Here is a 54,292-nt window from a genome sequence, read left to right on the forward strand (position 1 = left end):
GTGGCCACAAAGCGGGTGGGGAGGTTGGTGGGGGGGTTGGGTTTGTTCCCAAAAAAAAAAAAAAAAACCCCCCCCCCCCCCACGGCGGCGCAGTGGAAGTCGTCATCAGTCGCGGGTGAGATCGTCGAGTAGCGATACGGCGGCGCGGGCGTACTGGCCGATCCAGCGGTCGTGGATCCGCTTGATGGGTACCGGGGCCAGCGTGAGGTGACGCTCGCGGCCGACCTTGCGGCCGATCACCAGTTCGGCCCGTTCGAGCACGCGCAGGTGCTGCAGCACCGTGGTGCGGTCGAGGTCGGGGAAGTGATCGCACAGTTCGCCCGTGGTGCGCGGGGACTCCTTGAGCACGTCGAGCATGCGGCGCCGCGTGCGGTTCCCGAGCGCGCGGAAGACCAGATCGTCCGCGTCCTCGTCGGCGGGGGAGCGCGCCGCCGTGCTCGCCTCCGGGCGCCCCGCTGCGCCGGCGTCCTCGTCGCCCTTGCGACCCCGCGTAGACATGTTGTAGTTTTATCACATGTCCGAACTCAACGAACTCTCCTTCACCGTCTCCGGCTACGTGGCGCGTCCCACGGCGCAGGTCTACGAGGCCGTCGCCGATCCGGAGCAGCTGTCCAAGTACTTCACCACCGGCGGTGCCCGCGGGCGGCTGGAGTCGAACACCGAGGTCACCTGGGACTTCGCCGACTTCCCCGGCGCCTTCCCGGTGCAGGTGGTCGAGGCGACGCCGCACTCGAAGATCGTGATCCGCTGGGACGCCGAGAACGCCGCCGCCGGCGACGGGCACACCACCACGACCTTCGAGTTCGCACCCGTCGACGACGACACCCGCACGCTGGTCACCATCACCGAATCGGCGTGGACGGCGACCGAGGCCGGTGCCAAGGGCGCCTTCGGCAACTGCATGGGCTGGACCGGCATGCTCGCTGCGATGAAGGCCTGGGTGGAGCACGGCATCAACCTGCGCGAGGGCTTCTACACGTAGCCCGGCGTCGACATCCGGCGCCCGCCCTGACACTGTGAAGGGCATGTCGGAGACTGCCGCCCTCGCCCGCCGTGCCTACGAGACCGTCGAGCCCTTCCACCTCGTCGCCTACTTCAACCCCGGGATCCGGGACGCCTGCCGCGATCTCGGCATCGATCAGCACGCCTTCTACGTGGGGGCCCGCGCCGCGCCGATGGGGGAGGCGCACAGTTCCGTCGTGACCGCGGCCTTCTACAACTTCTCGGCCACCGTCATCGATGCCGGCTGGACGCAGGCCCTGCAGGCGGGGCTCGCCGAGATCGACGACCGGCGCTACGCCATGCTCGCCGAGCAGTACCGCACGATCCTCGCCGGCATCGACCCCGCGGAGATCGAGTCCCTCGCGCAGGGTTTCGGCACCGTCGTCGACGAGTTGCCGCTGGCGGGCCGGGCCCTGGCGTCCGCCTGGGCATCGTCGGGCGTCCCCGACGAGCCCGCGCTCGCGCTCTGGCGCCACGTCTCGGTCCTGCGTGAGTGGCGCGGCGACAACCACCTCGCCGAACTCATCCGGCACGGCCTGACCGGCCTGGAGGCGGGCGTCTTCCACGAGGCGGACCTGCCCGACCCCGCGATCCGCCGCCGCGTCATGGGTCGCCGTTTCTTCCGGATCACCCGCGGCTGGAGCGAGGAGCAGTGGGCCGGGGCGGTCGCCCACCTCGCCGACCGCGGCCTCGTCGAGGGTGAGCCGGAGACGCACCGCCTGACCCCCGAGGGCATGGCCCTCTACGACGAGATCGAGGCCGGCACCGACGCCGTCAGCGGCGCCGCGTTCGACGATGCCGCCGCCGGGCTGATCGAGCGGATGCGACCGATCAGCAAGGCCGTGATCGATGCCGGTGTCCTGCCCGGAACCGCGAAGAAGTAACCCTCCGGTATTCCCGGTTTCGCTGGGGGCGTAGTCGGCAGGGCATCGTCGGGGGATCGGCGTAGCGTGGAGCGCGTGAGCATCGCACGCCCTGACACGCTGCCCTCGACCCTCGGCGAACTCAAGGCCTCCGGCCACGTCTACCGCGGGATCAAGGACGAGCTCCGCAACAACCTCCTGACCGCGCTGCGCGACGACACCGACCCCTGGGACGGCATCCAGGGCTTCGACGACACCGTCATCCCGCAGCTCGAACGCGCGCTCCTGGCCGGCCACGACGTGGTCCTGCTCGGCGAGCGCGGCCAGGGCAAGACCCGCCTCATCCGCACGATCGTCGGGCTGCTCGACGAGTGGACCCCCGTCATCGACGGTGCCGAGCTCGGCGAGCACCCGTACCACCCGATCACCCCGGCCTCGATCCGCCGGGCGCAGGAGCTGGGCGACGACCTCCCCGTCGCGTGGAAGCACCGCGACGAGCGCTACTCGGAGAAGCTGGCGACGCCGGACACCTCCGTGGGCGACCTGGTCGGCGATGTCGACCCGGTGAAGGTGGCGCAGGGCCGCAGCCTGGGCGACCCGGAGACCATCCACTTCGGCCTCATCCCGCGGGCGCACCGCGGCATCGTCGCCGTCAACGAGCTGCCCGACCTGGCCGAGCGCATCCAGGTCGCGATGCTCAACGTGATGGAGGAGCGCGACATCCAGGTGCGCGGCTACACGCTGCGCCTGCCGCTCGACGTGCTGCTGCTGGCGTCGGCGAACCCCGAGGACTACACCAACCGCGGCCGGATCATCACCCCGCTCAAGGACCGCTTCGGCGCCGAGATCCGCACGCACTACCCGCTGGACCTCGAGGACGAGGTGGCGGTGATCGAGCAGGAGGCCGACGTGGTGGCCTCCGTGCCGCAGTACCTCACGGAGGTGCTGGCGCGGTTCACCCGCGAGCTGCGGGAGTCGCCCGCCGTCGACCAGCGCTCCGGTGTCTCGGCCCGGTTCGCCATCGCGGCGCAGGAGACCATCGCCGCGGCGGCGCTGCACCGCGCGGCCGTAGGCGGCGAAGAGCTGCCCGTCGCGCGCCCCGTCGACCTGATGACGGTGCCCGACGTGCTGCGCGGCAAGGTCGAGTTCGAGGCGGGCGAGGAGGGCCGCGAGATCGCGACCCTCGTGCACCTGCTCCGTCGTGCCACGGCCGCGACCATCGGCGAGTACCTGCTGGGGGTGGACCTGGGGCCGCTCGTGGAGGCCATCGAGGCCGGTGGGCCGGTCGTCACGGGCGACGACGTGACCGCCGCCGAACTGTTGTCCGCGCTTCCCGAGGTCCCGGTCCTCGCGGAGGTCTACCGGCGGCTCGAGGCCGAGTCGCCGGGGGAGCGGGCCGCTGCGGCCGAATTCGCGCTGGAGGGCCTGTATCTCGCGCGCAGGATCGGCAAGGAGTCCGACGACGAGGGGCAGACCGTCTATGGCTAGAGGCTCGCGGGAGGGACGGCGGGGGCACCTGGCCCGGTACCGCCGCTACACCGGCGGGCCGGATCCGCTGGCCCCGCCGGTGGACCTGCGCGACGCGCTGGACGAGATCGGCCGCGATGTGATGAGCGGCGTCTCGCCCCGCCGCGCGTTGCAGGAGTACCTGCGCCGGGGGAGCGAGAACCGCCGCGGCCTGGACAAGCTGGCGGAGCTGGCGAACCGTCGCCGGCAGGAGCTGTTGCAGCGCAACAATCTCGGCAAGACCTTCGAGGACGTCCAGAAACTGCTGGACGAGGCCGTGCTCGCCGAGCGCAAGGAGCTCGCGCGCGCTCTCGACGACGATGCCCGGTTCCAGGAGATGCGGATCTCGAACCTGCCGCCGTCGGCGGCGCAGGCCGTGCGCGAGCTGGGCGACTACCAGTGGCGCTCACCCGAGGCGGCGCAGAAGTACGAACAGATCCGGGACCTGCTCGGCCGCGAGCTGTTGGACCAGCAGTTCGCCGGGATCAAGCAGGCGCTCGAGGGCGCGACCGACGAGGACCGCGCGGCGATCCAGAAGATGCTCGACGACCTGAACGCGTTGCTGGACAAGCACAACGCCGGCGAGGCCACGCAGGACGACTTCGACGACTTCATGGCCGAGCACGGCAGGTACTTCCCGGAGAATCCGCGGAACATCGACGAGCTGATCGACGCGCTGGCCCGGCGGTCCGCGGCGGCGCAGCGCCTGTACAACAGCCTCACCCCGGAGCAGCGGGCGGAGCTGGAGGAGCTGTCGCAGGCCGCCTTCGGCTCGCCGCAGCTCTCGCAGGCGCTCAGCGACCTCACCGGCAAGCTCATGGACGCGCGTCCCGGCGAGGACTGGTACGGCAGCCAGGAGTTCGAGGGCGACGAGGGCATGGGCCTCGGCGATGCGACGCAGGCGATGCAGGACATCGCCGACTTGGAGTCCCTCGCCGAACAGCTCAGCCAGCAGCACAACGGCGCCTCGCTCGACGACATCGACCTGGAGGCGCTGCAGCGGCAGCTCGGCGACGAGGCGGTCGCGGACGCGCGGACCCTCGCCGAGCTGGAGAAGGCGCTGAAGGAGCAGGGCTACTTCTCCCGCGATCCCGACGGCGCGCTACGGCTCTCGCCCAAGGCGATCCGGCAGCTGGGGCAGTCGATCCTGCGGGACGTCGCGCACCGTCTGACCTCCCGGGGCGGGGAGCGCAACACCGCACGGGCAGGCGCCACGGGCGAGGCGACCGGCGCGAGCCGGGAGTGGCGGTTCGGCGATACCGAGCCCTGGGACGCCACCCGCACGGTGCTCAACGGCGTGCTGCGGCAGGCGGCCTCCGGCGAGTCGGGACCGGTCGCGCTGGATGCGAAGGACATCGAGGTCACGGAGACCGAGGCGCGCAGCCGCGCGGCGGTCGCGCTGCTCGTGGACACCAGCTTCTCGATGGTGATGGAGGGCCGCTGGCTGCCGATGAAGCGCACGGCCCTCGCCCTGCACCAACTGATCTCGACGCGCTTCCGCGGGGATGATCTGGCGCTCATCAGTTTCGGCCGATACGCGCGCACCCTCAGCGTCGGCGAGCTGACCGGCCTGGACGGCGTCTACGAGCAGGGCACGAATCTGCACCACGCGCTCGCCCTGGCGCAGCAGCACTTCCGGTCGCATCCGAACGCGCAGCCGGTGCTGCTCGTGGTCACGGACGGCGAGCCGACCGCCCACCTGGAGCGGAACGGCGAGCCCTTCTTCGACTACCCGCCGCACCCGCGGACCGTCGCGATGACGGTGCGGGGCCTGGATGCCGTTGCCGCGCAGGGCGCGCAGATCACCGTCTTCCAGCTCGGTGACGATCCCGGCCTCACCCGGTTCCTCACGGCGGTGGTGCGCCGCGTCGGTGGGCGGCTGGTCTCGCCCGATCTGGACGGGCTCGGCGCGGCGGTGGTCAGCGACTTCCTGGGGAGCCGACGCCGGCGGTGATCACTTGATCTCCACCTCGACGCCGCCCCAGAAGGCGAAGCCCTTCACCACGATCCGGGGCCCGGTGGGGTCGCCCTTCTGCGGGTTCTTGTGCTCGAAGGCGCCCATCACGCCGACGCCCTCGACGTGCACGTTGGCGCCGCGCGGCAGGACGATCCTGATGCCGCCCATCACGGCGTAGGCGTTCAGGGTGACGTCGCCGACGAGGAACGTGGCCTCGCGCAGGTCCAGCGTGACGCCGCCCCAGAACGCGGTCGCGGTGTGCTCGGGACCCACCGCTACGGGACCGCGAACCTTCGTCTCCGACATCACGGCCCATTTCGTCTCGCCCATGCGCGGCACACCCGCCGGGGCCGACGACGGGGCGCGGTACGCCGGCGCGGACGGCGCGGGAAGGTTCTGCACGGCAGGCAGATCCAGCACGAGGCGGTCGAGGTCGGCGAAGGTTCGCGCCTCCACCGCCTGCTGAGAGCGGTCCTCGTACTCGTGCAGGGTGATCTGGCCGAGGCCCAGCGCCTCGGAGAGCATCTCCACCACACGGTTGCGGTCGTGGTCGGACGCGCGCAGGACGTCGCGGCGCAGGGGTTCCAGCTCGTCGGACATGCCTCCGACTCTAGGCGAACCCCGGGGTCGCTCGCTCCCGGCCGGGAGCGGGCAACCGGGTCAGAGCAGGCGGCCGACCACGGGGAGGCGCTTGAGCAGCAGGGCGATGCCCGACGGCTGGCCCTTCTTCGGTGCGGCCTTCTCCTCGGCCTTCGGCGCGTCCGTCGACGGTGCTTTCGCATCCGCCTTCGTCGTCGGTGCGGCCTTGGCCTGCTTCTTCGGCTTGGCCTTGGTCGTGGTCTTGGCCGTGGGCTTCGCGGACGCGGCGTCGATCGAGGCCGGGGCCTTGCCCTTCGCGGCGGCGTCCTTCTGTGCGGCGATCGGGGTGATCTTGGCCTCCGAGGCCTTGACCGGGGCCTTCTTGGCGGTGGTCCGGGTCGCGGCGGGCTTCGCGGCGGACGGCGTGGTCGCGGCGGTCTTCGTCGCCTCGGTCTTGGTGGCGGGCTTCGCGGTCGCCTTCGCGGCCGCGGTCTTCTTGGCGGGCGTCGCCTTCGTGGAGGCGGGGGTCGTCTTCGTGGTGGCGGCCTTCTTCGCCGGCGCCTTCTTGGCCGGGGCGGCCTTCGAAGCAGCAGCCTTCGACCCGGAGGCCTTCGTACCGGCGGCCTTCGAAGCGGCAGCCTTCGAACCCGCAGGCTTCGCCGCGGCGGCCTTCTCGGCGGCAGGGGTCGCGGGCTCAGCGGCCGGCGTCTTCTCCGCGGTGGGGGCGGCCTTGGCGGGCGCGGCATCGTCGAGCCCCACCACCGACCAGGCGTCCTCCCAACCGGCCACGGCGTCGGCGGTCACGGTCAGGTTGGTGTTGGCGGTGAGCGACTTGCCGGGGTTCTTGCCCTCCCAGCCCGCGGCGAGCTTCGCCACGTGCGCGGCGTAGTCGGCGGCCGGGGCGATGGCGATCGGGGCACCGTCGGACAGGTCGACGAGGGCCCATGCGGTGACCGGGGCCTTGGCGGCGGCCTCGCTCTTGCGGGCCTGCCACGAATCGCCGGTGGTGGCCTTGACGCGGAGGGTTTCGGTGTGCCCGTCGGCTGCGGTCACGGTGACGAGGGTGGTGCTGCCCTTCGTGGTCACCTCTGCCTTGCCCCCGCGGGCCTCGACGGCAGAGACGAACACCTCGACGGCGCGCTGTGCGGCGGTCTGAGCCATGGGTCTCTCCTGGGTTCGGTTCGTAGCACACCGCTTCGCGCGCTACTCGTGGCCTTATTAACCCACGAGTAGTTTCGCCGACCCAAGCCGAAACGGGCGTCACAGGCGTAATGTGACCGGGTCGTCCGTCACAAAGGTCAGGTGAGTAGGAACGCGATCAGCATGATCGCCGGTATCGCGAGCACCGTCGTGATAAGCCCGCAATCTCTGGCGAGGATCACGCCGCGGTCGTATCGCAGGCCGTAGACCAGCACGTTCTGTGCCGTCGGGAGGGCGGCGGTCACCGTCTGCGCGAACAGGGCGTGGCCCGACTGCCCGAACAGGAACCGCGCCATCGCCCACGCGAGGACCGGCATTGCGATCATCTTGAGCACTGTCGCCAGCGCGATGTCCCGGCGCGGGGCCTCGCCCTTCTGCAGGACCCGGACGCCGCCGAGCGAGAGGCCGAAGACGAGGAGCGCCATCGGCACCGAGGCGTCGCCGAGCAGCTTGACCGGACTCATCAGCCAGTCCGGCGGGTGCCACCCGGAGAGCGAGATCACGAGCCCGATCAGCGCGCCCACCAGGATCGGATTCAGCAGCGGGGTCACCAGGGTCCGGCTCAGCGGCGGCTTCGGGCCCGTGCGCTCGCGGGTCTCCGCGAGATCGAGCACGGTGAGCGCGATCGTCGAGAAGATCAGGATCTGGAAGAGCAGCAGCGGCGCCACGTACGACGTGTCGTGCAGTACGAAGACCGCGATCGGGATGCCGAGGTTCGACGAGTTCACATAGCTGGCGGCCAGTGCCCCGATCGTCGCGTCGCCCGTCCGGCGCCGCCAGAGGATCCGGGCGATCGCGTAGTAGACCGCCGCGATCGCCAGCGCAGACCCGGCGCTCACCCACAGTCGCGAGCTGAACAGCACGCCGATCTCGGTGGTCGCCAGCGCGTGGAGCAGCAGAGCCGGCGTGAGCAGGTAGAAGACCAGCAGCGAGAGCTGCTTCTGCGGTTCCTCGCCGAGCACGCCGAGCCTGCCCAGCAGCCACCCCGCCGCGACGATGATCGCGATCACGGCGAAGCCGGCCAGCACGGAAGTCACGGCTCAAAAGGTTACGGGATCGAAGTATCGCGGCCGAGAAGACCGGGCGGGCGGCGCAGCTCGGGCGGCCGGGGCGGAGGACAGCCCCCGGCGGCTCACGATGTCGGGTTCTGGTGCGACAGAGGTGCGCAGCGACCTGTCCGATGCAACCAGACCCGACATCGTGAGCGGCTACCGCGAGGAGTAGGGGAGCAGCGCCATCTCGCGGGCGTTCTTCACCGCCAGGGCCAGCTTCTTCTGGTCCTGCGGCGAGAGCCGGGTCATCGCGCGGGAGCGCAGTTTGCCGCGGTCGTTGAGGAATGTGCGCAGGTAGGTGACGTTCTTGTAGTCGAGGGCACCGTCGGGCACGCGGAGCAGGCCGCGACGCGCCGCCGGGGCTCGGGTCGGTTTACGTGCCATCACCAGCTCGACTTCCGGACGCCGGGCAACTCGCCGTCGTGCGCCATCTGCCGCACCCGCACCCTCGACAGGCCGAACTTGCGCAGGTGTCCGCGGGGCCGGCCGTCGGCGGCGTCGCGGTTGCGGATGCGGGTGGCGGAGCCGTCCCGCGGCAGCTTCGCCAGCGCGGAGACCGCGGCCGCCCGGTCATCGGGCGCGGTCGACGGATGCGCGATCACCCGCTTGAGCTCCGCGCGGCGCTCGGCGTACCGGGCGACCAGGACCTTGCGCCGCTCGTTGGCGGCGATCTTCGCCTTCGTCGCCATCAGCGCTCCTCCCGGAAGTCGACGTGCTGCCGGACGACGGGGTCGTACTTGCGCAGCACCATGCGGTCGGGGTCGTTGCGGCGGTTCTTCCTGGTCACGTACGTGTAACCGGTGCCGGCGGTGGACTTGAGCTTGATGATCGGCCGGATCTCGTTGCGGGCCATTACAGCTTCTCCCCTCGGGCGAGGATGTCGGCGACCACCGCGTCGATGCCGCGGCGATCGATGGTCTTGATGCCCTTCGTGGACACCCGGAGCGTGACGGTGCGCCTGAGCGACGGCACGTAGTAGCGGCGGCGCTGGATGTTCGGGTCCCAGCGGCGGTTCGTGCGCACGTGTGAGTGCGAGACCCGCTTGCCGAAGCCGGGCGCTCGACCCGTGACCTGGCAGTGTGCGGACATGGTTCTCCTTCTTGCGAATGATTGTCGATAAGGTAACGTACTAGAAATGGGAATCATTTCCAATAGAACCCCGGTCCTGCTCCTGACCGGCTTCGGCGGGCAGGAGCGCGCGCTGGAGCTGGCCGAGCCCGGCACCGTCGTCGTGCACCACGACCTGTCCGGTCTCCGCGAGGGTCTGCTCGTGCGGTCGGAGGCCACCGTCCGGGCCGACGGCACCGCGGAGGAGCGCATCACGCTGCTCGAGCTCGCGCACGGCTGCGTCTCCTGCACGCTCCGAGAGGATCTGCTGCCGCTGCTGCGCACGCTGCACCGCCGCGGGAGCGTGCGGCGCATCGTCGTCCGGCTCGACCCGATCCTCGAGGCCGACGCCGTGCGGCACGCGATCGAGCACGTCGTCGTCGAGATGGTCGGTGCCGTCCCCGGGCCCGCCGCGCGCGACGTCGAGGTGACCGGCGTGATCGGCTTCGTCGACGGTGCGACCTGGCTCGACGACGCCCTCGGCGAGGCCGAACTCGGCGAGCGCTTCCCGGTCCCCGGCGACGACGAGCGCACCGTCGCCCAGGTGGCCGTCGGGCACGCGCAGAACGCCGACCTGATCGTCGTCACCGGGGACAGTCCCGACCCCGCGCGGCTGCGCGCCGTCCTGCGGCGCCTCGCGCCCGGCGCGCCGATCGCCCGCGAGCGCGTCCCGCTCGACCGCCTCGTCCCGCGCCTCGGAACGTCGCGCGGCCCCATCGAGCCCTTCGGCCCGCTCCTGCCCGGCTGCCCGCCGCTGGAGCCCGACGGTGACGTCCGGCTGATCGAGTTCAGCGCCCGCCGCCCGCTGCACCCGGGCCGGTTCCACGAGGCGATCGACGTGCTGCTCGACGGTGTCGTCACCGCCCGGGGCCGGATCTGGCTGGCCACCCGGTCCGACGACGCCCTCTGGCTCGAGTCCGCCGGCGCGGGACTGCGGGTCGGGACGGCGGGGCCGTGGCTGGCGGCCGGCGGCGACGGGAGCGCCGAACGGTGGGCGATGGCCTCGGCCCTGTGGGACGAGGCGCACGGGGACCGTCGGACCGACCTGGTGGTGCTGACCGCCGGGGCCGACCCCGAGCAGATCGCCGACGCCCTGCGGTGGGCCGAACTGACTCCGGTGGAGTTGGCCGCGGGACCGGACGAGTGGGCGCGCTGGCACGACCCGTTCGGGGCGATGCACGCCGATCCGTGCGAGGACCTCGCCCCGGCCCCGGGGCGCGACGACAGAGAAGACGAGGAGATGTCATGAAGCAGGGAATCCATCCCGAGTACCACCCGGTCGCGTTCCAGGACGCGTCGACGGGGAAGGTGTTCGTGACCCGGAGTACGGCGACGTCGGAGCGCACCGTCGAACTGGACGGGGCGACGTATCCGCTGATCGTCGTGGACGTGACCAGCGACTCGCACCCGCTGTGGACGGGCAGGCAGCGGCTGGTCGACACCGCCGGCCGAGTACAGAAGTTCCAGGAGAAGTACGCGCGTTTTGGCGGGCGGGCCGTTCGGCGGTAGACTCCTGTGCTTGTGACGTTGGAAGCCTTCTGGGCTCGCGTCGGGAGCTTTTTACGTCAAGACCGATAGGAAGAATCATGGCTGTACCGAAGCGCCGTATGTCGCGGGCGAACACGCATGCTCGCCGCTCGCAGTGGAAGGCGAACAACCCCGAGCTGCAGGCCGTGCAGGTCGGCGGCCGCACCCACCTGGTTCCGCGTCGCCTCGTGCGCGCCGCGAAGCTGGGCCTGGTCGACCTCGACCGCCGCTAATCGAGCTTTCCGCAAGAGCGGGCCGGCCCTGTGCCGGCCCGCTCTTGCGGTGTATCCGAAGGAGCCCCGGTGCTGCTGGCGGTGCTGAACCACGCGGGCATCGCGGTCTTCGCCGCCTCCGGCGCGCTGATCGGCGTCCGCAAGCGGCTCGACCTGTTCGGCGTGTGGACCCTCGCCGCGCTGACCGGCGTGGGCGGCGGCGTCGCCCGTGACGTGCTGTTGGGCATCCACCCGCCCGCGTCGTTCCAGGGCTGGCAGAACATCACGACGGCGTCGATCGCGGCCGCCTTCGTCTTCGTCTTCCATCCGCAGTTCGGCCGGCTCCGGCGCTCCGTGCTCGTGCTCGACGCGGTCGGCATGGGCGTCTTCTCCGCCACCGGTGCTCTGACGGCGCTGCTGCACGGTGCGTCGCCCTTCGCCGCGGCGCTGATCGGCATCACCACGGCACTCGGCGGCGGAGTCCTGCGCGACATCCTGGTCAACGAGGTGCCGTTGCTGCTCCAGCAGCAGGACCTCTACGCGATCCCCGCCCTGACCGGGGCCGGAGCGACGGTGCTCGCCTCGACCTGGGGAGCGACCGACACCCGCGCGCTCGTGGTCGGCGCCGTCCTGGCCACCGGCTTCCGGCTCCTGGCGCTGTGGCAGGGCTGGCGGGTCCCCGTCGCGCCGGAGGACGTGCTGGGCCGGGCCGTCGGTGCGTGTCGGCGGGTCGTGCGACGACGCTGAGGTTCGTCGGCGGGAGCGGGAACCCGGCGGGGCCGGGGACGTGTGTTCGCTCTCGGCCAAGCACCCATTAAGCCAATTCACACCCGACTTCGGTAAGACTGTGGACTATGCGAATTCTGGTGGTCGACGACGATCGGGCGGTGCGGGAGTCCCTGCGCCGCTCGCTGACCTTCAACGGCTATCAGGTCGATACCGCCGTCGACGGGCAGGACGCGCTCGATCACATCGCGAGCAACCGCCCGGACGCGCTGGTCCTGGACCTGAACATGCCGCGGATCGACGGGCTCGAGGTGTGTCGCCGCCTGCGCAGCGCGGGCGACGACCTGCCGATCCTCGTCCTCACCGCCCGCGATGCCGTGAGCGACCGCGTCAGCGGCCTGGACGCGGGCGCCGACGACTACCTGCCCAAGCCCTTCGCTCTGGAGGAACTGCTGGCGCGGATGCGGGCGCTGATGCGGCGCACGGCGCCGGACACGGGCGCCGACAACGAGGTGCTGCGGTTCGAGGATCTCAGCCTGGACCCCGCGACCCGCGAGGTGCTCCGCGGCGATCGCAGCATCAGCCTCACCCGCACCGAGTTCAGCCTGCTCGAGATGCTCATGAGCAACCCGCGCCGCGTGCTCACCCGCAGCCGGATCCTCGAGGAGGTCTGGGGTTACGACTTCCCGACCTCGGGCAATGCGCTGGAGGTCTACGTCGGGTACCTGCGCCGCAAGACCGAGGCCGACGGTGAGAGCCGCCTGATCCACACCGTGCGGGGCGTCGGGTACGTCCTGCGCGAGACCCCGCCGTGACGCCGGGAGCTACGCCCGGGGCGTCGGGGATGCCGACGCCGGAGGCACCATGACGGGACGCCTCCCGACGGTGTCCGGCCCGCTGCCCCGGCACGCGCGCCCGGATCTGCGCGACCCGGGCGCGAAGCGGCCGATGCGCGATCCGAACCCGATCACCCGCAACGTCAGCTTCCGGTGGCGGGTCACCCTGCTCGCCGCGGCCGTGGTGGGCATCGCGGTGGCGCTCATGGCGGCGTCGGCGTTCTTCGTGGTCAAGCGGGCCATGTACGCGGACGTCGACAACCGGCTGCACCAGCAGGTCGATTCCGTGGCGCCCGCGATGAGCTCGCCGGTCACGCAGTTCACCACCGTGATGATGATGCTGATGTTCCGGCCGGACATGTCCGTCAACCGCACGATGGTCGTCTATCCCGACGGGACGCCGTACCACTCGGGCCCGTCCGGCCAGGTCCCGATCGGGGAGAAGGAACGCGAGGTCATCCAGGGCCGGAGCCCGCAGTCGCTGCGGTCCGAGGGCGATACCCGGGTCATGGCCCGCCGCCTGGACAACGGCGTGACGATCATCGTCGCCGAGGACCTCACCCCGACGAAGAACCTGCTCAGCGAGCTGGCGACGGTGCTCATCGTGGTCGGCGCGTGCGGCATCGTGCTCGCCGCGATCGCGGGCACCGCCGTCGCCCGTGGCGGCCTGCGACCGGTCCAGCGCCTCACCGAGGCCGCGGAGCGGGTGGCCCGCACCGACGACCTGGCCCCGATCCCCGTCACCGGCCGCGACGAGCTGGCGCGCCTGACGACCAGCTTCAACACGATGCTCAAGGCGCTCGCCGAGTCGCGCGACCGCCAGGCACGCCTCGTCGCCGACGCCGGCCACGAGCTGCGCACGCCGCTCACGAGCCTGCGGACCAACGTCGAGCTGCTCGTGGCGGCTAACCAGCCGGGCGCGCCGCCCATCCCCGAGGAGGACATGAAGGAGCTCTCCGACGACGTCCTCGCCCAGGTCGAGGAGCTGACCACGCTGGTGGGGGACCTCGTCGACCTCGCCCGCGAGGACGCGCCCGAGGCGGTGAACGAGGAGGTCGACCTCGAGGAGGTCCTGCAGAAGGCGGTCGAGCGGGTCGAGCGCCGCCGCCCGACGGTCCGCTTCGACGTCACGAGCGCCCCGTGGTTCGTCTACGGCGACAACGGCGGCCTCGGGCGCGCGGTGGTGAACGTGCTCGACAACGCTGCGAAGTTCTCGCCCGACGATTCCGTCGTCCGGGTCGAGCTCGCGGAGACGGGCGTCTCCCGCGCGGCGCTCACCGTCGCCGACAACGGCCCCGGCATCCCCGAGGAGGACCGGGAGCTGGTCTTCGAGCGCTTCTACCGCTCGATGGCGAGCCGATCCATGCCCGGTTCGGGACTCGGCCTGGCCATCGTCAAGCAGGTGGTGGAGCGGCACGGCGGCGCCGTCGCCGTCGGGGCGGCCGACGGTGGCGGTGCCCTGGTGCGTCTCGAACTCCCGGGCAGCCCGGTCGCGGGCGGCCGGGCCCCGCAGGTGGTGCGGCGGGAACCGCGCCTGCGCCTGTTGCGGGGAAAATGATGTTCTCCGGTGCCGGGGGAAGTGACAATCTGCTCACAGGCACCTCACAGCCAGCGCCTGCACTCTGGCGTGCACGAACGAAGGAGGGGGCTCCATGACCGAGGGTCCGCACTATCCCCACCAGGGGCAACAGCCGGGCCAGCCGGCAGCCGGCCAGTACCGGCCCACGCAGCAGTACTCGAGCCCGTACCCGGCGGCGGCGCCGGGCGGCGCACCGTCGGGCTACGCGGCGGCGGGCGGCCTGCCCCCGGTGACCACGACCCCGCCACGCGGGCCGCGGATGGGTGCCCTGGTGGCGCTGGGGGTGGCGATCGCACTGGTCGCCTCGCTGCTGTCGGTGACCGGCGCGTACCTGGTGTGGGGTAAGGACGGCTCGAGTTCGACGGTGACGGTGTCCGGGGGTGACGCCCCGCCCGCGGTCAAGGGGTCGGTGCAGGAGGTGGCGCAGAGCGTGCTGCCCGCGGTCGTCTCGATCGAGAACCAGGCGGGCAACTCGGATTCGTCGGGCTCCGGTGTGGTGATCACGGCGGACGGCAAGATCGTCACGAACAACCACGTGATCGCGGGCAACGGCAAGCTGACCGTCTCCTTCTCCGACGGCAGCGTGAGCAATGCGGCGGTCGTGGGGACCGATCCGGTGACCGACCTGGCGGTGATCCAGACCGACAAGCGCGACGTCAAGCCCCTGGCCTTCGCGGACAGCAGCAAGCTCTCGGTGGGCCAGGAGGTCGTCGCGGTCGGCGCCCCGCTGGGCCTGGCAGGCACGGTGACCAGCGGCATCATCTCCGCACTGAACCGCCCGGTCGCGACCAGCGGCAAGGACTCGGACCAGACGACGGTGATCAACTCGGTGCAGACCGACGCGGCGATCAACCCGGGCAACTCGGGCGGCGCCCTGGTGGACATGACGGGTCGCCTGGTGGGCATCAACTCCTCGATCGCCACGCTCGGGAGTTCGCGGCAGACCGGGCAGCAGGGCGGCAGCATCGGTCTCGGCTTCGCGATCCCGTCGAATCAGGTGCAGCGGATCACCAAGGAACTGATCGACTCGGGCAAGGCCACGCACGCCGCCGTGGGTATCACCGTTGACCCGCGGGCCTCGGTGAGCCGGCCGGGCGCGCTGGTCGTGGACGTCTCGCCGACCGGCGGTTTCGGTCGCGCGGGGATCCCGAAGGGCGCGCTGGTGACCAAGATCGACAATCTCCAGATCACCGACGGCTACGGATTGATCGGCGCCGTGCGCGCCTATCCGCCGGGGACTACCGTGACCGTTACCTACCTCGACAGCCCGAGTAGTACGAGTCCGGTGTCCAAGCAGGTGACGCTCGATAAGTTGGACAAATGACACGAGGAGTGGACATGACCGCGGAGATCAGCCGGAGCCGGCCGCAGGACGCCGAGTGGCTGGAGGATGAGGCGCTGGACGTGCCGGCCCTCGACGATGCGGCGCTCGACGGCGCCGGCGTGGTCGGCCGCGCGCTGGTCGTGGTGGTCGACGACCACCTGCAGCCCGGTACCTCCAGGGCGTCCGGCGCGGGCAAGTCGGCGGGTTCGTTGGTGACGGAGCTGCTGGAGGAGGCGGGCTTCGAGGTCGACGCGGTGGTCGTGGTCCCTGCCGAGGAGGTCGACGTCCGCAACGCGCTGAACACCGCGGTGATCGGCGGCGTCGACCTGGCCGTGACGATCGGCGGCGTGGGCGTGGGCGCCCGCGACGTGACGCCCGAGGCCACCGAGGAGATCCTGGACAAGAGGCTGCCCGGTATCTGTGAGGCGCTGCGCTCGTCGGGCCGGTCCGCGGGCGCGATCGACGCGGGCCTCTCGCGGGGCCAGGCGGGTGTTTCCGGCAGCACGGTGGTGGTCAACCTCGCCAGCTCGCGCGCCGCGATCCGGGATGGGATGGCCACGCTGACCCCGCTCGCGACGCACGTCATTCGGCACATCGCGGGTGGGGACGACCAGGCCCGGTGATGGCCTCCGGCGATTCCGGCCCCGAGGAGCCCGGGCCCAGGAAGTACTCCGCGCGCGATATCGCGCGGATCTTCGGGGACGTGCTGCCGGCGCAGACCCGAGACGATCTGCCTGACGATGCCGCACCCCGGTCGGGTGCGGCATCGGCCGTCAGCAGGCCCGACGGTGACCCGACGGAGCGTTGGTACCGCGAGAACCGGCCGCCGCACCACGGGGGCTGAGCGGCGTTAGGCGGGGAGTGCCGGCTGACGCGTCACAAGGCCGCCGGTCCGGCTTGGTGAGGCCGGGCGATGAGGCGGTGTGACAAAGGCCACAGTCTGTCCGTGAAACGTTCAGGTTACGGCTCTGGGTTATCTGAATGAACTCTCAGGGGCGATCGGTGCGCACCTTGTGCAGGTAACCGGAGGTTACCGGTGAGTACAGCCTAAGAAGTGCAGGTGGGCGCACAGGTGCCGAATTCATGATCGCGATAGGCGAATTCGCATATACATGATTTGCAACGACCGAAACCGTTGCGCCGCCGCGAAACCTGAGGATATGCTCCGCGGGAACCGAAGGTCAGCGAAGACCTCCGGGGAACCGATAGTGATCCCGCGCTGAGACGATGCGCGGGGTTCGGCCTGAGGCTGGGTGAGCCGCAGGGCTGGCGCTCCTACCGGAGTGTCACACCATGATTCCTGGTGAGGGGAACGAATGAGCAAGATGAGCAAGGTCGCAGGGCGCATCGGCGCCGTTGCGATCGCGGTGGCCGCTGCTGCCACGATGACCACTGGTTCGGCTTCGGCGGCACCGCTGCCGAACGGGCAGAAGGTTGTGACCGCGCCCGAGGGCTGGTCGATCGTCCTGAAGTCGTCGGGCAACTCCTACGCGATCCAGCCCACGATGGCGACGCCGCAGTCGCGTTCCGTGTGGATCCGCACCACGGGCACCGTCGACGTCAAGGCGCCCGCGAGCGTGAAGGACATCCAGGGCAAGCTCGGCGTCGCCGTGATCTACGGCTGCCAGTTCCCGGGTCAGATCGCCGGTGGCGTGAACGTCGCGGGCCCGTCGGCATCGCTCGGTACGAGCCCGTCTCTCGGCCTCGGCGGCGTCTCGCCGTACGTGACCATCCCGCTGTCGCCCGGCGCCACGCAGGCCCTCACCGGATACAACCAGAGCGATCAGCCCGGTGGCATCGACAACATCAAGTTCACCAAGCCGGGTACCTACAACGTGGTCATCCGTGACCAGAACGTCGACATCCCGTTCTGCTCCGGCTACGCCCAGGCGCGTGTCGCGACCTTCGTGGAGATCAAGGGCAGCAACCGTATCCAGGGCTTCCTGTACGGCGCGCCGTTCTCCATGGGCTAGAGCCCACCCGACCGACCTGAACTCTTGCCCGCCCCCGGGCGGCGATTCCCCGAAGGACTCATTTAGATGAAGAAGATCGCAATGCGCGGCGCCGCTGTCGTCGCCGCCGCATCCGTGGCAGCCGGCGCGCTGTCCGCAGGAACCGCGAACGCGGACACGTTCCTGCGCCTGGACAACCCGACTGTCAACCAGAAGATCGGCGACGGGAACGTCTCGATCACGCTGCGCGGCCACACGGCGAAGCTCTCGCCCGGCATGGTCGCGCTGCCCACCACCCGCAACGCGTGGGTCTCGGGCGCGCTCGACATCAAGGTGACCGGCGGCAAGGCGTCCGGCGGCAGCATCCAGGCCGGCTACGCCATCGGCTGCCAGATCCAGATCACCACCGCGAGCGTCAGCGCCAGCGGTGGCGTGCAGTTCGGCAGCGTCAGCCCGGGCGGGTATGCGACGCCGACCAACGGTGTCTTCGCGACCGGTACCACCGGCGGCTCGATCGGCCTCGGCGCCGGCCAGATCGGTACTCAGTACCTGACCTTCGACCGCGCCACGTTCCCGAAGCCGGGCGACGAGGTCAAGCCGACCTGGGCCAACCCGAAGAACAGCTACAGCTTCGACGGCAACGCGGGCTCGCTGGCCTACTCGGACCAGACGATCGGCGTGGACGGCTGCGGCGGCTACGCCCAGGCCAAGTTCTTCGCTGTCGTCACGGCGAAGGTGGGCAACACGGAGGGCACCCTCGTCATCTGGAGCAAGCCCTTCTCCCTGGGCTGACGATCACACGCAGACAGATGGCGGTGTCCGATTCGGACACCGCCATCTGTGCACGCACAGTACGATCCGAACGAAGTGCAGCAGGCGGCGCGGCCGGCTGCACGGCGTGAAATCACCGCGCCGATCTGCTCACATCGAAGGAAACAGACATGATCCGCAAGGCAACCCTGGGCGCTGTCGTCACCGCCGCCGCCGTCGCCCTGGCGCCCGTCCCCGGTGTCTCGGCCGCCACGAGCACCCCGACCACCCCTGCCTCGGTCCTGCAGGACCTCTCCACAGCGACCGGTGCGCCCGCCGGCGCCAAGGGCGCCGCGCCCGCCGGGCTCGCCCCCCTTCTGATCGTCACCAAGGACGCCGCCGGGGTTGCCCCGCTCGCCGCACCGGCCGCTGCGCCCGCGGCGTTCGCGCTGCCCGGCATCCCGTCCTCGGTGACCGATGCCCTCAACCTCGCCGGACTGCCGCTGGCGAGCGTCTTCCAGGTGGTTCAGGTCGGGCAGGGCATCTACAGCGTCTGGTTCAAGCTGTTCACCGACGCCGTCCCGAACGCCATCCTCAAGGGGCAGTGGGGCAGCGTGCCCGGGCTGTTCACCAAGGCCATCGACGACACCTTCAAGGTGATCAACCCGCCCCCGAAGGCCACGGTCACGGCGGCCGGTGCGCCCACTCAGGGCAGCGCATCGTCGCTGATCCCGGCCTCCGCGACCCAGCTCCTCGACATCGCCGGCCTGCCGGTCAGGGTCGCGTGGGACGCGGTCCAGGCGGGCGGTTCGATCTACTCGAACTTCTACGCCCTCCTCGCTGATACGAAGGACGCGGACGGCAAGGTGCACCCGGGTGTGCCGAACCTCTTCCTGTCGGGGCAGTGGGGCCAGATCCCGACGGTGATCTTCGACGCGGTCTCCAAGTCGATCACCACGGTGATCGGCTTCCCGGCCAAGGAGATCGAGACGATCACCAAGGTGCTCAACCCGCCTGCAGCGAAGACCGCGAGCGCTGACAACGCCGCGGGCCCGGCGGTCACCGCCTTCTCCGCTCCGGCGTCCGACTCGGCCCCGTCGCAGCCCACCGGCGCGCAGCTGCGCACCTTCACCCCGCCCACCAACGACGCGCCGGCACCGTCGACCCCGGTCACTTCGAAGGTCACCCCCGAGGTCAAGGTGCCCGAGGTCAAGATCCCCGAGCCGAAGACGCCCGAGATCAAGATCCCCGAGATCAAGATCCCCGAGCCGAAGACGCCCGAGGTCAAGGTGCCCGAGGTGAAGGTGCCGGAGCCGAGCGCTCCGCAGGCACCGACGGTGCCCGCGAACGATCCGGCCCCGTCGCAGACGAACACGCAGTCGAACACTTCGTCCGACTCCTCGGCGAACACCGGCGGCTCGACCAACGGGAGCAACAGCTAAGCGCTGTACCCGTACGATCAACGGCGCGGGGAACTTCGGGTGTGTGGGACATTTGTTTTACGAGGGAGGAAAAACGCGAAAAGGGGGGCGCGCGCCGTTCGTTTGACGATGGAGGACACCCGTGAAAGGCATGGTCCGGATTCCTGCCGGCGAGAACGAGTTGGGCTCGGAGGACTTCTTCCCCGAGGAGCGTCCGGTCCGCACGATCCGGGTCGAGGCGTTCTGGATGGACGCGCACCAGGTCACCGTCGCCGACTTCCGGCGGTTCGTGAAGGACACCGGCTACGTCACCCACGCCGAGCGCGACCCGGACCCGAGCGACTACGAGGGCGCCGACCCGTCCGAGGTGGTGGCGGGCGGCCTCGTCTTCGTGCGGCCTCCGCGGCCGGTGCCGCTCGACGATTGGCGCCAGTGGTGGCGCTACGTCCCCGGCGCGAACTGGCGCCGCCCGCAGGGGCCGGACGGGCCGGCGGCCCAGGACCGTCACCCCGTCACCCAGATCGCCCGCGCCGATGCCCTGGCCTACGCGCAGTGGGCCGGCAAGTCCCTGCCCACGGAAGCCGAGTGGGAGTACGCGGCGCGCGGCGGGCTCCGCGGGAAGACCTACAGCTGGGGCGACGACTTCGAACTGCGCGGCCGCCGGATGGCCAATACGTGGATCGGCCGCTTCCCGAGCGAGTTCGAGCCGGGGCGCGGCCAGGCGGAGGAACCGGGCACGACCCCCGTCGGGACCTACCCGCCCAACGGGTACGGGCTGTTCGACGTCGCCGGGAACGTCTGGGAGTGGACGGCCGACGAGTTCACCGCGGACCACTCGGCGCCCGCCTCGCCCTGCTGCGGCCCCGCCGCGCCGGCGCCCACGCCCGAGGGCGAGGCGGGGTTCCGGCGATACGTGATCAAGGGCGGCTCGCATCTGTGCGCGCCGAACTACTGCCTGCGCTACCGGCCCGCCGCGCGCCAGGCTCAGGACGAGGACACCTCGACGGTGCACATCGGTTTCCGGTGCGTCGTCCGCGATCCCGCGGGAGAGTGAAAGCTCCGGCGGAGAGGGGCTAGTGTTTCTCCGGTAGCCGTAGAGGCTGCCGTGACCGATCCCAAGAAGAGTGGATGGTGGAGAAATGAGCGACTGGACAAAACCCGCCGCGATGGCATTGCCGAAGGAAGGGTACTTCGAACTGCAGGAGGGCCGGTACGGCCCGATGTACCCGAAAACGCCGGCGCGGTACGGCTTCTCGATCATCGCGAAGGTCAAGGACGGCCACGAGCAGGCAGTCCGTGATTACGGCAAGACCATCGAGGCCGGGGTCGCGGCCGATCCGGAGATGCTGAACCCGCTGAAGCTCCATTTCCTGCGGTGGAACCTGTTCGACGTGGGGAGCGGTCTGCACTTCCAGTACATGGGAATCTTCGACACCGATTTCGACAAGTACACCGAGGACGCCATCGCGATCTTCAGTTCGAGTGGCGTGACCACCGTGTTCACTCATCTCGAGGGCTTCCCCGAGGATTGGCAGACCAATTCGGAGGCCTTCATCAAGTTCGTCCGGGACCATCAGAACCCGAGTTTCCTGGAGTACGCGGAATATCCCTGGGTCTCGGCGCAGGAGATCAAGAAGGCGCTGCGCATCAAGGATGCGTTCGGCACCATGCTCGACTCGATGCAGTAGCAGTCCATGCTGGAGATGGACGACATCCAGCACATGGTGCTGGTCAGGGAGCCGGCGCAGGCGGGACGGTACGACTTCGTCACCTTCGGCGATCCGGCCGCGGGGCGCCGCTGGGTCAGCGCGATGACGGCGCATGCGGCGTCCGTGACGTCCGCACTGGCGGCGGAGGACACCGCGAAGTACTGGCTCACGCTCGGCTTCACCTGGAACGGGCTCCGCGCTCTCGGTCTCGACGATGCGACGGTGGAGTCGTTCCCCCGCGCCTTCCGGGAGGGAATGGCGGCACGGGCGGAGATCCTCGGGGACGTCGGGGCCAATGCCCCCGAGCACTGGGCCGACGGCCTCGCCGAGCCGGATCTGCATGCGATCGCGGTCTGGTTCACCCGCGAGCCCGACGGGGTGGCCGACGTGGTCGCCCTGCACGACCGGGTGCTCGCCGAGTGCCCGGGCGTGGAGCTCACCGCGCACCTGGACCTCGTGGCGGTACCGCCCTTCGGGTTCGCGCACGACCATTTCGGCTACCGGGACCGGTTGTCGCAGCCGGAGATGGAAGGCACCGGAATCCGGCCGACTCCGGGCTCGGGCCCGCCGATCAAGGCCGGCGAGTTCCTGCTCGGCTACGCCGATGAGTCGGGCGTGGTGCCCGTCGGCCCCCAGCCGGCCGAGCTGGTGCGCAACGGCACCTACATGGCGTACCGGCGGCTCCGCGAGCACGTGGGCAGGTTCCGCGACTTCCTGGCCGAGCACGGTGAGACCGAGTACGACCGAGAGTTGCTCGCCGCCAAGCTCATGGGCCGGTGGCGCAGCGGTGCGCCCCTGGTGCTGGTTCCCACCGAGGACGATCCGGAGCTCGGCAAGGACCCGCAGCGCAACAACGATTTCGCGTATCAGGACCAGGACCCGCACGGCTACGCGGTGCCGCTCGGTGCGCACATCCGGCGGATGAATCCGCGGGACACCGCGCCGAACATGAATCGGCGTCGAATGATCCGTCGCGGCGCGACGTACGGCCCTCCGCTGCCCGAGGGACAGCCCGACGACGGTGCCGATCGGGGCATCGCCGCCTTCATCCTGTGCGCCGATCTGGTGCGGCAGTTCGAGTTCGCCCAGAACGTGTGGACCAACGACAAGGACTTCCACGAACTGGGTAACGAGCACGATCCGATCACCGGCGCACAGGACGGGACGCTCGACTTCACCATTCCCCGGCGGCCGATCAAGAAGGTGATTCGCGGACTGCCCGCATTCACCACCGTGACCGGTGGCGCCTATTTCTTCGTTCCCGGCATGTCCGGGCTGCGATATCTCGCCGATCAGCCCACGACCTAGGAGTACCACGATGACTGCAGCAACCGGTCGCGTGTACAACACGACTCAGAACCCGCGCCCGCACAACCGCAACCGCCGGATCAGCATCTACTGGACCTGGAGCTATCCGTGGGAGGCCCAGCGGGATCCTGCGGAGATGTACAACAGGTTCTCCACCATCACCGAGGTGCGCAACGCCCTCTGGCCGGCGTACGAGACGCCGGAGTACGACGCCGCGCATTTCCTCCAGGGCATCGCCGGCACGTTGGAGCTGTTCCACCGGTCCACGCTGTCCTTCCAGGAGATCGCCCAGCAGGCGACCGGTCAGCAGGTGGCGGTGTATCAGCGGATCGATCAGGCCGGTTACCGACTGCCGATCGACGAGCGGATCCTGAACGACACCGACACCCTGATGGTCTTCGGCCTCGACCACCTGCTCAGCGAGCAGGCCGCCGCGCCGGAGGAGATCGAGGCGCTGCGCGGCTGGCTGCAGCGCGAGGGCACCTGCCTCGTCCTCGCCCCGCATCACGACGTGGGCTTCACCGACGACCTCGAGCAGCGCCAGGTGGAGTATCTGCACCACGGCGACCCGCTGGTCCCGCGCCAGCAGCGGTTCGGGCTGTACACCCGGTCCCTGATGCAGGGCCTGGGGGTGCCGATCCACAACGTGTGGGGGCTGCGGCCCGCGGTCGACCCGGAGGTGGGCGGCATCGCGCCGATCACCCGGGTGGACACCGACGAACTGGGGCTCCTGAACGGTGTCACCACGTTCAACTTCCACCCGCACCTGCCGCACTACGCGCTCACGGAGGCGGCGGCCGGTTCGGGTCTGAAGGTGCTCTCCAGCCAGGCCGTCGACCTGAACCGCCCGCACCCGTTCATCGACGCCGGGAACACCCACTTCAACAACCTGGCGTGGATGCCGCCCACCGGGGACCGCGCCGGCGACATCCTGCTGATCGACTCGACCAACTTCACCACGCTGTTCGGCGGGACGGACAGCCTGAAGACGTTGTGGACCAACGTCGCCACCATGCGCTGATCCAGGAAGGAGGACGTCGTTCCCGCTCTGATTGCGACGCAAGAGCGGTCTTAGGCGTCCGAGAGTTGTTCTATGTTCATCCTCTGGTGGCATTCGCGCTGGTGGAGACAGGTTCGTCGGATCCCGATGAAGACCGTGAATCGGGCCGGAACGATTAGCGGGCGGTATTCGAATATGTCACCATATTCCGGTGCGAACACTGGAGAACAAGGTAAATAGCAAGAGCAGCGAAATTTCTCGCCGGCGGACTCGCCGGGCATCGTCGGCCATCGCCTCGGTGGCCGCGGCCGCCACGATGGCCACGGCGGGTGCGGGCACGGCGGAGGCGGTCTACATTCCGCTGCCGTTCGGGGCCTCGGTCAACGTCACGGGCGGTCTGGCCATCGGGACGAACTTCACCAGTATCTGGGCGAACCCGCAGCTGAACATCTCCGGCGTGCTGCCCTGGGGCTGGGGCTCCGCGTCGGGCGGCGTCATGCCCCTGGGCGGCGCGATCGGATTCTGGGGCGGCCAGGTGAACTGGCCCGCCGGCTGGATCGGGGATATCAACGCCTTCGGCATCAACTGGCCGATCAACGCCGGCGGCTCGCTCGGCTCGCTGGGGTGCTGGGTCGGCGCGTGCCCCGCCTACGGCGCGCCCTACGGCTGGCTCGGTGCCTACTTCCCGTTCGGCACCGCGAATGCGGCCTCCCTCTCCGCTGATCCGGCGGCGTTCAGTGCGGGCGGGCCGACGGTGCCGGTCCAGACGACCGTGAAGCCCACCGATATCGCCGCTCCGACCGCGTCGCCGATGTCGGCGTGGTCGATCCGGATCCCCGGCCTGTTCGGCGGCTCCCTCACCCTGAACCCGTACCTGAACTTCTGGGTCGGCACGTCGGTCGGCGCCTCCGCGGGGGTCAGTGGCAATCTCACGCTGCCGTGGGGCTGGGGTTGGGGCGATTTCTCCGCCAACCTCGGGTCGATCTCCGGTGGCTGGGACGGCGTCGAGTGGGTCTTCCCGTCGGGCAGCATCGGCCCGGGCAGCGCGTTCGGCCTGTACATCCCCGCCACTCTGTGGGGCGACCTGGGCGCCGTCGGTGCGAACTGGTGGCCGTGGTTCGAGTGGCCGTCGGCCGGGGTGAGCACCGCCGTCGCCGCAGCCGGCCAGGCGAAGGCACCGGAGACCACGTTCGCCGCTCCCGTGGAGGCGTCCGCACCGGTGACGGTCGCGCCGCTCTCGGCGCCGCAGGCGCCGACGACGGTGCCGTCGGGCGCCGGTGCTCCGGTCATCCCGGCGACGGCTCCGCAGGGCGGCACGGCGTCGGTCCAGCCGCAGCAGACGGAAGCTCAGCCGCCGACGGTGACGCAGCCGCAGACCGGAACCCAGCAGACCGGAACCCAGCAGACCGGCTCGCAGCAGCCGGAAAGCGCACCGTCCGGCCCCGTTGCGCGCGTGCTCGAGAGTGTGGTGAGCGGTCTCCGCGGCGGCGCGTCCGCACCGTCGGGCGAAACCGGGCAGTCCGGCAGCACCGGTGCTTCGGGGTCGAGTAGCACCTCGGGATCGACCGGGACCTCGGGGGCGGGTAGCACCCCCGGGGCGGGCGGCGCGGAGTAACCAGCCGGCTTCGAGCCCGTAGACGACGAAGGGCGGCGCATCGCGATACTCGCGGTGCGCCGCTTCGTCGTTTCCGGCAAATGTCGATCGGCTCCCCGATGTGGGCGATATCTCGATTGCAATCTGTGCATATTTACGTTGTGTTAATTCGCTATTGCCGAACTGGTTCTGGGCGAAATGGCCGATTCTCTGCTGTTAACGTCTGCCCCTGATCGCTTGCGTTGAGCGGCGACATCGCCGCTGAGCGGGAACATAAGGAGTTGGGGTTCATGGCAATCGGATCGATGCGCACTGCAGTACTCGGACTATGTGCTCTCACTGCCGTAGGGCTGGGTGTTCCCGCCGCGGCCGGGGCGGACACCGTCATCCCGTTGAAGGCGAAGACGACCGTGGTCAAGCTGCCGTCGGGAGGCAGCGTCACGATCAGCTCGCGCGGCGAACAGGCGAAGCTGTCGCCCGGCATGGTCGCCCTTCCCTCCACGCGCAACGCCTGGGTGAGTGGCGCCATCAGCGTGAAGATCGACGGTCAGGGCGACGGCGGCTCGATCGAGGCCGGATACGCGATCGGCTGCCAGGTGGAGATCCAGACGGCGTCCGTCGAGGCCGGGGCCTCGCTCAACGGGCCGACCTTCGGTCCGGACGCCGAAGGGCCGTCCGTGACCGGAACGACGGGCGGCTCGATCGGCATCGGTGCCGGCCAGATCGGCACCCAGTCGCTGACCTTCGATCGCGCGACCTTCCCCAAGCCGGGTGACGAGATCAAGCCGAACTGGGCGTCGCCGTCGAACAGCTTCACCTTCGAGGGGTCGAGTGGCGGGTTCTCCTACAGCGACCAGACCATCGGCGTGGACGGATGCGGCGGCTACGCGCAGGCCCGGCTCTACGTGATCGTCAGCGCCGGCGCCGGCAACTCGCAGACCACGGCGATCCTGTGGGGTGATCGCTTCACGCTCGGCTGAGCGGCGGGGCACCGTCGAACCGAGAAACGTAAGCCGGCCTCGCCCACAGTGGGGGAGGCCGGCTTTCGTGGCGTCTCGAGCGTCAGAGCTGCGGCTTCTGCGAGGGGAACTGGCCCGTCGGCGGGAGCGCGGAGTGCGCGCCGCCCTGCTGCGGCGCGGCCTGCGCCGCGAGCAGGTCACGGATCTCGACGAGCACGTCCACCTCGTCCTCGGAGGCCTTCTGCGGCGCGAAGCGGGACTTCATCCGCTCGTACGGCATGATCAGGATGAAGTAGACGACCGCCGCCACGAGGAGGAAGTTGATCCCGGCGGTGATCACGGCGCCGAGGTCGATGACGGTGCCGTCGAGCGGCTTGCCGTCCGGAGTCTTCCGCAGGGCCCACGCGAGGCCGTGCACCTCCTTGCCGCCGCCGATCGACGCGATGAGCGGCTGCACGATGTGCTCGGTGAACGCGGTGACGATCGCGGTGAACGCGGCGCCGACGACAACGGCGACCGCGAGGTCCAGCACGTTGCCCTTGAGCAGGAAGTCCTTGAATCCCTTGAGCATGTCCGTCAGTCCTTCGTGTCGTTGAAACGGCAGTGACGCCTGTGGCGATTTCGGACTTATGCTAGCCGTATGAATCGAGGGCGCGCAGTGGACGCGGGCGTGTCGGTGGGTGTGATCCTGGTCGTCGGTGGCCTGGCCGCGGGGTGGTTCGGCATCGAACGCGCCGTGCCCACACCGCGCACGCCGGTCACGGACGCGAGGTACCGGCTCGGAAACGACTACGCCGGAGTCGACTTCCGCGCACCGTCGGGATGGGAGAAGGTGCCCACCGGCCGCGCCGACGTGACCCGCTTCGTCCATCCCAGCGGAAGCTCGCTCACCGTGCGGCTGACCACCGGCATGACCGATTTCGATACCGCCGCTCCGCGCCGCCTGCGCGAATTCGGCCTGGGCGGCATCGACGCCCGCTTCACCGGTGAGCTGCGCGGTGCGCAGTTCTCCGGCCGCAGCTGCACCGCCGCCGGCGACGGACGGACGGGGGAGTGCGCGGTCGTCGGGCGGGACACCCTGCTGGTCACCGTGCTCACGCTGCGCGGTCCCGACGGTGCCGCACCGGACCTGCCCGCCCTCGTCCAGACGTTGCGGGAGGTCTGATGCGGGCGAGAATCACCACGATCTCCTTCTGGGTGTTCGTGGCGGGCCTGCTGGGCGGCGGTTACGTGCTGGCGCGCGACCTGGTGCCGCGGCTCGCGGAGTCCGGCGTGGCAGTGGCCGTGGCGGGACCGATCATCCTTCTCGCGGCGGCGGTGATCGCGGTGATCATCTGGGCGCTGGACCGGTCGCACGCCCAGGTGCGCAGCGCGTGGGCGCTCGCCTTCGCCTGGGGCGCGATCGGCGCGTGCGGACTGGCGCTGCAGGTCAACGGCTTCGCCTCCGACGCGGTGAGCGACGTCCTCGACGATCCGGGGGCCACCGTTTGGGGCGCCGCCCTGATCGGGCCGCTCGACGAGGAGACGATCAAGGGCGCCGGCGTCGCCCTGCTGCTGGTGGTCTTCCGCGACCGGCTGCGCCGACCTCTGCAGATCTTCGCCGTCGGCGCCTTCGCCGGCCTCGGCTTCCAGGTGGTCGAGAACCTCTCGTACGCGATCACCTTCGCACTGCGCGACGCGCAGTCCGATGCGCGCGGTGCGCTCACCGTGACGCTGCTGCGCGCGCTCTTCGGCTTCCAGTCGCACTGGGTGTACACGGCCTTCTTCGCACTGGGCCTCGCGCTGCTGCGGTCGCGGCCGGCGCCGGCGGCTCTCGCCGTCGCCCTGTCCTACCTGATGCACTTCTGGTGGAACGCGCCCAGCGGCGAGAACCCGGTGCTCGTGCTCGGTCTCATCGCGCTGAAGTGCGCGGTCACCCTGACCCTCCTGGGCGGCGCCTGGTGGTGGATGATCGTCGAGCAGCGGCGGTGGCTGCAGGGCGCCGTCCGCACCCCGGACGCGGCGCGGCTCGCTCCGCCCGCCGAGCTCGCCACCCTGCCGACCCGTGCCCAGCGCCGGGCCGGCGAGCAGTACGTGCGCTACTACTTCGGGCCAGCCGCGGCCGAGGTGGCCCGGCAGCGCCAGACCTGGCTGATCCGCGAGCTCACCCACCGCGTCGGCTGAGCTCACCGGAAGACCACCGACAGGGGTGAGCTCAGGGCCGCGGCCGCCACCGCGTGCGCCTCGGCCTCCGACATGGCGAGCATCGCGGTGCGGGCCTGCTGTCGCGTGGCCTGCGCCGCCGGGGCGACCGCCACCGTCGCCGAGCGGGCCAGCACGGCCGGGGAGTCGTCCTTGCGCTGCGCCACCACGTCGACCACGTCGCCCGGGCGGAGCAGATCCATCGTCGCCGAATCCTGGAGGGAGACGGGGACCAGGCGCGCCCCGGGACGGATCTGGCCGGCGGTGCGGTCGGTGAGCACGCGCCGCACCGTCAGGATCTCGCCGGCGGCGACGGGGCCGGTCACCGACCTGCCGACGGCGTCGTCCGGCGCGGCGAGGGCGTCCTGCGGTGCGAGATCCGCGGGCACAGTGCGCACGGCGACGTCCTCAACGGTGAGCTTGCCGCCCGGCCCGAGTTCCCGTGCGGCGACGAGCACCTGCGCCTGCGGCCCGCTCGGCCGGCTGGTCAGTGCCACCACGAGCGCCAGCGCGGCGAGGGCCGCGGCGGTGGCCCGGCGCGCCGTCAGTGTGCGGGCCCAGCCGGGCCGTAGCGCGGCCCGGATCCGTTCCATCCCGGTCGGTTGCAAGGAGTCCATGCCCGGAGGTTACGACGGCGCACCGTCGGAGAAAGCCCGGCGCGAGGGTCCCTGTGGATAACCCCGAACCTGTGGAGGAACGGGCCGATCAGGCCTGCGGATCCTTGTAGTAGACGATCTGGTGCGTGGTCGCCAGCAGCGTGCCGTTCCGGCCCCAGAGCTGGGCGTACTGGTCGAAGTGGCCGTGCCCGAACCGGGCGCCGCGGGCGGTTCCGAGGAGGTGGTCGTCGGCCTGCTGCTCGAGTTCCGCGGGACTCGCGTGGAAGTACGTCGTCAGTGAGATCGTGCCGGCCGGAAGATAGGTGCCGCGGCGCAGGAAGACCCGGGGGAAGAAGGCGTCCGCGAGGGAGGCCAGCGCCGGGTAGTCCAGCGGGCGCGCGGGCTTGTCGCGCAGCCACAGCGTGGTCGTCGACGAGTCCTGCGGGCCGTCCATCTCCAGGCTGCCTTCGATGAACCGGGTCTCGTAATTCGCAGCCCAGGAGATGAACTCGGGGAAGGGCAGTTCGGGATAGTCCTGCGGCGCGTCCACCTGCGGGAACTCCGACTCCGTGGCGCCCCAGGTGTCGCGGCGCGTGCCGAAGACCGCGGTACCCGAGGCCACGGCACCGTCGCCCTGCTCGATCACGAAGGTGAAGTGCTGATTGGTGCGGTTGGTGCGCAGCACCGTGACCGCGATGTCCCAAGCACCGTTGGCGATGGGCGCCGCGTAATTGATCGTCAGGCTCAACGGATGCCCCTGGGCCTCCGGGTGAGCCTGCAGCGCAGCGACCACCGTGGCGGCGGTGATGCCGCCGAACGGGCCGACCATGTTGTTGTAGGCCGGATGCGTGTGCGCGTGGAAGACGCCGTCGTCCTGCCGGACCGCCGTCGCCTCGTCGAATACGTGCGTCATGGCGTCGACTCTAGGAGGTCGCCGCCTCCACCTTCTTGGCGGTGTCCGACGAGCTCTTGGTCTCCGACTTCGCGGTCGTGTCGGCCTTCGAGCTGCGGGAATCGGTGCGGTAGAAGCCGCTTCCCTTGAAGACCACGCCGACGGAGTTGAACAGCTTCCGGAGCGGGCCGCCGCAGTCGGCGCACACGGTCAGGGGATCGTCGGAGAACGACTGCACGGCGTCGAAGGCCTCGCCGCACTCCTTGCACTGATACGAGTAAGTAGGCACGAAGCGATTCTACCTCTCGAATTAGCACTCTGGCGAGTCGAGTGCCAGCGGTGTGGCCGGATACGATGACGGCCATGACGGTTCCCTCACCATCGCGGCGGATCGTGGACGCGGCGCGCGAGGTGATCGCCGCGAACGGCATCCCCGGCGTCAGCATGGACCAGGTCGCCAAGCAGGCGCACGTCTCGCGCAGCACCCTCTACCGGATCTTCCCCAATCGGGACCAGCTGATCGCCCGGGTCGTGGCGATCGAGATCCGTACCCTGCGCCGCAAGCTCGACAAGGCCATCGTCGGATTCACGCCCCAGCAGACCCTCGTGGAGGTCTTCGCGCTGAGCATCGAGCAGGCGGAGTCGAACCTCGCGGTCTCGAAGGTGCTCGCCGCCGAGCCCGAGTACTTCCTGCGCATCCCGCGCGGGGTCTGGGACCTGCTGATCCAGGGCATCGTGATCCGGCTGCGCAACTCCGGCGCCGAGCAGGACTACGCCGAACTGTGCTCCGTGACCGACCTCATGCTGCGGATCACCGGTTCGCTGCTGTCCAATCCGCCCACGGGGCTGGAGATCGGTGACTCCGCGGCGCTGCGCGCGTACGGGGAGAAGTACGTCAGCCGGCTTCTGGTCTAGTAGCCCGACGGTGCGCCGCCCTCACCCCGGGGGCCGCGCTGCGCCGGGTTCGCGGCTGGATGCGTGAGGAAGCGCTGTCGTTCCGAGAACCCATGCGCGCCACGCAGGCGCCATGAATGCGCAGGTCAAACCCATATTTTGCGGCGCCTGCCATGCGCGACGCGCATGGCACGCGTTGTGGGGGAGAGGTGGCGTCTGGTGGGGGACTCGGCGCCGCGCGGGGGACGGTCGGTCCCCCACCGGACGACCGGCTCCTGGTGGGGGAGCGAACGCGGTGGCCGCGGATCGGTGTCGCGCGGGGGACGACCGACGAGCCGGATCCGGTGGTGGTGCCGGCGGGCCCACCACACCGTCACGCAATCAAGCAGTGGAGATAGCGGGGAGGCCATGCGTCGCGCGCATGGCCCGTCTCCCAAAACGAGGCTCCTACCTGCGGATTCATGTGTCATGCGTGCCGCGCATGGCCCGTGCGAAGACGCGGCCGCCTCTGCCGCCAACCCGACGCGGCCGCCCGGCCACCGTCGGCCCCGCTGTTGCCGCCCGACTCAGAACTCCACCAGCCCCGACGGGGTCAGTGCCGCGTGCACCGGCACGTCCGTGGGTTCGGAGGGAAGGAAGTCGACCAGCTCGTGGTCGTAGATCACCGCGATGAGCCGAGGTCCCGGGCGCAGGGACCGGTCGTAGTACCCCGCTCCGCGGCCCATCCGTACCCCGCCGCGGGAGACGCCGAGGGCGGGGAGCAGCACCGTCGACGCGGAGGACGGAGCGTCCACACCGAGCCGGGGACCAGCGGGTTCGAGGAGCCCGAAGGGGCCGGGTTCCAGCGATCCCGACCACGCCCAGTCCAGCGGGCCGGGCTCGGGCGGGGTCACCGGGAGCAGCACCGGCCGGTCCAGCACGAGGGCGGGTTCGGAGCCCACGGGCACGTACGCCGCGACCACCGCGCCGAGGTCCAGGGACGCCGCGAGCGAGGTCAGTGCAGCACCCGCGGCGGCGCGGTCGGCGGCGCTCATCGCCGCGCGGCGCTGCCGGAACCACGCGCGCCACGCCTGCTTGGACGCCGTGGGTGAGGGGGCGTCGGGGGAGTCGGGCATCACGTCATCCTCCCACTGTGATCCACGCACTCAGGTCGTTACCTCTGTGTGACCTGGCTTAGGGTGGTGGAATGACCACCACGCCGTCCATCCCGAAGACCGCGATCGTGCCCGCCGCCGGCCTCGGTACTCGCTTCCTACCCGCGACGAAGACGGTGCCCAAGGAACTGCTCCCGGTGGTCGACACCCCCGGTATCGAGCTGGTCGCCGAGGAGGCGTCCGCCGCCGGCGCGGAGCGCCTGTGCATCGTGACCAGCCCCGGCAAGGACGGCGTCGTCGCCCACTTCGTCGAGGACCTCGTGCTCGAGGGCACGCTCGAGAAGCGCGGCAAGACGGCGATGCTGCGCAAGGTGCGGCGCGCCCCCAACCTGATCCACGCCGAGGCCGTCATCCAGGAGAAGCCGCTGGGCCTGGGCCACGCCGTGGCCTGCGTCGAGCCGGTCCTCGACGACGACGAGGACGCCGTCAGCGTCCTGCTCCCGGACGACCTGGTGCTGCCCAACGGCGTCCTCACCACGATGGCGAAGGTCCGGGAGAAGCGCGGCGGCTCGGTGCTGTGCGCGATCGAGGTCTCTCCGGACCAGATCAGCAGCTACGGCGCCTTCGACGTCGAGATCGTCCCCGACGCCGTCAACCCCGACGTGCTCAAGGTCAACGGCATGGTCGAGAAGCCCAAGCCCGAGGAGGCGCCGTCGAACTACGCGGCGGCCGGCCGGTATCTGCTGGACCGGGCGATCTTCGACGCGCTGCGCCGCATCGACAAGGGCGCGGGCGGCGAGATCCAGCTGACCGACGCCATCGCGCTGCTCATCAGCGAGGGGCACCCCGTGCACGTGGTGGTGCACCGCGGAACCCGACACGACCTCGGAAATCCCGGGGGCTACCTCAAGGCTGCGGTTGACTTGGCACTGGACCGTGACGACTACGGTCCCGACCTGCGCGAGTGGCTGCAGGCACGGCTGAATCGATAGGGGAGGGTCATGCGCTCCGTGGAGGACCATCTAGCACGGGTGACGGCGGCGGCGGTGGCGCCGCGCCCGGTGCGCGTGGGGATCTCCGAGGCGCAGGGCCTCATGTGCGCGGAGGAAGTGGTCGTCGAGAGCGCCCTTCCCGCCTTCGACCAGGCCGCCATCGACGGCTATGCCGTGCGCTCGGTGGACGTCGCGGCCGCAGGCAGCACCGACGAGGAGACCGGCGAGCCCGTCGTGGTCTCGCTGCCGGTCGTCGGCGAGGTCCGCGCGGGCAATCGCCAGCCGATCCGGCTGCAGCCCGGTCAGGCCGTCAAGGTCGAGACCGGCGCGCCGCTGCCCACGCTCGCTGACGCCGTCCTCCCCGACAAGTGGACCGACGGTGGCCTGTCGAAAGTCCGCGTCGGACACTCGGTCCGGTCGGGGCAGTACGTCCGCCGCACCGGTGACGACGTGCAGCCGGGCGACGTGGCCGTGCGCCGCGGCACCGTCGTCGGTCCCGCGCAGGTGGGCCTGCTCGCCGCGGTCGGGCGCGACAAGGTCTCCGTGCATCCGCGGCCGCGCGTCGCCGTGATCTCCGTGGGCCGCGAGCTCGTCGACATCGACCGGGACACCGGCGCCGGCCAGGTCTACGACGTGGCCTCCTACGCGCTGGCGGCCGCCGCCCGCGACTGCGGCGCGGAGGTGCACCGGGTCGGGATCGTCAGCACCGACGGGGTGCGCGAGTCCGTCGAGGCGCAGCTGCAGCGTTCCGAGGTCGTGATCGTGACCTCCGCGCTCGGCGGCAGCGCCTCCGACGACATCACCGCCGCGCTCGCCGAACTCGGCGATCTCGCGGTCGAGCGGATCGCGATGCACCCCGCGTCGGTGCAGGGCTTCGGAACCCTGGGCCCCGACCAGGTGCCCACCTTCCTGCTGCCCTCGAATCCGATGAGCGCGCTCGTCGCCTTCGAGGTGATGGTGCGGCCGCTGATCCGCATCGCGCTCGGCAAGCGGCAGCCGATGCGCCGCCTGGTGACCGCCAAGAGCGCCGCCTCGCACAAGTCGCCCGCCGGCCGCCGCGAGTACGTGCGCGGCCAGCTCATGCGCGATGAGGACACCGGCGAGTTCATGGTCGCGCCGATCCCCGACAACGGCTCCCACCTGCTGGTGAGCCTTGCCGAGGCGAACTGCCTCATCGTCGTGGACCCGGAGGTCACCGAGGTCCGCGCGGGCGACGACGTGGTCGTCGCCTTCCTCGCCCAGCGCGGCTGAAGCCGTGTTCGGAGCGAACTGGCAGGTCGACCTCGGGCCGCTCACGACCTCCGCCGGCGTCGTGCGATTGCGGCCCATCCGCGCCCGCGACGCCCGGCAGTGGTCGCGCCTGCGCCTGCTCAACCGCGCCGAGCTGGAGCCCTGGGAACCGTCGGGCGAGGTGGACTGGCAGCGCCGGCATGCGGTCTCGCAGTGGACGCCGCTGTGCGCCTCGCTCCGCTCGCAGGCCCGGTCCGGGACGATCGTCCCCATGGTCATCGAGGTCGACGGTGCCTACGCCGGCCAGATCACGATCGGGAACGTCACCCGCGGGCAGCTGCAGAGCGCGTGGGTGGGGTACTGGGTGGATCGCCGGGTGACCGGCCACGGGGTGGCGACGGTGGCCGTGGCGCTGGCCGTCGACCATTGCTTCGGCCGGCTGGGACTGCACCGCGTGGACGCGACGGTGCGCCCGGAGAACGCGGGATCGCGTGCGGTGCTGCGCAATGCGGGCTTCCGCGAGGAGGGGCTGTTGCGCCGGTACCTGCATGTCGACGGTGCCTGGCGGGACCATCTCCTGGTGGCGATCACCGCCGAGGAGATCGCCGATTCGATGGTCGCGCGGGTCGTCAGGTCGGGTCGGGCGCGGTTCTGAGCCTGTGACTGAAGTGACTGTTTGAGATTTTTGGGGTTTCGCTACGGCGCGTCGGGCGTGCTGATCCACCCTGGTGAAATAGCCTTCTAGGCGACTTACACGGATGTGATCCGTGATCGATTTCAATGCCGGAGGGAGCCGACATGATCCCGCAGACACTGCTCTGGGTGGGGCTGCTCGTCGCGTGGTTGGTGGTGCTCGTTCCGATGCTGGCCGCGCGGCACCCCAAGGTGAACCAGGTGTCCGACGCGACGCTCAAGACCCGTCTACTGCACCGCGGCGGCTCCGCCGGTCGCGCCGTGCGCCGCCGCATCCGGCCGACGGCCGTCGTGGCCGAGACCCGCGCCGACGAGGCTTCCGACGAGGAGGAGCCGGGCGAGGACGGTTTCGTCGGGGACCTCGTCGACGAGGGCGGGCGCGACGAGGGCGGGCGGATCGTGCTGGGGAAGACGGGCACCGTTGCCGAGGACGAGCTCCCCGCCGACGAGGAGGCCGAGGCGCACGCCTATGTCGACTCCGACGTCGACGACCTGCACGGATCCAGCCCGATGGACGGCGTCACCACCCCGATCCCCACCGTCGAGCGCGCCGCGATGCGCGCGAAGATCGTGGACCTCGACGACATCCCCATGGCTGAACCGGCCGGAAAGGCCGAGAGCGACGCCGCCGCCCCCGAGGCGGAGCCGATCGTCCGGCGCGTGACCGCACCGGCCGAGCCGGAGGTGGCTGAGGTCGAGGATCTCGGGGACGAGCCTCTCGAAGCGACCGGGGAGGTGGACGAGGAGATCGTCGACGAGGTGGACGAGCAGCTCACCGAGGAGCTGACCCCCGTCTCCCGTCCCGCGAACGACGACGCCGATGATCTCGACGACGAGTACGCCGGGGCCGTCTCCCGGGCGGAGGACGCCGACGCGGAGCCGCGGCGCCGGCGCGGCGGCTACGACCCCGAGAACGACGCCCGCCTGACGGAGGCGCGGTTCCGGTTCCGGCAGCGCGTGACGCTCCTGCTGGGCGTGATCGCCGTGATCGCCCTGGGCGCCGGTCTGATGAACGTCCCCTTCGCCTGGTACGGGCTGGGTGGCGTGGTGCTCGCGCTGGTCGTCTACCTGACCTACCTGCGCCGGACGGTGCGCATCGAGTCCGAGATCCGGCGCCGCCGGATGGCGCGGCTCGAGCGCGCGCGCCGCGAGCGGGCCCGTGAGGCCGAGGTGCGCGACGGGGTGCCGGCGCACCTGCGCCGTGGCGGCTGCATCGTCATGGAGATCGACGATGAGGATCCCGCCTTCGACCACCTGCCGCGCTACCGCGCCGAGGAGTTCGACTTCCTCGATCGCCCCGCTGACCTGCGGGAACCGCTGGAGCGCAAGGTCGGTTAGTAGTTTGCCGGGCGGACTTGCTAAGGTAGTCGAGTTCCGCAAGGGGCTATAGCGCAGTTGGTAGCGCGCCTCGTTCGCATCGAGGAGGTCAGGGGTTCGATTCCCCTTAGCTCCACGCTTGGATACACGTAAGGCCCCCTCAGGCGAGGGGGCCTTACGTGTATCCGGTGCGAATCCCCGACCGACGATGCGGTCCATTCGCAGCGTCGTACCCTGAGGGGGAGATAGGGGGCCCGATGTCGATCGATGAGAGTGCAGCCGCCAATTCCGCCGCGTGGCGCGAGCGCGCGGACAGGATCTGCGACCGGAATCCCGTCGCGCACGAGTTTCGCGCGGAACTCCGATCGAGTCGAGTGGGTACCAATGTCGACGCGAAGAAGATGGTGGCGTTCTGTACCGCGGAGCCGCCCCGCGTGCTCAGTACCCCGACGATGCATCCAGGGGGGATCGACGGCTTCTTCCGGGAGGGGATTTGGGCGCCGCGTCGCGAGGTCGTGGAGAATCACCTCGATGCCCGCGGTGAGGTCGTCTACGGGACTCTCGATCTTCCACCGATGACGGGCGATGCGAACTACGGCCCGTTCCGAATGGTTTACGCTCCCCGCTCCGATGAGCGGCTCCTGGTGGTTCCGCACAACAGCGCCGCTGTCTATGCACCGTCCGGAGTGCTCGACGAGGGTCGCCTGCACTCCGAGGTCGCCGACTGGGAGTGCCGTTCCGAACTTGCCACGGCCGAACGTGGCGAGGTCGCAGCGAAGGTGCCGAGGGCGTCCTGGCCGAGACTTGTTGCGGACGAAGTGAAGAACGAGTTCAGCGAACAGGACCTGATCGAGGTGATCGTGCGGCACGGGAGCCGAGCGCTCGATGACGTGGACGAGATCCGTGTGGCGCACGAGTTCGTCGATGAAGTCGACAGCCGTTACCTTGAGGCGAGGTTTGCCGGGGTGGCGGCGGGCGACACCGGAACCGTGTCTGTGCCGTTGCCGGTGGAGGCGCTGGGACTTGTTCGTAGCCTGGCTCGCGACGGCGATCTCAGCCTGACCGTGGTGCGATCATGATCGAGCTCGTGGCGATGGCGCCGGGTGGCGAGTACTTCGTCAGCCGTGATGATCGCGGCGTGCTGCGGCGCCACGATCTGTACCTGCCCGGGGATCCGCTCGAGATAGGGGAGAGGACCCTCGAACGGTTGCTCGCCGACGGTGCGGTGGACCCCGTCGGCGAGCGCGTCGGGCGCTGGCAGGAACTGCAGGCTCGTGCCGAAGAGCTGGTGCCGACGGTGCCCTTCGATGCCGGCGCGCCCTTGTCGCCCGAGCTCGTTGCGGCGGCACCGAGGGTTCTCGCCAGGTGGTTGGACGATCCCCGCCGGCGCGCGTTGTTGCGGCGCGTCGTTCCGCGGATGCTCACCCGGCCGGAGGTGAGCGCATCGCCGGAGACGGTTCAGCACCTCGCGCGGATCCTCGCGGAGCTCGACTCAGAGCACCCGCATGCGGTGGTTCGAATGCGCCGCAAGCAGCAGGTCGACGAGTACTTCGGGAATGCGGCTGCATGAAGACCGTCGTTTTCTACAGCTACAAGGGAGGCACGGGTAGGACACTCTCCCTCGCGAACATCGCCGTGTTCGCGGCCGCACTCGGCAAGCGCGTGGCGGTCCTCGACATGGATTTCGAGGCACCCGGCACCACGTACAAGTTCGGCATCAACGCCGAGCCGCCGAGCCGCGGGCTGGTGGGATATCTCCTCGACACTGAACTCGAGGGCGCGCCGCCGGCCGACCTCCTGCCGTATCTGCGGGAAATCACCGTCGGTGACACCCATCTCGGTTTCGAGCGACTCGCCGGTGGCCGGCTGTGGTCGATGCCCGCCGGTTCGGTCCCGTCGCCGAACTACTTCGCCGAGCTGCGTCGCCTGCAATTCGATCGGCGAGCAGCGGACGGCTCGGCGTTGGAGATGATCGACGCGCTGCGCGCCCGCCTCGCGGAGGAACTCGGGCTCGATCTGCTGTTGATCGACGCGCGCACCGGAATCACCAGCAGCAACACGATGGCGCTCGCGGAGCTGGCCGACGAGGTCGTGGCCTTCGCGCTCGACACGCCCGAGCAGCTCGACGGTACGCGCATGGTCCTGCGGTCGCTCGCGCCCCTCACCGATCCGCCGGTGGGGCTGCGGCTGATGATCACCCGCGTGACCGCGCCTCCCGAGTACCGGCCGTGGGAGCCCACCGAGGTGGGCACCGCACGGTTGGGCCGGATCAAGGACTTCGTGTGCGCGCCCGCGAATCCGCTCCGTAACACGGTGTCCGACATCGCTGTCGGTCACTTGCATCACCATCCACCGCTGCTCGACGACGAGGCCCTGCTGATGACCCAGCTCGGGCGCAGTGGCATCGGCGATTCCCGGCTTGCCTGGGACTACATGGACCTCGCGGCGCACGTCATCGGCGACGACGACGCCATCGCGCGTGCCGCGGCACCCCTGGTTGCGAAGGCTGATTCTAACCTGGGGGCGCTGCTGCTCCGGGATCCGGGGCTCAGGGTCGGAGGTGTCCGGCCGCGAGCGGTTCTGTCGCGAAATTCGGTGTCCGACGAGGAACCCTCGCTGATGGCGAGGATCGAGGCTCTGCGCGGTCCCGCGGCCCACGACACCGGTGCGGCGGTTGATCTGGCGAGGCTTCTCACCGGGCTTGCGCTCGCAGAGGCCGCGTTAGGCAGGCTGGACGCGGCGCGTGATGCCGCCGAACAGGCTCTCGCCGTCGCCGAGAGTCCGCCTGCGCGCAACTCGTCGGCGGCGCTGTCCGTGCGGCTGGACGCGAGCGGCGCGATGGCAAGAGTCGAGGAACAGGCGGGCAAGCTCGGCGAGGCTATCGCCCGGCTCGAGCGCGATGTCGGCGAAGCGGAGCGGGCGCTCGGCGAGGACCATCCGGACACACTATTTTCACGGAACAATTTGGCATCGGCGTATCTATCTGCTGGTGATGTGTCGCGTGCGATCCCGTTGTTCGAGCGGGCGGTGGAGGATCAGGTGCGGGTGTTGGGTGAGGATCATCCGGATACTTTGACGTCGCGGAATAATTTGGCGTCGGCGTACGAGGCTGCTGGTGATGTGTTGCGTGCGATCCCGTTGTACGAGCGGACGTTGTCTGATCGGGTGCGGGTGTTGGGTGAGGATCATCCGCATACCTTGAGTTCGCGGAACAATTTGGCGTCGGCGTACGAGGCTGCTGGTGATGTGTTGCGTGCGATTCCGTTGTTCGAGCGGGCGTTGGAGGATCAGGTGCGGGTGTTGGGTGAGGATCATCCGCATACCTTGAGTTCGCGGAACAATTTGGCGTCAGCGTATCATTCTGCTGGTGATGTGTCGCGTGCGATCCCGTTGTTCGAGCGGGCGGTGGAGGATCAGGTGCGGGTGTTGGGTGAGGATCATCCGCATACCTTGAGTTCGCGGAACAATTTGGCGTCGGCGTACGAGGCTGCTGGTGATGTGTTGCGTGCGATTCCGTTGTTCGAGCGGACGTTGTCTGATCGGGTGCGGGTGTTGGGTGAGGATCATCCGCATACGTTGAGTTCGCGGAATAATTTGGCGTCGGCGTACGAGGCTGCTGGTGATGTGTTGCGTGCGATTCCGTTGTTCGAGCGGACGTTGTCTGATCGGGTGCGGGTGTTGGGAGAGAATCACCCGGACACGTTGGCGTCGCGAGGAAATTTGGCGTACGCGCATCTAAGAGCAGGTGAGGTCGACAGCGCGGTGTCGATGTTGGAGCAGCTGATGGCCGATATCGAGCGGCTTTATGGTCATGATCACCAGCGCACTGCGAATGTCCGTGAGGATCTGGCGGCCGCTTACGAATCGGCAGGCCGGGCGGCCGATGCGATCCAGCTTCGGAAGGCGGCGGTGCGGTGGTACGAACGTGAACTCGGTTCAGAACATCCGCGAACGATCGTCGCCCGCAAGCGCCTGGATTCCGCGCGCGACGCCCTCGGCACGGATCGGCCCTGACCCGTGCTCGTTCGACCGGTGCAGGTTCGGCGGGTAGCGTGAAGGCCCCGACCGACCGCTGGAGGCCACCGTCATGTTCACGAAGAAGGGCGACGCAGCCGTCCTGGCCAAGCTTCGGGCGATGCCCGCGCCGTACGCCGAGATCGGCGAGCGCGTGCACGCGATCATCCGCGAGAACGCGCCGGGTCTCGAGCCGGTCGTGCGGTGGGGCCTCCCGTTCTACGTCGGCGGCGGCGAGGACATCTGCTACATCAAGCCGGGGGAGACGTACGTGGCCTTCGGCTTCGGCGAGACGGTGAACCCCGCCTTCGAAGAGGGCGCCACCATGCATCCGATCGTCTGGAACATCACCGCACTGGACGCCGAAACCGAGGCGAGGATCGCCGCGCTCGTCGCGAAGGCCGTCGCCTGATCGTCGCCGCCCCGACGATTCCCTCACCCGCCGGCCCAGCCGGTCTACGGCCGGCAGGTCTACTCTCGATCCCATGGCGACCCCGCTCGAGCAGTTGCGGCGCTGGGAGGACTCCGGCGGCACCTGGGCGGTGCTGCACCGGACCCCAGGCGTGGACGGGGAGACGGTCACCGTCGCCCTGATGCGGTGTGACGGCGGCGAGATCGCGGACCGTCTGGAATCCGCCGATCCGGACCTGCTCGCGTACGTGCGCGAGGCCTGAGCCGTGCGTCCACGGCCGCCCTCCGCGCGGGGATAGCGCCGGTCGCCACGGCGTCCACGGAACCCGTCCGCGGACCTCGACGAAACCCGGGACTCGGCGTATAAGCCTCTGGTACGTTGCCGTCATCACGCGGTTGCCGAGTGAAACACGCAGGCCAGGGCATCTGTGCAGACCTGGGCCGGCGCCCTTCCAGCGCCAATGGAGGCGACATGAGTACAGGTACCAGCGAACCTCACGTTCGCACCCCGAAGAGAGCCGCGATCGCCTCCTGGATCGGCTCAGCACTCGAGTACTACGATTTCGCGGTCTACGGCACGGCCGCCGCGCTGGTGCTGAACAAACTGTTCTTCCCGCCGGAGCTCCCGACGGGGATCGGCGTGCTGCTGAGCATGGCGACCCTTGCCGTCGGCTACGTCGTGCGTCCCCTGGGCGCCCTCATCCTGGGGCCCCTCGCGGACCGGTTCGGCCGGAAGTTCGTCATGATGTTGACCCTCTTCGGCATCGGCGGTTGCACGTTCCTGATCGGCTGCCTGCCGACGTACCACGACATCGGCATCGCGGCGCCGATCCTGCTCGTGGTCCTGCGGATCATCCAGGGCCTGTCCGTCTCCGGTGAGCAGGCGAGCGCGGTCACGATGTCGCTCGAGCACGCCGACGACCGCCACCGCGCGTTCACCACCAGCTGGACGCTGAACGGCACCCAGGCCGGCGGTCTGCTGGCGACGGGCGTTTTCATCCCCTTCACCGCCCTCATCCCCCGGGAGACCCTACTCGGCTGGGCCTGGCGCGTCCCGTTCTGGCTCTCGGTCGTCGTCGTCATCGCGGCGTACATCATCCGGCGCAAGCTCGAGGAGCCTCCGCTGTTCATCGAGCAGTCCGAGGTCAAGGTCAACATGACGCCGCTCACCCAGGCGGTGCGCTTCCACTGGGTCTCCATCGCGCGCGTCGCGGCCTGCGCCCTGCTCGCGTCCGTCAGCTACGTCTTCGGCAGCTTCTCCGTGACGTTCGCGACCAACGGGTACGACCTGAACAAGTCGACCATGTTGTTCGTGCCGGTGATCGTGAACGTGGTTGCGTTGGGAGCGATTCCGCTGGCCGGGCTCCTTGCGGACAAGATCGGCCGGAAACCGATGTTCATCTTCGGCGTGCTCGGGGCCGGCGTGGCGACGGCGCCGTATCTCTGGTCCATCACGACCGGCAACTGGGTCCTGATCTTCGTCTTCGGCATCATCTCCAACGGCCTCATCTACTCCGCGGCCAACGGCATCTGGCCGGCGTTCTACGCCGAGATGTTCCCGAGCCGGGTCCGCGTCTCCGGGCTCGCGGTGGGGACCCAGATCGGCTTCGCCATCGCCGGCGGCGTCGCCCCGGTCGCCTCCACCGCCCTCGCGGGCGCCGACCTGAAGAACTGGGTGGGGCCCGCGATCCTGACGATCGGATTGACGCTGATCTCGGGCCTGGCCGCGTTCACCGCCAAGGAGACCGCGCCGTACTCCCTCGAGGAGATCGACGAGCTGAAGCAGTCCGAGCGCGAGAAGGAGGCCGTCGCCGCGGCGACGGAGGCGCCTGCGCCGGCAGCTCCGGCCGTACCGGCATAGGCGGCGGAAACCCGCCGCGAGACCGCACAGCGCCCGCCGTCGCCCCGCCCAGGGGCGACGGCGGGTTCGTCAGCGCGGCGCGGGCGCTCCGACGACGAGCCCCGCGGCCCGGGCGGCGCTGTGCGCCAGCGCCAGTGCCTCGCGCTCCGGCAGGTCGTACGCCGCGGCCACGGCCGCCACGTCGGCGAACTCCGGGTTGGCCTGCCGGATCCCGGTGTCGTCGTAGCCGATCTTGATCCTGACCTCCGCTCCGGACGCGGCACCGTCGAGGGCGACGGTGCGCCAGCACCGGGACAGGGCGGTGCGACGCACGGTATGACTGCGCACGCCCAGCGTGCTGGTGAGCGTCAGCATCAACTCGACGAGGGCCTCGGCCAGATCCGGCCGGCTCAGCACGCTGAGCTGGTGCGCGGGCCGGCCCTTCTTCATCAGGATCGGAGTCAGCCAGGCGTCGGCGGCGCCGGCGCCCAGCAGTCGGTCGATCACGCCGGGCCAGAGCCGTGGGTCGAGGTCGTCGACGTTGGCCTCCAGCACCGTCATGGTCTCCGCGCCGGGGCCGCCCGACGGTGCCGGCCCGTCGGGCTCGACCGCACCGATCACCACCCGGGTGATGTTCGGCCGGTCGGGGAAGTCCTTGGTGCCGGCGCCGGCCCCCGTTCGCTGCACGACCATGGCGGGCAGGTCCTCACAGGACCGGGACAGTGCGGCGACGAGCGCCATACCGGTCGGGGTGGCGAGCTCCCCGGTACCGCCCGCATGGACCCGCCAGCCGGCGGACAGCGTGACGACGGCGGGCACCGGCACCGGGATGTCGCCGTGCGCGGCGGCGATCCGGCCCGAACCGACCGCGACGGCGCTCGTGCTCACGCTGGTCACGCCGAGATCCGTCAGCGCGGCCGCCACGCCGACGACGTCGGCGATCGAGTCGAGCGCCCCCACCTCGTGGAAGTGGACGTTCTCGGCGGGGATGCCGTGGGCCTGCGCCTCGGCGTCCGCCAGCAGGCCGAAGACGGCGAGCGCCCGGTCCCGGACTCGAGCGTCGAGCGGGGCCGTCGTCAGGCTCTCCCGGATGGTCCGCCAATGCCGGTGCGGCAGATCGTCGGTCAGCACCTCGACGTCGAGCTTCGTCGCCCGCTGTCCGCACCGCACGACCTGGGCGACCGCGAGCCGGACCGACCCGGGCACCACCGCGTCGACGGCGCGCTGGATCGCAGCGAGGTCGGCGCCCGCGTCGATCAGGGCGCCCAGCAGCATGTCGCCCGCCACCCCGGCCGACGCGTCGATCCACGCGTGCACGTCCCCCGAGCCCGTCATGGCGCCGCGATCTGGGCCGCGAGATGCCCCGCGCCGTAACCATTGTCGATGTTGACCACCGCGACACCGGGCGCGCAGGCGTTGAGCATCGTCAGCAGCGGGGCCAGGCCGTCGAAGGCCGCACCGTAGCCGACCGAGGTAGGCACGGCGATCACCGGCGCGGACACCAGCCCGGCGACCACACCCGGTAGGGCACCGTCCATTCCCGCGACGACGACGATCGCCTTGGCGGCGCGCAGCCGGGGCACCTCCGCCAGCACGCGGTGCAGGCCCGCCACCCCGACGTCCACGACCACCTCGGACCGCCGACCCAGATGGCGAGCGGTCAGCAGGGCCTCCCGGGCCACCGGAAGGTCCGACGTGCCGGCCGCCAGCACCAGCACGCCGCCGCCCGCGGGCTCGGGTGGAGCGGCGGGCCACGCGATCATCCGGGCCTCGGCGTCGTGCGCTGCGCCCGGCAGGGCCTCGAGGATCGCTTCGACCTGGTCGTCCCGGACGCGGGTGAACAGGGCCACGTTCGGCTCCCCGGCGAGCGCCCGCGCGATCCGGGCGACCTGTTCGACGCTCTTGCCCTCGCAGAAGACCGCCTCGGGGTAGCCCCGCCGGGCCGCGCGGTCCACGTCGAGCCGGGCGATGTCGGCCAGGTCGGCCGCGCGCTCGGCCAGGTCGGCCGCCTGTCCGGCCGGGCTCGCAGCACGCTCAGCCATGCCGCACCCCGACCAGGGGCAGGGTGAACGCGCCGGACTGCAGGCCGCCCAGATCCAGCGTCACGTAGCGGAAGCCCGCGGCGCGGACGGCGCGAAGTACCTCGTCGCGCACCGGATCCGACGCGACGCGGGGCAGATCGTCCGCCTGCAGCTCGAGCCGGGCGACGTCGCCGTGGTGGCGCACCCGGAGATCGGCCAGGCCCAGCCCGCGCAGCGCCTCCTCGGCGCGGTCGATCTGGGCCAGCTTCTCGGGCGTGACCTCCTCGAAGTGCGGGATGCGGGACGCGAGGCACGGCGCCGCGGGCTTGTCGGCGACGGCGAGCCCGAGGTCCCGGGCGACGGCGCGGACATCGGCCTTGGTCAGTCCGGCGGCGGCCAGCGGGCGGAGCACGCCGTGCTCTACGGCCGCGCGGGCGCCGGGCCGGTCCGGGCGCAGGACGTCATCGGCGTTCTCGCCGTAGGCGATCGCGTCGAGGCCGAGGCGCCGGGCGACACCGGCGTCGATGACGGTGAACAGCTCGTCCTTGCAGTGGTAGCAGCGGTCGGGGCCGTTGGCGCGGTAGGCGTCCCGGTAGCCCTCGAAGGTCTCGATCTCCACCACCTCGACGCCGATCCGTGCGGCCGTCGCGTGGGCGCCGCTGCGCTCGGTGGCGGCGAGGCTGGGCGAGACCCCGAGCAGGGCCACCACCCCGTCGGCGCCCAGGACGCGCGCCGACAACGCCAGCAGCACACTGGAATCGACGCCGCCGGAGAAGGCGACGCCGAGGCGCTCGACCCCGGCGAGATCGGCGCCGACCCGGTGCGTCGCCTCGGTCGCGGTCATCCCTGGAACGGCTGGGTCGGTCACAGGCCGAGCCTAACCGCTGCCGCGAGGTCAGGTCGCGGTCGTGACAATTTCCGGCAACGCCGTTCGGCGCCGTCATCGCCCGTGCCATCATGCGCTCCGTGGCCCCGCCCGGGGCGCGGGACGGGAGTGTGGCGATGGTCAGGGCGGCTGTGATCGGTTGCGGCGACGTCTCGGTGGTGCACCTGGACGCCATCGGTCGGCTCCCCGGTAGCGAGCTGGTCGGTGTCTGCGACATCGATCCCGCGACCGCGCGCGCCGCGGGTGCGGAGCACGGCGTCCCCGGATTCACCGACCACCTGGCGATGATCGAGGCCGTCCGGCCCGACGTCGTCCACATCTGCACGCCGCACCACCGGCACGTCGATCCGGCGCTCTCGTCCCTGGACGCGGGCGTCGCCGTGCTGCTGGAGAAGCCGGTCGCCCACCGCCTCGACGAGGCGGACCGACTCGTCCGACGGTGCGCGGCGGACCCCGTTCCGCCCGTCGGCATCTGCTTCCAGAACCGCTACAACACCGCCTCGCGGGCGGCCCGCCGGATCCTCGCGTCGGGCGAGCTGGGGGAGGTGCGCGGCGCGTCGGCGACGGTCTCCTGGCACCGCGACGCCGACTACTACGCCCGGCGGCCGTGGCGCGGCCGCCGGGTCTCCAGCGGCGGCGGCGTCCTGATCAACCAGGCGATCCACACCCTCGACCTGCTGCAGTGGCTGCTGGGCGAGGTCACCCGGGTGCGCGGCCGCGCGGGCACCTACCTCCTCGGCGACGTGATCGACGTCGAGGACTCCGCCCAGGTGATCCTCGACCACCAGAGCGGTGCCCGCTCGGTCTGCCTCGCGACGAACACCGCCCCGCGCGACTTCCCGGTCACGATCGAGATCGCCACCGACGGTGCCCTTCTCGTGCTGCGGGGCGACCTCACGATCACCCACGCCGACGGTCGGGTCGAGGTCGTGCGGGACGAGCGGACGGCACCGTCTGCCGGCCGGTCCTACTGGGGCGCCTCGCACGAGGCGCTGATCGCCGACTTCCACGAGCACGTGGCCGCAGGCAGGCCGTTCTGGATCGACCCGGCCGAGGGCGTCAAGGCGCTCGCGATCATCGACCGGGTCTACGCCCTCAGCGCCTGACAGGGCGGGATCAGCGGGGCCGGATCAGCGGAGCCGGTAGAGCACCTCCCCGGCGTGCGGCTCGACGAAGGTGTCCGGGTCCGCCTGGTACGCGGCGATGTCCACGTCCGCGGGATCGAGGTGGCCGAGGTTCACCGACTCGACGACCTCGCGGGGGATCCCCGTCGCCAGCGTCACCTTCACGCGGTTGCGCTCCCCGTTCTCGGGGTCCCAGGTGCCCTGCCCGCGCAGGTGGGTCGAGTGGGCGAGGTCGCCCCACGGCTGATGCTTGAACTGGTCCCACTGGCCGAGGAAGTAGTCCCGGCAGTGGTATCCGATCTCGCTGATCTGCGGGTGCATCACCGAGATCTCGGTGATGTGCGGTGCGTAGATGATCACCTCGCCGCCGTCGGCGACGATCGGCTCCAGCTTGTAGAAGCCCTTGGCCGCGGTCCAGATGTCCTCGTACTTGGTGGGCATCACGGACAGGACCCGCGGGTACGTCCGGTCCAGGTAGGTCACGTGCGTCTCGGCGGAGACCGCCGCGCACGCCGCCCAGGCGTCCTCCGGGGTGCCGAAGGCCGCGGCCCGCAGGGTGTCCGAGCCGGACTCGACCACCAGGCACAGCGCCAGCCGCTCGGCCGGGATCATCGACGCGGCCTCGTTGACCAGCGCCCGGACGGGCGTCACGCCGCGGGTGCCGATCATCTCGGCGCTGGTGATCAGCGCGCCCACCCAGTGCGAGACGTCGATCAGCTCGGCCCCCGAGACCCCGGGGAAGAAGTACTTGTTCCCGCCGGAGAAGCCGACCACCTCGTGCGGGAAGACGGGGCCGATCACGATCGCCACGTCGGCCTCGGGCACCAGCCGGTTGACCCGGACGTCGACGGACAGGTCGGTCATCAGGCCGCCGGTCAGCTCCGCCATCCGCTCCTGCGTGATCGTGCCGAGGGTGGTGAAGGTCTCGGGCAGCCAGTGCTCGTGGTTGACCACCTCCCAGCCGGGGTAGGTGGCGTCCAGCCCGCCGGCCTCGTAGCCCAGGTGCTTCGCGATCGCCGCCTCCGACATCGCCTGGTGCGTGCCCAGCGCGATCAGCACCGTCACCGCACTCGCCCGGCCGGCCAGCGCGCGGTGGACCGCGCGCAGGATCAGCGGCAGCGGGCAGGTGCGGGTGCCGTCGGGGATCACGAGGCAGACGCGCTTACCGTCGACCTGCGCGCCGGCGAGGGCCCGCTCGACGAAGGCGGTCACCTCGTCGGGGGAGAGGCGTTCGCCGGGCCCGCCGACCCGTTGGGCGCGGGCGGGATCGCCCGGATCGGTTCCGTAGGCTTCGGCGAACCCGTGTGGTGCAGTCATGGTGGGGCCTCTCAGACGTGGGTTTCGACGGGGCTGATCTCGGTGAGCCGGTCGGTCACGGCGGTGACGAACTCGCGGTCGCCGCCGAGGCCGGGGGCCAGCCGGTCCAGGACGGCGGGCACGGCGGCACCGTCGGGCTGCGCGGCGAGCGCGACGTACGGCTCCGCTCCGGCGTCGGCGACCGGCGGACCCTCGCCGCGGAGGTGCCGGATCCAGCCGGCGATCGCGGTGGCGCATCCTGCCGGTATCCGGCCGGCGGCGCGTTCCGCGCGGATCACCGGGACGATGCGCACGACGAGCTTGGTCGAGCCGTCGGCGGCGATCTGCGCCAACCGGTGGCGGATCCTCGGGTTCGAGAACCGCTCCACCAGGGCGGCCCGGTACGCGGCGACGTCCTCGGCGGGCACCCGCAGATGCGGCGCGGCCTCGTCCCACAGCGCCTCGACCCAGCTGCGGCACACGGGATCGGCGATGGCCTCGTCGATGAAGGCGTGCCCGCGCACGCCGGCGGCGTAGGCCAGCAGGGAGTGCGAGCCGTTGAGCATCCGGAGTTTGCGCTGTTCGAACGGGGTGACGTCGGCGACGATCTGCACTCCGGCGGTCTCCCACGCGGGCCGCCCGGCGGGGAACGCCCCGGCGATCACCCACTCGCTGAACGGCTCGGTGGGCACCGGGGAGGCGTCGGTGTAGCCGCACCGCTGCGCGACCAGCGCCCGGTCGTCGTCGGTGGTGGCGGGGGTGATCCGGTCGACCATGGACGAGGCGAAATCGACGTTCTCGCTGATCCATTCGGCGAGCCCGGGGTCGACGGTGGCGGCCAGCTCGGTCACGACGCGCCGCGTCACCGCCCCGTTGTCGGGCAGGTTGTCGCAGGACAGGACGGTGACGGGGCCGGCCTGCGCGGCGCGCCGGGCGGCGAGGCCCCCGACCAGCCGGGCCGGCAGCGTGGCCACCGGCGCGTCCGGGGCGGCGCGCAGCGCGGCGATGTCGGCCTCGACCTCCGGCGTCCGGCGCAGCGCACCGTCGGGGTCGGCGAGGTAGCCGGCCTCGGTCACCGTCAGGGTCACGACGGCGAGTTCCGGTCGACGCAGGTAGTCGAGGTAGGCGGCGTGGTCGCCGGCCGGATGTGCGGCTGCGAGGGAGCCGATCACCTCCGGCTCGTCGTCCTCGGGGCCCTTGACGATCAGGGTGTAGAGCCCGCCCTGCGGTGCGAGCGCCTCGGCGGCGTCGGGTCGCCGGCCGGTGAAGGCCGCGATGCCCCAGTCGGCGGCGTCCTCCGCGTGGGCCGTGTACCAGGCCTGATGGGCGCGGTGGAAGTTGCCGAGGCCGAGATGCACGATGCGCACGGGCGGCGGGGGTGTGGTCCGCGAGAGCCGGGCCGGGGTGGGGGCGTTCACAGGTTGAAGACCTTCCTGGGAATGGTGTCCACCAGGTCGTGCACGACCTCGAAGGCCTCGTCCTCGTCCAGACGGTGCTCGACCACCAGCTGGGCGACGTGCCCGGCGTCGAGCCGGCGGGACATGTCGTGCCGCGCGGGGATCGAGCAGAACGCCCGGGTGTCGTCGATGAAGCCGGAGGTCTTGCCGAATCCCACGGTCTCGGTGACCGCGGAGCGGTAGCGGCGGATGGCGTCGGGCGCGTCGAGGAACCACCACGGGGCGCCGGCGTACACGCTCGGGTAGAAGCCGGCCAGCGGAGCGATCTCCCGGGAGAAGGTGGTCTCGTCCAGGGTGAAGATCACCAGCCGGAAGCGCGGCTCGGTGCCGACGGCGTTGAGCAGCGGACGCAGCGCCTCGGTGAACTCGACCGCGACGGGGATGTCGCAGCCGATGTCGGCGCCGAACCGGTCCGCGCTCGGCCGGTGGTGGCTCCGGCAGACGGCCGGGTGGATCGTCATCACGAGCCCGTCCTCGGCCGACATCCTGCCCATCTCGTACATCAGGTGCCGGCGCAGCGCGGTCGCTTCGGCCTCGGTGGCGGTGCCGGCGCGGGCCCGCAGGTAGATGCTGCGGGCCTCGTCGGCCGGTAGCGGGTCGGTCCGGGCGTCGCGGTGGCTGTGATCGGCGGAGACGGCGCCGTTGGCGATGAAGAACCGTCGCCGTTCGGCGAGCGCGGCGAGGTAGCCGTCGACGTCGTCGACCCCGACGCCAGCGGCCTCGCCGAGCCGGTCGACGTCGGCGTTCCAGGTGGGGCTGGACGGCTCGAGGTACCGGTCGGGCCGGAAGGTGGGGACGACCCGGCCGGTCCACTCGGGGTCGGCCTCGAGCTTGCGGTGGTGGCGCAGGTCGTCGCACGGGTCGTCGGTGGTGGCCAGGACGTCGATGCCGAACCGCTGGTACAGCGCACGCGGCCGGAACGCCGGATCCGCCAGGCACTCCGCGATCCGGTCGTAGATCAGGTCCGCGGTCTCCGCGCTCGGCCGCACCGTGATCCCGAAGACCTCCGCCAACTGGTGGTCGAACCAGTAGCGCACCGGCGTCCCGCGGTAGATGCTCCAGTGCTCGCAGAGGGTGCGGAAGGCGCGGCGCGAGGCGGCGGCGTCGAAGTCGTCCTGCGCCACGCCGAGCTGGTCCAGGCCCACGCCGTGCGCGTGCATCAGCCGGTTCACGTAGTGGTCCGGCGTGATCAGCAGCGACGTCGGGTCGGCGAACGGGACGTCGTCGGCGAGCCACTGCGGCGGGACGTGGCCGTGCGGCGAGATGATCGGCTGCTCCGCGATGGAGCCGTAGAGTTCGGCGGCCAGTCGCCGGACCGCGGGATCGGTGGGGAGGAGTCGATGGGGGTGCAGAGTCAGCGCCGGAACCATGCGGTCCATCGTCCCGCACGGCTCCGGAATCGCGGCCACTGTTGCCGAGAGTTGCCACATGGCAACCGGATGCGGCTCAGGCCGCGGGCCCGGTCGATCCGCGCACGACCATCCGGGCCGGCAGGACGATCGACTCCAGGGTGGGGGAGGGCAGCTCGGCCGTCTTCAGCAGGTGTTTGACCGCCGCCGAGCCGAGACTGACGAGCGGCGCCGCCACCGTCGTCAGCGGCGGGCTGACCAGTTCGCTGTCGCGGATGTTGTCGAAGCCGACGACGCTGACCTCGCCGGGGACGTCGATCCCGGCCGCGTCGAGCTCGCGGATGAAGCCGATGGCGATCAGGTCGTTGTAGGCGATGACACCGCTGGTGCGCTGGTCGAGCCACGCCGCCGCCGCGTCCCGCCCGCCGGTGGGCGTCGGCGCGTGCGGACCGCTCCGGCGGATCCGCAGGCCGAGCCGGTGTCCCGCCTCCACCAGTCCCCGCCACCGCGCGCCGTCCATCCACGACGCCTCGGGCCCGGCGAGGTAGGTGACCTGCCGATGGCCGAGGGCGGCGAGGTGCTCGGCGGCCTTGGCGCTGGCCTGCAGGGTGTCGGTCGCCACCGACGGCACCTGGCTGACCAGCCGGTTGAGGACCACCAGGGAGGCCTTCTTGGTGACCGCCAGGATCTGTGCGTCCGACAGACGCGACGAGGTGAGGATGATGCCGTCGGTCACCGGGCCGAGCCGCTCGAGCAGCGACCGTTCGACGTCGCACGACTCCTGGGTCTCGACCAGCAGCAGTTCGTAGCCCTCGTGCCGGGCGGTCCGTTCGGCGCCGCGGATCATGCCGTAGAAGACGGGGTTGGTGATGTCGGCGACGACCATCGCCAGCAACCGGGACGGTTCCTCGAAGGAGGTCCGCTGCCGAGTACCGGCCCGATAGCCCAGCTCGGCCGCCACCTGGCGGACGTGCTCTGCAGTCCGGAAGCTCACCCGGCCCGGGTTGGACAGTGCCCGCGAGACCGTCGACGGTGCCACGCCCGCGGCGGCCGCGACGTCGTAGATCGTGACCTGCGAACCCTCGCCGTCCGGGTCACCGTCGGGCCCGCCGACGGTGCCGTCCGCGCGCTCCCCGTCCCCGGGCCCGGCCTGCGCACCTGTCATGGGTAGTGGACCTCCCAGGCGTGTGGCGGCGGGGTGTGGCAACAACTGGCAAGTCGTTGCCGCCATCATCGCACGACTGCCAACCTTGTCCGTGTGCCTGCGGGGCGCGTCGCCCCGATGACCGACACGAGTTCGGCCCGGCACGTTCCACCGCGATGAGGAGCAAGACGAAGATGTGGACACTGTCCGGGTTCATCGATGAGATCGACGACGACTTCGCCACCCAGTGCCGGGTGGCCGCGGGGCTCGGCCTGACGCAGGCGGAGGTCCGCAGCGCCTGGGGGATCAACATCCTCGATCTCGACGACGCCCAGCTCGAGCGGGTCCGCGCGATCCTCGCCGAGCACGGATTGAAGGTCTCCAGCATCGGCTCGCCGATCGGCAAGATCGGCATCGGCGACGATTTCGGCCCGCATCTGGAGCGGATGGAGCACGCCGTCGACGTGGCCCGCCGCCTCGGCGCGCCGTACCTGCGGCTGTTCTCGTTCTTCATCCCCGAGGGCGACGATCCGGACGCGCACCGGGACGAGGTGCTGCGCCGGATGCGGGCGCTGGCCGACATCGCCGAGAAGGGCGGCGTGATCGCCGTGCACGAGAACGAGAAGGACATCTACGGCGACATCCCCCGCCGCTGCCTCGACATCGTGACCAGCGTGGACTCGCCGAACCTCCGGCTGGCCTGGGACCCGGCGAACTTCGTGCAGTGCGGCGTCCGGCCGTTCACCGAGGGGTATGCACAGCTGCGGCCGCACGTCGCCTACGTCCAGATCAAGGACGCCCTGCTCGCCGACGCCTCCGTCGTGGTGGCCGGCGCGGGCGACGGCGAGGTGGCGGAGACCATGCGCGCCCTCCGCGCGGACGGCTTCGACGGCTTCTTCTCGCTCGAACCCCACCTCGGCGAGTACACCGCCTTCGGCGCGCTGTCCGGCCCCGAGCTGTTCACCAAGGCGCACGCCGCCTTCACCGACATCCTCACCCGCGAAGGGATCGCGTACGCATGAGCGATCAGCAGAGCACTCGCCGCCGGATCGCCCTGGTCGGGGCCGGCGTGATCGGCCGGGTCCACGCGCGGGTGATCGGCGAGCTCGCCGACCGGCTGGAGCTGGTCGCGGTGGTCGACCCGGTCACCGAGTCGGCGCGCACGATCGCCGACCAGTACGGCGGCGCGGTCTTCGCGAGCCTCACCGAGGCGCTCGCCGCGTGCGAGATCGACCTGGTCTCCATCTGCACCCCGACGGGCCATCACGGTGCGCCCGCGATCGAGGCGATGCGGGCGGGTAAGGACGTGCTGATCGAGAAGCCGGCGGAGATCACCGTCGAGCGGACGGACGAGATCATCGCGGTTCAGCGGGAGACGGGCCGGCTGGCCGGCGTGATCTCCCAGCACCGCTTCGATCCGTCCACCGAGGTCGCCGTCGAGGCGATCGAAAAGGGCGAGCTGGGCAGGCTGACCAGCGGGATCGCGTCGATCGACTGGTGGCGGGGCCAGAGCTACTACGACTCCGGCAACTGGCGCGGCACCTGGGAGCTCGACGGTGGCGGTGCGCTGATGAACCAGGGCGTGCACACCGTCGATCTGCTGGTGGCCACGATGGGGCGGCCGGTGGAGGTCTTCGCCTACACCGGGACCCTGGCGCACGAGCGGATCGAGGTCGAGGACGTGGCCGTCGGCGTGGTGCGGTTCGAGAGCGGCGCGCTGGGCGTGTTGCACGCGACCACCGCCGCCTACCCGGGGATGAGCGCGCGACTGCAGGTCCACGGCGACCGCGGCTCGATCGTGATCGACAACGATCTGCTGACCTTCATCCACCGGACTCCGTCCGCCGGCGGCGCCTCCGAGCGGGCCTACGGTGATCCCGGGGCAGCGGAGGTGAACCAGGTCGCGGACTTCGCCGAGGCGGCGGCGCCGTCGCCGACGGGGGCGGGTTCGGATCCGGGCGCGCTGAACATCACCGCCCACCGGCGCCAGTACGAGAACATGCTGGCCGCGATGGACGGCACGGAGGAACTGCGGGTCGACCTCGAGACCAACCGCCGCTCGATCGCCGTCATCACCGGCGTCTACGAGTCGGCGCGGACCGGACGGCCAGTGAGCCTCTCATGACCCGGATCGCGGTCAACCCGATCCAGTACTGGATCACGGCCGGGCGCACCGAGCCGGTGCTCGACGCCGCCTTCCGTGAGTTGTCCGCGATCGGGTACACCGCCGTCAAGGCCGATGTGCCCGACGGGATGACCGTGACCGCCTACCGGACGTGGCTGGACGGCTACGGGCTGGCCCCTGCGGTGAGCCTGTTCAACTCCGCGTTCGACGAGACCGTCGACATCGCCGCGGAGGCCGAGCGGGCCAAGCGGTTCGCCGAGCAGCAGGCGGAGCTGGGGCTCGACCGGACGATGGTCAGTTCGGTCGCGATCGCGGCCCGGTTCGAGCGGCCCGCCGTCGGTGCGGACTTCAACGCCGACCGGCTGGCCCTGGCGATCGAGAACTGCGGGGTGATCTGCGAGGTGCTGCAGGCGGGCGGGCTGCGGCCGCTGCATCATTCCCACGTCGGCGGGGTCTTCGAGACCGAACGGGAGATCACTGCGCTGCTCGACGACCTGGGCCCGGACGTGATCGGCGTCGGTGCGGACACCGGCCACCTGCGCTGGGCCGGGATCGACCCGGCCGCCTTCATCG

General features: G+C 70.6%; 59 protein-coding genes and 1 tRNA gene (1 of these 60 cut by a window edge). 40 read left to right on the forward strand and 20 right to left on the reverse strand.

Annotation, left to right across the window (positions count from 1 at the left end):
- Positions 1 to 105: 105 nt before the first annotated feature.
- Positions 106 to 498 carry an ArsR/SmtB family transcription factor gene (locus AC21LY_RS13445; protein ID WP_489046990.1) on the reverse strand — a complete coding sequence of 131 codons (393 nt, stop codon included), beginning with the start codon at positions 496 to 498 and terminating at the stop codon, positions 106 to 108.
- A gap of 16 nt (positions 499 to 514) precedes the next feature.
- Between AC21LY_RS13445 and AC21LY_RS13450 the strand changes: the two genes are divergently transcribed.
- The 4 genes from AC21LY_RS13450 (at position 515) to AC21LY_RS13465 (ending at position 5,325) form a co-directional block, all read left to right on the forward strand.
- Positions 515 to 982: an SRPBCC domain-containing protein gene (locus tag AC21LY_RS13450; RefSeq protein ID WP_489046991.1), complete on the forward strand. Its 468-nt coding sequence runs from the start codon at positions 515 to 517 to the stop codon at positions 980 to 982.
- Positions 983 to 1,025: 43 nt separating this feature from the next.
- Positions 1,026 to 1,886 (forward strand): SCO6745 family protein, encoded by an 861-nt coding sequence (locus AC21LY_RS13455; protein WP_489046992.1) that lies wholly within the window; start codon positions 1,026 to 1,028, stop codon positions 1,884 to 1,886.
- Between the two features lie 81 nt (positions 1,887 to 1,967).
- A complete protein-coding gene (locus AC21LY_RS13460; RefSeq protein ID WP_489047155.1) occupies positions 1,968 to 3,353 on the forward strand; it encodes a sigma 54-interacting transcriptional regulator in 1,386 nt (461 codons plus the stop codon).
- Positions 3,346 to 5,325, forward strand: a complete 1,980-nt coding sequence (locus AC21LY_RS13465; RefSeq protein ID WP_489046993.1) for a vWA domain-containing protein — start codon at positions 3,346 to 3,348, stop codon at positions 5,323 to 5,325. The genes AC21LY_RS13460 and AC21LY_RS13465 overlap by 8 nt, the downstream gene beginning before the upstream one ends.
- Here AC21LY_RS13465 and AC21LY_RS13470 read toward each other — a convergent pair whose 3' ends face one another.
- The 7 genes from AC21LY_RS13470 to rpmB form a co-directional block, all read right to left on the reverse strand.
- Positions 5,326 to 5,928, reverse strand: a complete 603-nt coding sequence (locus AC21LY_RS13470) for a DUF1707 SHOCT-like domain-containing protein (RefSeq protein WP_489046994.1) — start codon at positions 5,926 to 5,928, stop codon at positions 5,326 to 5,328. It lies immediately after the preceding gene.
- A 60-nt stretch (positions 5,929 to 5,988) separates the two neighbouring features.
- Positions 5,989 to 7,068: a hypothetical protein gene (locus AC21LY_RS13475; RefSeq protein WP_489046995.1), complete on the reverse strand. Its 1,080-nt coding sequence runs from the start codon at positions 7,066 to 7,068 to the stop codon at positions 5,989 to 5,991.
- 137 nt (positions 7,069 to 7,205) lie between these two features.
- A complete protein-coding gene (locus AC21LY_RS13480; RefSeq protein ID WP_489046996.1) occupies positions 7,206 to 8,144 on the reverse strand; it encodes an AEC family transporter in 939 nt (312 codons plus the stop codon).
- A 171-nt stretch (positions 8,145 to 8,315) separates the two neighbouring features.
- A complete protein-coding gene (rpsR, locus tag AC21LY_RS13485) occupies positions 8,316 to 8,543 on the reverse strand; it encodes a 30S ribosomal protein S18 (RefSeq protein WP_489046997.1) in 228 nt (75 codons plus the stop codon).
- Positions 8,543 to 8,848 carry a 30S ribosomal protein S14 gene (rpsN, locus tag AC21LY_RS13490; protein WP_489046998.1) on the reverse strand — a complete coding sequence of 102 codons (306 nt, stop codon included), beginning with the start codon at positions 8,846 to 8,848 and terminating at the stop codon, positions 8,543 to 8,545. The genes rpsR and rpsN overlap by 1 nt, the downstream gene beginning before the upstream one ends.
- Positions 8,848 to 9,012 carry a 50S ribosomal protein L33 gene (gene rpmG, locus AC21LY_RS13495; protein ID WP_013127877.1) on the reverse strand — a complete coding sequence of 55 codons (165 nt, stop codon included), beginning with the start codon at positions 9,010 to 9,012 and terminating at the stop codon, positions 8,848 to 8,850. Before rpmG ends, rpsN begins: the two co-directional genes overlap by 1 nt.
- On the reverse strand, positions 9,012 to 9,248 hold the full coding sequence (rpmB, locus tag AC21LY_RS13500; protein WP_489046999.1) for a 50S ribosomal protein L28: 237 nt from the start codon (positions 9,246 to 9,248) through the stop codon (positions 9,012 to 9,014). Before rpmB ends, rpmG begins: the two co-directional genes overlap by 1 nt.
- Positions 9,249 to 9,303: 55 nt before the next feature.
- On the opposite strand from rpmB, the gene mrf reads away from it, so the two are divergent.
- The 18 genes from mrf to AC21LY_RS13590 all read left to right on the forward strand — a co-directional run bounded on the left by mrf (position 9,304) and on the right by AC21LY_RS13590 (position 26,184).
- Positions 9,304 to 10,515 carry a ribosome hibernation factor-recruiting GTPase MRF gene (gene mrf, locus AC21LY_RS13505; RefSeq protein WP_489047156.1) on the forward strand — a complete coding sequence of 404 codons (1,212 nt, stop codon included), beginning with the start codon at positions 9,304 to 9,306 and terminating at the stop codon, positions 10,513 to 10,515.
- Positions 10,512 to 10,775: a type B 50S ribosomal protein L31 gene (locus AC21LY_RS13510; RefSeq protein WP_489047000.1), complete on the forward strand. Its 264-nt coding sequence runs from the start codon at positions 10,512 to 10,514 to the stop codon at positions 10,773 to 10,775. The genes mrf and AC21LY_RS13510 overlap by 4 nt, the downstream gene beginning before the upstream one ends.
- Before the next feature lie 77 nt (positions 10,776 to 10,852).
- Positions 10,853 to 11,026, forward strand: coding sequence for a 50S ribosomal protein L32 (gene rpmF, locus AC21LY_RS13515; RefSeq protein ID WP_013127873.1), 174 nt, complete (start codon positions 10,853 to 10,855; stop codon positions 11,024 to 11,026).
- A 69-nt stretch (positions 11,027 to 11,095) separates the two neighbouring features.
- A complete protein-coding gene (locus AC21LY_RS13520; protein ID WP_489047001.1) occupies positions 11,096 to 11,752 on the forward strand; it encodes a trimeric intracellular cation channel family protein in 657 nt (218 codons plus the stop codon).
- A 107-nt stretch (positions 11,753 to 11,859) separates the two neighbouring features.
- On the forward strand, positions 11,860 to 12,546 hold the full coding sequence (locus AC21LY_RS13525; RefSeq protein WP_489047002.1) for a response regulator transcription factor: 687 nt from the start codon (positions 11,860 to 11,862) through the stop codon (positions 12,544 to 12,546).
- 49 nt (positions 12,547 to 12,595) lie between these two features.
- A complete protein-coding gene (locus tag AC21LY_RS13530; RefSeq protein ID WP_489047003.1) occupies positions 12,596 to 14,125 on the forward strand; it encodes an ATP-binding protein in 1,530 nt (509 codons plus the stop codon).
- A 94-nt stretch (positions 14,126 to 14,219) separates the two neighbouring features.
- Complete coding sequence (locus AC21LY_RS13535) at positions 14,220 to 15,470, forward strand: trypsin-like peptidase domain-containing protein (protein ID WP_489047004.1); 1,251 nt, start codon at positions 14,220 to 14,222, stop codon at positions 15,468 to 15,470.
- Between the two features lie 14 nt (positions 15,471 to 15,484).
- Positions 15,485 to 16,093: a MogA/MoaB family molybdenum cofactor biosynthesis protein gene (locus AC21LY_RS13540; RefSeq protein WP_489047005.1), complete on the forward strand. Its 609-nt coding sequence runs from the start codon at positions 15,485 to 15,487 to the stop codon at positions 16,091 to 16,093.
- Positions 16,093 to 16,314 (forward strand): hypothetical protein, encoded by a 222-nt coding sequence (locus AC21LY_RS13545; RefSeq protein WP_489047006.1) that lies wholly within the window; start codon positions 16,093 to 16,095, stop codon positions 16,312 to 16,314. Before AC21LY_RS13540 ends, AC21LY_RS13545 begins: the two co-directional genes overlap by 1 nt.
- 472 nt (positions 16,315 to 16,786) lie before the next feature.
- Positions 16,787 to 17,443 (forward strand): MspA family porin, encoded by a 657-nt coding sequence (locus AC21LY_RS13550; protein WP_489047007.1) that lies wholly within the window; start codon positions 16,787 to 16,789, stop codon positions 17,441 to 17,443.
- Between the two features lie 66 nt (positions 17,444 to 17,509).
- Positions 17,510 to 18,214 (forward strand): MspA family porin, encoded by a 705-nt coding sequence (locus tag AC21LY_RS13555; protein WP_489047008.1) that lies wholly within the window; start codon positions 17,510 to 17,512, stop codon positions 18,212 to 18,214.
- 149 nt (positions 18,215 to 18,363) lie between these two features.
- Positions 18,364 to 19,614, forward strand: a complete 1,251-nt coding sequence (locus AC21LY_RS13560) for a hypothetical protein (RefSeq protein ID WP_489047010.1) — start codon at positions 18,364 to 18,366, stop codon at positions 19,612 to 19,614.
- Between the two features lie 121 nt (positions 19,615 to 19,735).
- On the forward strand, positions 19,736 to 20,647 hold the full coding sequence (locus AC21LY_RS13565; protein WP_489047011.1) for a formylglycine-generating enzyme family protein: 912 nt from the start codon (positions 19,736 to 19,738) through the stop codon (positions 20,645 to 20,647).
- 85 nt (positions 20,648 to 20,732) lie between these two features.
- The gene (locus AC21LY_RS13570) at positions 20,733 to 21,281 is read left to right on the forward strand and encodes a hypothetical protein (RefSeq protein ID WP_489047013.1); all 549 of its coding nucleotides are present in this window, start codon (positions 20,733 to 20,735) and stop codon (positions 21,279 to 21,281) included.
- A 6-nt stretch (positions 21,282 to 21,287) separates the two neighbouring features.
- Entirely contained in the window at positions 21,288 to 22,610 is a 1,323-nt protein-coding gene (locus tag AC21LY_RS13575; RefSeq protein ID WP_489047014.1) for a Dyp-type peroxidase, read from the forward strand.
- A 10-nt stretch (positions 22,611 to 22,620) separates the two neighbouring features.
- Positions 22,621 to 23,631 carry a hypothetical protein gene (locus tag AC21LY_RS13580; RefSeq protein WP_489047015.1) on the forward strand — a complete coding sequence of 337 codons (1,011 nt, stop codon included), beginning with the start codon at positions 22,621 to 22,623 and terminating at the stop codon, positions 23,629 to 23,631.
- 190 nt (positions 23,632 to 23,821) lie between these two features.
- Positions 23,822 to 25,225, forward strand: coding sequence for a hypothetical protein (locus AC21LY_RS13585; protein ID WP_489047016.1), 1,404 nt, complete (start codon positions 23,822 to 23,824; stop codon positions 25,223 to 25,225).
- Between the two features lie 269 nt (positions 25,226 to 25,494).
- Entirely contained in the window at positions 25,495 to 26,184 is a 690-nt protein-coding gene (locus tag AC21LY_RS13590; protein ID WP_489047017.1) for an MspA family porin, read from the forward strand.
- Between the two features lie 82 nt (positions 26,185 to 26,266).
- Here the strand turns inward: AC21LY_RS13590 and mscL are convergent, their stop codons facing one another.
- Positions 26,267 to 26,734, reverse strand: coding sequence for a large conductance mechanosensitive channel protein MscL (gene mscL / locus AC21LY_RS13595; protein ID WP_489047019.1), 468 nt, complete (start codon positions 26,732 to 26,734; stop codon positions 26,267 to 26,269).
- A 69-nt stretch (positions 26,735 to 26,803) separates the two neighbouring features.
- Between mscL and AC21LY_RS13600 the strand changes: the two genes are divergently transcribed.
- Entirely contained in the window at positions 26,804 to 27,328 is a 525-nt protein-coding gene (locus AC21LY_RS13600) for a hypothetical protein (RefSeq protein ID WP_489047020.1), read from the forward strand.
- On the forward strand, positions 27,328 to 28,326 hold the full coding sequence (locus tag AC21LY_RS13605) for a PrsW family intramembrane metalloprotease (protein ID WP_489047021.1): 999 nt from the start codon (positions 27,328 to 27,330) through the stop codon (positions 28,324 to 28,326). The genes AC21LY_RS13600 and AC21LY_RS13605 overlap by 1 nt, the downstream gene beginning before the upstream one ends.
- 2 nt (positions 28,327 to 28,328) lie before the next feature.
- Here the strand turns inward: AC21LY_RS13605 and AC21LY_RS13610 are convergent, their stop codons facing one another.
- The 3 genes from AC21LY_RS13610 to AC21LY_RS13620 form a co-directional block, all read right to left on the reverse strand.
- Entirely contained in the window at positions 28,329 to 28,961 is a 633-nt protein-coding gene (locus tag AC21LY_RS13610) for an SAF domain-containing protein (RefSeq protein ID WP_489047022.1), read from the reverse strand.
- Between the two features lie 88 nt (positions 28,962 to 29,049).
- Complete coding sequence (locus AC21LY_RS13615; RefSeq protein WP_489047023.1) at positions 29,050 to 29,853, reverse strand: acyl-CoA thioesterase; 804 nt, start codon at positions 29,851 to 29,853, stop codon at positions 29,050 to 29,052.
- Positions 29,854 to 29,863: 10 nt separating this feature from the next.
- Entirely contained in the window at positions 29,864 to 30,121 is a 258-nt protein-coding gene (locus tag AC21LY_RS13620) for an FmdB family zinc ribbon protein (protein ID WP_489047024.1), read from the reverse strand.
- A 74-nt stretch (positions 30,122 to 30,195) separates the two neighbouring features.
- Here AC21LY_RS13620 and AC21LY_RS13625 point away from each other — a divergent pair, with 74 nt between their 5' ends.
- Positions 30,196 to 30,747 (forward strand): TetR/AcrR family transcriptional regulator, encoded by a 552-nt coding sequence (locus AC21LY_RS13625; protein ID WP_489047025.1) that lies wholly within the window; start codon positions 30,196 to 30,198, stop codon positions 30,745 to 30,747.
- A gap of 545 nt (positions 30,748 to 31,292) precedes the next feature.
- Here AC21LY_RS13625 and AC21LY_RS13630 read toward each other — a convergent pair.
- On the reverse strand, positions 31,293 to 31,841 hold the full coding sequence (locus AC21LY_RS13630) for a 5-formyltetrahydrofolate cyclo-ligase (RefSeq protein ID WP_489047026.1): 549 nt from the start codon (positions 31,839 to 31,841) through the stop codon (positions 31,293 to 31,295).
- Between the two features lie 71 nt (positions 31,842 to 31,912).
- Between AC21LY_RS13630 and AC21LY_RS13635 the strand changes: the two genes are divergently transcribed.
- The 11 genes from AC21LY_RS13635 to AC21LY_RS13685 all read left to right on the forward strand — a co-directional run bounded on the left by AC21LY_RS13635 (position 31,913) and on the right by AC21LY_RS13685 (position 42,338).
- Positions 31,913 to 32,812: a UTP--glucose-1-phosphate uridylyltransferase gene (locus AC21LY_RS13635; RefSeq protein ID WP_489047027.1), complete on the forward strand. Its 900-nt coding sequence runs from the start codon at positions 31,913 to 31,915 to the stop codon at positions 32,810 to 32,812.
- Positions 32,813 to 32,821: 9 nt separating this feature from the next.
- Positions 32,822 to 34,063 carry a molybdotransferase-like divisome protein Glp gene (gene glp, locus AC21LY_RS13640; RefSeq protein ID WP_489047028.1) on the forward strand — a complete coding sequence of 414 codons (1,242 nt, stop codon included), beginning with the start codon at positions 32,822 to 32,824 and terminating at the stop codon, positions 34,061 to 34,063.
- A 4-nt stretch (positions 34,064 to 34,067) separates the two neighbouring features.
- The gene (locus AC21LY_RS13645) at positions 34,068 to 34,697 is read left to right on the forward strand and encodes a GNAT family N-acetyltransferase (protein ID WP_489047029.1); all 630 of its coding nucleotides are present in this window, start codon (positions 34,068 to 34,070) and stop codon (positions 34,695 to 34,697) included.
- A gap of 143 nt (positions 34,698 to 34,840) precedes the next feature.
- Positions 34,841 to 36,073, forward strand: a complete 1,233-nt coding sequence (sepX, locus tag AC21LY_RS13650; protein WP_489047030.1) for a divisome protein SepX/GlpR — start codon at positions 34,841 to 34,843, stop codon at positions 36,071 to 36,073.
- Positions 36,074 to 36,115: 42 nt separating this feature from the next.
- Positions 36,116 to 36,188 (forward strand) — tRNA-Ala (locus AC21LY_RS13655).
- Positions 36,189 to 36,309: 121 nt separating this feature from the next.
- The gene (locus tag AC21LY_RS13660; RefSeq protein ID WP_489047031.1) at positions 36,310 to 37,131 is read left to right on the forward strand and encodes a hypothetical protein; all 822 of its coding nucleotides are present in this window, start codon (positions 36,310 to 36,312) and stop codon (positions 37,129 to 37,131) included.
- Positions 37,128 to 37,622, forward strand: coding sequence for a hypothetical protein (locus tag AC21LY_RS13665; RefSeq protein WP_489047032.1), 495 nt, complete (start codon positions 37,128 to 37,130; stop codon positions 37,620 to 37,622). The genes AC21LY_RS13660 and AC21LY_RS13665 overlap by 4 nt, the downstream gene beginning before the upstream one ends.
- Entirely contained in the window at positions 37,619 to 40,066 is a 2,448-nt protein-coding gene (locus tag AC21LY_RS13670; protein ID WP_489047033.1) for a tetratricopeptide repeat protein, read from the forward strand. Before AC21LY_RS13665 ends, AC21LY_RS13670 begins: the two co-directional genes overlap by 4 nt.
- A 73-nt stretch (positions 40,067 to 40,139) precedes the next feature.
- Positions 40,140 to 40,478 (forward strand): DUF1801 domain-containing protein, encoded by a 339-nt coding sequence (locus AC21LY_RS13675; RefSeq protein ID WP_489047034.1) that lies wholly within the window; start codon positions 40,140 to 40,142, stop codon positions 40,476 to 40,478.
- Between the two features lie 73 nt (positions 40,479 to 40,551).
- Positions 40,552 to 40,740 carry a hypothetical protein gene (locus AC21LY_RS13680; protein WP_489047035.1) on the forward strand — a complete coding sequence of 63 codons (189 nt, stop codon included), beginning with the start codon at positions 40,552 to 40,554 and terminating at the stop codon, positions 40,738 to 40,740.
- A gap of 209 nt (positions 40,741 to 40,949) precedes the next feature.
- Positions 40,950 to 42,338 (forward strand): MFS transporter, encoded by a 1,389-nt coding sequence (locus AC21LY_RS13685; protein ID WP_489047036.1) that lies wholly within the window; start codon positions 40,950 to 40,952, stop codon positions 42,336 to 42,338.
- 69 nt (positions 42,339 to 42,407) lie between these two features.
- On the opposite strand, the gene larC is transcribed toward AC21LY_RS13685, so the two are convergent.
- Genes larC through larE form a run of 3 tightly spaced genes read right to left on the reverse strand, consistent with a single transcriptional unit; the run spans position 42,408 to position 45,206 of the window.
- Positions 42,408 to 43,634, reverse strand: a complete 1,227-nt coding sequence (gene larC, locus AC21LY_RS13690; protein ID WP_489047157.1) for a nickel pincer cofactor biosynthesis protein LarC — start codon at positions 43,632 to 43,634, stop codon at positions 42,408 to 42,410.
- Positions 43,635 to 43,648: 14 nt separating this feature from the next.
- Positions 43,649 to 44,359, reverse strand: a complete 711-nt coding sequence (larB, locus tag AC21LY_RS13695; protein WP_489047037.1) for a nickel pincer cofactor biosynthesis protein LarB — start codon at positions 44,357 to 44,359, stop codon at positions 43,649 to 43,651.
- The gene (gene larE / locus AC21LY_RS13700; protein ID WP_489047038.1) at positions 44,352 to 45,206 is read right to left on the reverse strand and encodes an ATP-dependent sacrificial sulfur transferase LarE; all 855 of its coding nucleotides are present in this window, start codon (positions 45,204 to 45,206) and stop codon (positions 44,352 to 44,354) included. Before larE ends, larB begins: the two co-directional genes overlap by 8 nt.
- Before the next feature lie 98 nt (positions 45,207 to 45,304).
- Here larE and AC21LY_RS13705 point away from each other — a divergent pair, with 98 nt between their 5' ends.
- Positions 45,305 to 46,330: a Gfo/Idh/MocA family protein gene (locus tag AC21LY_RS13705; RefSeq protein ID WP_489047039.1), complete on the forward strand. Its 1,026-nt coding sequence runs from the start codon at positions 45,305 to 45,307 to the stop codon at positions 46,328 to 46,330.
- 24 nt (positions 46,331 to 46,354) lie between these two features.
- Here the strand turns inward: AC21LY_RS13705 and AC21LY_RS13710 are convergent, their stop codons facing one another.
- The 4 genes from AC21LY_RS13710 to AC21LY_RS13725 form a co-directional block, all read right to left on the reverse strand.
- Complete coding sequence (locus AC21LY_RS13710; protein WP_489047041.1) at positions 46,355 to 47,665, reverse strand: lactate racemase domain-containing protein; 1,311 nt, start codon at positions 47,663 to 47,665, stop codon at positions 46,355 to 46,357.
- Between the two features lie 11 nt (positions 47,666 to 47,676).
- On the reverse strand, positions 47,677 to 49,062 hold the full coding sequence (locus AC21LY_RS13715) for a mannitol dehydrogenase family protein (protein ID WP_489047042.1): 1,386 nt from the start codon (positions 49,060 to 49,062) through the stop codon (positions 47,677 to 47,679).
- Complete coding sequence (gene uxaC / locus AC21LY_RS13720; RefSeq protein ID WP_489047043.1) at positions 49,059 to 50,471, reverse strand: glucuronate isomerase; 1,413 nt, start codon at positions 50,469 to 50,471, stop codon at positions 49,059 to 49,061. Before uxaC ends, AC21LY_RS13715 begins: the two co-directional genes overlap by 4 nt.
- A gap of 76 nt (positions 50,472 to 50,547) precedes the next feature.
- Positions 50,548 to 51,615 carry a LacI family DNA-binding transcriptional regulator gene (locus tag AC21LY_RS13725; RefSeq protein WP_489047044.1) on the reverse strand — a complete coding sequence of 356 codons (1,068 nt, stop codon included), beginning with the start codon at positions 51,613 to 51,615 and terminating at the stop codon, positions 50,548 to 50,550.
- A gap of 155 nt (positions 51,616 to 51,770) precedes the next feature.
- On the opposite strand from AC21LY_RS13725, the gene AC21LY_RS13730 reads away from it, so the two are divergent.
- The 3 genes in view from AC21LY_RS13730 to AC21LY_RS13740 are tightly spaced (each overlapping or abutting the next) and all read left to right on the forward strand, a layout consistent with a single transcriptional unit that may run on beyond the window.
- Positions 51,771 to 52,616: a sugar phosphate isomerase/epimerase family protein gene (locus AC21LY_RS13730; protein ID WP_489047045.1), complete on the forward strand. Its 846-nt coding sequence runs from the start codon at positions 51,771 to 51,773 to the stop codon at positions 52,614 to 52,616.
- Positions 52,613 to 53,719 carry a Gfo/Idh/MocA family protein gene (locus AC21LY_RS13735; protein ID WP_489047046.1) on the forward strand — a complete coding sequence of 369 codons (1,107 nt, stop codon included), beginning with the start codon at positions 52,613 to 52,615 and terminating at the stop codon, positions 53,717 to 53,719. Before AC21LY_RS13730 ends, AC21LY_RS13735 begins: the two co-directional genes overlap by 4 nt.
- Positions 53,716 to 54,292: the 5' portion of a sugar phosphate isomerase/epimerase family protein gene (locus tag AC21LY_RS13740; protein WP_489047047.1), read on the forward strand. It continues 299 nt past the right edge of the window; the window shows 577 of its 876 coding nt (coding positions 1–577); the start codon lies at positions 53,716 to 53,718; the stop codon falls past the right edge of the window. The genes AC21LY_RS13735 and AC21LY_RS13740 overlap by 4 nt, the downstream gene beginning before the upstream one ends.

Source organism: Tsukamurella sp. II2bb (assembly GCF_057815145.1).

What these genes read in the sequence shown, in the direction of transcription:
- AC21LY_RS13660 (WP_489047031.1), top strand. Translation starts at nt 36,310, where the DNA reads ATGTCGATCGATGAGAGTGCAGCCGCCAATTCCGCCGCGTGGCGCGAG.
- AC21LY_RS13540 (WP_489047005.1), top strand. Translation starts at nt 15,485, where the DNA reads ATGACCGCGGAGATCAGCCGGAGCCGGCCGCAGGACGCCGAGTGGCTG.
- AC21LY_RS13455 (WP_489046992.1), top strand. Translation starts at nt 1,026, where the DNA reads ATGTCGGAGACTGCCGCCCTCGCCCGCCGTGCCTACGAGACCGTCGAG.
- AC21LY_RS13450 (WP_489046991.1), top strand. Translation starts at nt 515, where the DNA reads ATGTCCGAACTCAACGAACTCTCCTTCACCGTCTCCGGCTACGTGGCG.
- rpsR (WP_489046997.1), bottom strand. Translation starts at nt 8,543, where the DNA reads ATGGCACGTAAACCGACCCGAGCCCCGGCGGCGCGTCGCGGCCTGCTC.
- AC21LY_RS13510 (WP_489047000.1), top strand. Translation starts at nt 10,512, where the DNA reads ATGAAGCAGGGAATCCATCCCGAGTACCACCCGGTCGCGTTCCAGGAC.
- AC21LY_RS13735 (WP_489047046.1), top strand. Translation starts at nt 52,613, where the DNA reads ATGAGCGATCAGCAGAGCACTCGCCGCCGGATCGCCCTGGTCGGGGCC.
- rpmF (WP_013127873.1), top strand. Translation starts at nt 10,853, where the DNA reads ATGGCTGTACCGAAGCGCCGTATGTCGCGGGCGAACACGCATGCTCGC.
- glp (WP_489047028.1), top strand. Translation starts at nt 32,822, where the DNA reads ATGCGCTCCGTGGAGGACCATCTAGCACGGGTGACGGCGGCGGCGGTG.
- AC21LY_RS13475 (WP_489046995.1), bottom strand. Translation starts at nt 7,068, where the DNA reads ATGGCTCAGACCGCCGCACAGCGCGCCGTCGAGGTGTTCGTCTCTGCC.
- AC21LY_RS13685 (WP_489047036.1), top strand. Translation starts at nt 40,950, where the DNA reads ATGAGTACAGGTACCAGCGAACCTCACGTTCGCACCCCGAAGAGAGCC.
- AC21LY_RS13590 (WP_489047017.1), top strand. Translation starts at nt 25,495, where the DNA reads ATGGCAATCGGATCGATGCGCACTGCAGTACTCGGACTATGTGCTCTC.
- AC21LY_RS13610 (WP_489047022.1), bottom strand. Translation starts at nt 28,961, where the DNA reads ATGGACTCCTTGCAACCGACCGGGATGGAACGGATCCGGGCCGCGCTA.
- AC21LY_RS13470 (WP_489046994.1), bottom strand. Translation starts at nt 5,928, where the DNA reads ATGTCCGACGAGCTGGAACCCCTGCGCCGCGACGTCCTGCGCGCGTCC.
- AC21LY_RS13635 (WP_489047027.1), top strand. Translation starts at nt 31,913, where the DNA reads ATGACCACCACGCCGTCCATCCCGAAGACCGCGATCGTGCCCGCCGCC.
- rpsN (WP_489046998.1), bottom strand. Translation starts at nt 8,848, where the DNA reads ATGGCGACGAAGGCGAAGATCGCCGCCAACGAGCGGCGCAAGGTCCTG.
- AC21LY_RS13630 (WP_489047026.1), bottom strand. Translation starts at nt 31,841, where the DNA reads ATGCCCGACTCCCCCGACGCCCCCTCACCCACGGCGTCCAAGCAGGCG.
- AC21LY_RS13525 (WP_489047002.1), top strand. Translation starts at nt 11,860, where the DNA reads ATGCGAATTCTGGTGGTCGACGACGATCGGGCGGTGCGGGAGTCCCTG.
- AC21LY_RS13545 (WP_489047006.1), top strand. Translation starts at nt 16,093, where the DNA reads ATGGCCTCCGGCGATTCCGGCCCCGAGGAGCCCGGGCCCAGGAAGTAC.
- AC21LY_RS13570 (WP_489047013.1), top strand. Translation starts at nt 20,733, where the DNA reads ATGAGCGACTGGACAAAACCCGCCGCGATGGCATTGCCGAAGGAAGGG.
- larB (WP_489047037.1), bottom strand. Translation starts at nt 44,359, where the DNA reads ATGGCTGAGCGTGCTGCGAGCCCGGCCGGACAGGCGGCCGACCTGGCC.
- rpmB (WP_489046999.1), bottom strand. Translation starts at nt 9,248, where the DNA reads ATGTCCGCACACTGCCAGGTCACGGGTCGAGCGCCCGGCTTCGGCAAG.
- AC21LY_RS13605 (WP_489047021.1), top strand. Translation starts at nt 27,328, where the DNA reads ATGCGGGCGAGAATCACCACGATCTCCTTCTGGGTGTTCGTGGCGGGC.
- AC21LY_RS13710 (WP_489047041.1), bottom strand. Translation starts at nt 47,665, where the DNA reads ATGACTGCACCACACGGGTTCGCCGAAGCCTACGGAACCGATCCGGGC.
- AC21LY_RS13555 (WP_489047008.1), top strand. Translation starts at nt 17,510, where the DNA reads ATGAAGAAGATCGCAATGCGCGGCGCCGCTGTCGTCGCCGCCGCATCC.
- uxaC (WP_489047043.1), bottom strand. Translation starts at nt 50,471, where the DNA reads ATGGTTCCGGCGCTGACTCTGCACCCCCATCGACTCCTCCCCACCGAT.
- AC21LY_RS13550 (WP_489047007.1), top strand. Translation starts at nt 16,787, where the DNA reads ATGAGCAAGATGAGCAAGGTCGCAGGGCGCATCGGCGCCGTTGCGATC.
- AC21LY_RS13680 (WP_489047035.1), top strand. Translation starts at nt 40,552, where the DNA reads ATGGCGACCCCGCTCGAGCAGTTGCGGCGCTGGGAGGACTCCGGCGGC.
- AC21LY_RS13615 (WP_489047023.1), bottom strand. Translation starts at nt 29,853, where the DNA reads ATGACGCACGTATTCGACGAGGCGACGGCGGTCCGGCAGGACGACGGC.
- AC21LY_RS13725 (WP_489047044.1), bottom strand. Translation starts at nt 51,615, where the DNA reads ATGACAGGTGCGCAGGCCGGGCCCGGGGACGGGGAGCGCGCGGACGGC.
- AC21LY_RS13445 (WP_489046990.1), bottom strand. Translation starts at nt 498, where the DNA reads ATGTCTACGCGGGGTCGCAAGGGCGACGAGGACGCCGGCGCAGCGGGG.
- AC21LY_RS13600 (WP_489047020.1), top strand. Translation starts at nt 26,804, where the DNA reads ATGAATCGAGGGCGCGCAGTGGACGCGGGCGTGTCGGTGGGTGTGATC.
- AC21LY_RS13575 (WP_489047014.1), top strand. Translation starts at nt 21,288, where the DNA reads ATGCTGGAGATGGACGACATCCAGCACATGGTGCTGGTCAGGGAGCCG.
- rpmG (WP_013127877.1), bottom strand. Translation starts at nt 9,012, where the DNA reads ATGGCCCGCAACGAGATCCGGCCGATCATCAAGCTCAAGTCCACCGCC.
- AC21LY_RS13465 (WP_489046993.1), top strand. Translation starts at nt 3,346, where the DNA reads ATGGCTAGAGGCTCGCGGGAGGGACGGCGGGGGCACCTGGCCCGGTAC.
- AC21LY_RS13665 (WP_489047032.1), top strand. Translation starts at nt 37,128, where the DNA reads ATGATCGAGCTCGTGGCGATGGCGCCGGGTGGCGAGTACTTCGTCAGC.
- AC21LY_RS13730 (WP_489047045.1), top strand. Translation starts at nt 51,771, where the DNA reads ATGAGGAGCAAGACGAAGATGTGGACACTGTCCGGGTTCATCGATGAG.
- AC21LY_RS13580 (WP_489047015.1), top strand. Translation starts at nt 22,621, where the DNA reads ATGACTGCAGCAACCGGTCGCGTGTACAACACGACTCAGAACCCGCGC.
- AC21LY_RS13535 (WP_489047004.1), top strand. Translation starts at nt 14,220, where the DNA reads ATGACCGAGGGTCCGCACTATCCCCACCAGGGGCAACAGCCGGGCCAG.
- mscL (WP_489047019.1), bottom strand. Translation starts at nt 26,734, where the DNA reads ATGCTCAAGGGATTCAAGGACTTCCTGCTCAAGGGCAACGTGCTGGAC.
- AC21LY_RS13670 (WP_489047033.1), top strand. Translation starts at nt 37,619, where the DNA reads ATGAAGACCGTCGTTTTCTACAGCTACAAGGGAGGCACGGGTAGGACA.
- AC21LY_RS13675 (WP_489047034.1), top strand. Translation starts at nt 40,140, where the DNA reads ATGTTCACGAAGAAGGGCGACGCAGCCGTCCTGGCCAAGCTTCGGGCG.
- sepX (WP_489047030.1), top strand. Translation starts at nt 34,841, where the DNA reads ATGATCCCGCAGACACTGCTCTGGGTGGGGCTGCTCGTCGCGTGGTTG.
- AC21LY_RS13560 (WP_489047010.1), top strand. Translation starts at nt 18,364, where the DNA reads ATGATCCGCAAGGCAACCCTGGGCGCTGTCGTCACCGCCGCCGCCGTC.
- AC21LY_RS13625 (WP_489047025.1), top strand. Translation starts at nt 30,196, where the DNA reads ATGACGGTTCCCTCACCATCGCGGCGGATCGTGGACGCGGCGCGCGAG.
- AC21LY_RS13530 (WP_489047003.1), top strand. Translation starts at nt 12,596, where the DNA reads ATGACGGGACGCCTCCCGACGGTGTCCGGCCCGCTGCCCCGGCACGCG.